The following is a 57,671-nucleotide window of genomic DNA, read 5'->3' as shown; positions in this document are numbered from 1 at the left end:
TCTTTAACCGTAATAATAAAAGCTCTCTTATACTTAATGTATTATTCTGCTTAAAATCAATAATTTCTGATTCAAAGCCTAAATTTTCTATTGCTTTTTGTAATGCTAATGCTTGCAACATTGTTCCATAATTATAATGATGGTGATATGTAATAATTCCTATCTTTGACATATATTTTTTTATCTCCTTTTCAAAAAAGTATTCATTAAATCCTTTATTTCTTTTGTTCGTAAAATTAATAACATAATAAAATATATTATAGCTCCACCTAAAACGCTTATCATCGTAATAATTACTGTTTGTAAAAAACTTTCCAAACTATAAAATCCTACCTTCTTCATGTATATAAGACCTAACTTAATTACTCCCATCATAACAAAACATGAAATAACTGTTTTAAATATCATCATGAACATATCTTTATAATGTATATGTTCATTTTGCTTTTTAAGATCATTAAATAACATTAAACTAATAATAAAAGTAGAAACAGTTGTTGCTAACGCTAAACCTAATGCACCAAAACTCTTAGCAAAAATTATATCTAAAATGATATTAGTAGATATTCCTATAATAGAATTTTTCATTGGAGTTTTAGTATCACCATAAGCATAAAAAATTCTTGATGTAACTTGTCTAAAAGCTGTAAATATTAAACATACTAAATAACATGAAAATAATGGTGCTGTCCTATAAACATCTTCTAAAGTAAATGCTCCTCTACAAAATACAATAGTAATAATTTCATTTGATAATATAAAGCCCCCAAAAATAACTGGTGCTAATATCAATATAAGCATTTTCATTGAAAAGTGAAAACTATCAGCCATCCTCTTGTCATCTTCTTTTGCAGCACTTTCCGCAAATTCTGGATATACCACAGTTGTAATTCCATATATTAATAGTGTGGAAATTGCTGTTGTTAATTTTAATGCATAATTAAGCGTTGATATACTCCCTTCTCTTAAAAAAGAAGAAACCGCACCATCAACTAATTTATTAATTTGATCAGCTCCAATTCCTAGAAAAACAGGTATTGCTTTTTTTGTTGAAGAAATCATATTTGGATCTTTTATATCACATACAAATTTATACTTCATATATTTTCTTCTAAGAAGTACTGAATATATAAATTCAATACACGTTCCTATTACAGTTCCCCATACTGCTGCATATATACCTATTGATTTAATTAACAATGGAATACACGAAACAAACGTTACATTCAATATTATAGACATTAAAGATGGAAGTAAAAAACTTTTATGTACATTCAATATTGCTGTATTAATGTTCATCATTTCAGTTAATAAAATAGTAGGTAAGATAATTCTAAATAATGTGACTGCTACTATTTGAATTTCTTTATCTAAACCAGGTGCAAAAATAAACACAACATATTTTGCACCTAATTCACACACTATTACCATAATAATAGTTAAAATAGAAATTACAGTCATTAAATTAGATGCATATTTCCCAGCTCCTTGTTTACTTTTCCCAATAAGTTCTTTTGAATAAAATGGCAAGGCTACATTACTAATTGCTGTAGAAATCAATGAGAAAAGTATTGTAGGAATCTGAATTGCAACATTAAACGCATCTGTTAATGAAGATGCACCATAATAATATGCAAATATTGATTCTTTAAAAAAAGAAAATGTTAAAGTGATTATAGAAATTAATGATAATGCCATTGCTGATTTTGCTATGTTAATATGATTACTTTCCATCTTAATTCCTCCACTTTACTATTTTGCATTTTTCTTTCATTGCACATCCAAATAATACTGAAAATTGTGTAATGAATAGACTATTCCAAAATACCGATTGTGCAAATATAGATACAAAACACAGAAATAAATAGCAACGATATCTTTTTTCAATATTTTTAAATAATTTATAAAATAAATTCAAATAAAAATATAATCCAAATATCCCATAGTTAATGGCACAATTTCCTATAGCATTAACAAATCCTAAATATGAAATATCATTATTTAATCCGAATAAACTCAAATTTACTTTTCCACTCCGTAAATAATTTTCTATGCTACTATAGGGTATTCCAAAAACTTTATAAAAAATTGGTAACATACTAAAAAGTTGTATACCAAAAGCGATTCTAACATAATTTGAAGTATTATTTAAAGAAATATTTTCCAGCTTATTTATTGTTTCAGAAAAAATATCTAGATTAAAAAATAATCCTACGCCTATAATTAAAATAGCAAATATAGAAAATTTATATAATCCTTTTTTATTTTCGTTCTTTCTACTAAATGCAAAGTATAACCAAATTATTCCTGTCATAAAACAACCAATCGATGAAGTTGATAATAATATTGAAAGTGAAATCAATACACTAAATAATATTTTTTTTCTCTCCATACTCATATATAATAAAGGCAATATCCATGTTACATATGCAGCAGGTTCCAAAAAAAATGAATGTGGCCTCATATACTCTGCTAAATAATTACTACTATTAGAATTTAAAAAAGGAAATATTTTAATCATAGACACCGGTTCATGAAGTATATATACTTGAAATGATTGTATATAAATACCTATAATTGCTATAATCCCTACAAAACGCCACACTTTATGTAAATTATCTTCATTGACTTGTTCTATAATAGATAGTAAAAATATAAAATATACTATACGTTCAACCCATAAGCCTACATTAAATGGTACAATAAATACCTTTATAACATCATGTAAAAACATGAATCCAAACAAATATACCAGTGGCATATACAACTTAATTTTCCCACATTGAAAATAATGACATACTAATGTTCCAATTAAAACGATCAACCCCAATGGTAAGTTTCCAATATTATATTGATTTAAAATAAAAAAAATAGGTATTACTATTTCTATTATTGAAATTGTTTTTTTTCTTTTCACCACTTTTCTTCTCCCAACTGTTCGCTATATAAATTTAAATATTGCTTCACTATTTTTTGTAAAGAAAATCTCCTTCCAACTTCTTTTATTTTTTCACTATCCCATTTTGATTCTAACCCTAAACGAATAGCATCAACTACTGCGCTAATTTCTCTATTTCTAATTAAAATCGTTGAATTAATATCATAAATATCTTTTGCTGCATCCAAATCATAAAAAGTAACGCTAGGAACACCATACATATACCCTTCTATTATAGACAACCCAAAGCCTTCATTTATACTTAATAACACATTCAAATCAGCTAATTCCCAAAATCTACCTAATTCATTGCAAAATCCAGCAAAAACTACACTATTTTCAACTTTACTTTCAATTATTTTTTTCCGAACTTTTTGATTATCTCTTTCATTCCCAAATAATACTATTATAACTTCTTTATCAGTATTTAATTTTTTTGTTGCTTCTACAAGCTCTATTTGATTTTTATTATCTGTTAAGTTTCCAACTGATATAATTATTTTTTTCCCTTTATTTTTACAAATCGCAAGAAATTTATATGTTTCATCTATTTCAGGACAATCACCACTAATTAAATCTTTATGATATCTTTTTAAATAATTTGTTTCATTAAAGTCTGATAAATCAATTTTTTTCTTATTTATTTTTCTCTGAATAATATTTGTTCCATTTGTAATAACTCTTATATTTTTAGAATTATTATTCAAATAATTCTTCTCAATTCTTCTTTTTATTCCAGTACTAATAACACTCACGAAAATATTTTTTTCAAAACAGCTTTTTAAAATATCAAATTCCATCTTCTTATCGCTTTTTGATGCATTAATAGAATCATTCAACCCTATTAATCCATGTAAAGTTATAATATAAGATATACCTAATTTTTCACAAGCATTAATACAATTTTTAGTAATTGAACCTATACCATGTATATGTACAATATCTGGTTTCTCATTTATTAACTGGTTTCTTATATATCCTTCATCAATACAATAAAATGCTTGTCTTACTTTTTCCTTAAAAGAACCTTTTGTATAAATAAGTTTACTAATCGCATGTTTCCAATCATAAATTCGTGCTTGTGTAATAATTTGCTTCCAAGTGTGGCTCAAAATTTTATACTTTCCATCTTGTTTTATACATCCTTCTGTAATAACTCTTGTTACCAACACAACTTCAGTCATTTCACTAACACCAACTAAAATGTTCTTTACCATTATTCCAAATCCAGTTTTATTTCTTGTAAATTCTTTAATATCTGAATCATATATATATGGAGCAAACATCATAATTTTCATTTAAATAACTCCTTAAAAATATTTTTTTTCCTGTTTCAATTTATAGTAATGTTCTACATTCCTTTTCTTAAACTCTTTTGCAGGATGTCCTCCTGCAATTGCGCACTTCGAAATATTTGAAACAACTACACTTCCGGCTTGTATAATCGCTCCTTCACCTATTGTAACTCCTTGTAAAATAGTAACATTTTGTCCAATCCATACATTATTTTCTATTTTTACATCTCCATCAATAGTTGTACTATCATATGGAATTGCTTCTCCAAAATCATAATTGTGATTTGAAGTAAGAATTAGAATTCCGCCACCTGAATGAAAATTATTTCCTATTACTACATTTCCTTTTCCGGTTATTTTCATTCCATTAAAATGACAATTATCCCCTATTGTGGTTTTAGGAGAAAATTTACACCAGTGATTCACCCTAATATTTTCCCCATAACTTTTTGCTTTTTTTAAACAAACATTAGTAAATACAAATGTTCTAATCTTTTTTATTAAAGACCCTATCATAATATAATCTATTTCTCCTTTTATATTAATTCAGACAAAAGCTTATGCTCTTTTTTTAAACATACATATTCCAAACTTTCTAATTTTTTATAATTGATAGTATTACTAATATCATCAATAACAACAGAAATTGAATTGCATATAGCTTGATTTAATACTGTTGAATATAATGATACTGCATTATTAGTTCTTAATAATGATTTTTCTACTGAAACTTTTGATGTATCTTCAATATCTGCAAAATAAAATAATTTTTTAACTAACTCTATATTTGAATATCTTGGATGAGGTCTAAGTGAAACTTTATTTCCCTTATCTTTTAATGATTTTAGAGTATTTGCTATTTTCTGCAATATTTCCTCATTCTCTGATCCAAGATAATATGTATAATCATATTTAATCTCATAATATTCGCTATTTTTAAATTTTAATGATTCTGGTACTTCTATAATAAATTGATTTTTATCTGCTTGTAATTGATTTAATAATTTAATGTAATGTTTATCCCAAACATAGCATCTATCAAATCTAAAAAATGAATCACGCATATAATATAACTTTTCCCCATGCATTACATTTATGTGCTCAATACTATTTTGATTACAATATAATGTTAAAATAGATGCTGTAAATGAATATTCTGCACAAACTATAATAGCAGATGGAGTATACCTTCTTATAACATATCTATATTTAGCAATTTTAATTATACATTTCAAAATAAAATGCCATGAAAAAGGATAACGACAAATAATTTTGTTAATAAACTTCTTATCTTGTTTCATTAATAAAAAATCTTCAATCGGATTTGTTTCAATATAACTAAATTCTTCTTTTAAAGAATTTGGTAATATATTTTCTGGTTTTCCATCACGAAAAAATACAGCATCTTTTTTTTCAATATCTTCCTCAATTAAACTTTTCCCATTTTTAAACATATAGAACAATATCATTGGCACTGATGCAATATTTAGTAAAAATGTAATTATATTTCCATTAAATTTCATTTGACACTTATACTGAAAATATGATCTTTCAATATCATCTCTCGGCCTACCTAATTTCTTAATATATTTTTTTTGTTTTTCTACATCATAACTAAATAATGCATCTTGTCTTCTTTCCAATATTACTGCAATTTTTCTTAATAAATCATTTATGTTCATATATCACCACTCTACTATTTAATTACATAATAAAACTTTTTCCAAATTCCAAATATTAAATTTCTTATAGTAAAAATTAAGGAACAAATCCTACTTCTTTTATCTGCTTCCCTAAATAATATATAGTGCCACTTAATTAGTTTCATATATCCTTGATTAGAAATTGAACCTGTACGTTTCCTATACATGGCTAATGGAATATCACATAAATAACAATTTGTTTTCTTTATAATTTGAAGCCACATAGCATAATCATTATTTTTCTTTATATCTTCAATTTGAATTATTCCAATTTTTTCAGAATCATACATTACTGTTAAACATCCTGGCCAACAATAATTATACATTGCTCTTTTCGTAATTTTTTTAGGACCATATATTTCTACATTTAAATCATTTCCACTTTCGTCTATTTCTCTATAGCGTGAATATGAAAATGAATATCCATTATTTTTCATAAAATCAATTTGTTTTTCTAATTTCTTAGAGCTCCATAAATCATCGCTATCTAAGAATGCAATCCATTTCCCTTTAGCTTCTTTTAACGCTCTATTACGAGAAACTGCCGCTCCAGAATTTTTATTATTTTTTATATATTTAATTCTCGGATCATTAAATTTTGCCACTATATTATCTGTATTATCACTAGAACAATCATCTACAATAATCATTTCCCAATTCTTGTAAGTTTGATTTAATACACTTTTAATAGTTTTAGCTATAAATTTTTCTGTATTATATGATGGAGTAATAATTGAAACAAGTTCATTTTGTAACATCATCTTCATCACCTTTTAAGTAAAAGATTTTTCGCCATCTCTTGCTTATCTAAATATTCCTTTCTAATAATTTTTCTCTTTTTTAATAAATAATCACCATAATCTGCAGCTGTTGCCATATTATCTTCTGTAACACCTTCTCTTCTAAATACTTTTAAAATTGTCATAAAAATTAATTTTAAATCTCCTAAAAATGTAATATTGCTTACATATTCTATATCAAAATCCAATTTTTGTTCCCAATCAATATCATTTCTACCCTTCACCTGAGCTAGACCTGATAATCCTGGTCGTACTAAATGTCTTTTTCTATGCTCATCTGACATAAAAATCATATCTCTAACTAATAGAGGTCTTGGACCTATGCATGACATTTTACCAGTAAAAATTAACCATATCTCTGGAATCTCATCAAGCGAAGTACTTCGAAGCCATGCTCCAAATTTTGTCAGTCTTAATTCATCTGGTAATAAATTCCCCTCACTATCTCTTTTATCAATCATAGTACGAAACTTATACAGATCAAATATCTCTTCATTTTTTCCCGGTCTTGGCTGTTTAAATAAAATAGGAGAACCCAATTTAATACGTACTAAAATTGCAATAATAGCATATAGCCAAAAAAAACCAATTAAAAATATAAATGAATATATAATATCTAACAATCTTTTTATATATTTTTCGTATATACCTTGTTTATATTTCTTTTTCATTATTACTCCTATAAATTAAAATATTATTTAAAACAACTTATAACAATTTAAATTACTATATTCTGTTTTAAGTTGCCATTTCTTGTTATTTGTAATATATATTCCATTTTTGAAACTATCTATTACATGCATGAAAATTTCACAGATTTTACTATATTAATTAAATACATATCCTTAATTATTTTATTCTTAATATTTGAACTCATAGTTTTTAGCTTATCAAGCTCTTTCAAAAATTTCAGACTCTATTTTAATAAAATTTTTAGATTTATTTTATTAAATTTTATCAATAATACAACTCTATACAATCAATTTTAATAAATCAATTAACAATATTAATATTTACTTAAACCAATAACTTATTTGAAACAAATATATACTTATAATCTTAATAATTATTTAAATAAATCTCTAATTATATTTATTATTTTATCCATATCTTCATATGTATTTTTAGTATCAGAAGGTAAGCATACTCCTCTATTAAATATATCTTCTCCAACTGCAATCTCATCATTGTAATGTTTAAAGAATTTATATTCATTATATACAGGTTGCATATGCATTGGTTTCCATATTGGTCTAGATTCAATATTTTCTTTTTCTAAAGCTAAAATAATATCTATTGGTTTTACCTTAGAATCGTCTTTTATCGTAATACAACTAAGCCAATAATTTGGATTTCCATAGTCACATATAGGCATCATTTCGATGTCTTTTATATCTTTAAATACTTCTTTATAAGTTTCAAAAATTTCTTTCTTTTTTGCAATTCTTTCATTTAAAACTTTAAGTTGTCCTCTTCCAATACCAGCTACAACATTACTCATTCTATAATTATAACCATATTCAGTATGTTCATAATGTCTTGCTTGATCTCTTGCTTGAGTTGCCCAAAATCTTATTTTTTCAATTTTTTCTATATTGTTAGATACAACCATTCCACCACCTGAAGTAGTTATTATTTTATTTCCATTAAAAGAATATATTCCAAACTCTCCAATAATTCCAGTTTCTCTTCCTTTATAAGTTGCTCCAAGTGATTCTGCCGCATCTTCAATTACAGGACAATTATATTTATTGCATATTTCCATTATCTTATCCATATCAGCTGATTGTCCATAAAGATGAACTACTATTAAAGCTTTTGGAAGCTTTCCTTCATTTTCACAAAATTCAAAAGCTTTCTTTAAAGCAATAGGTGACATATTCCATGAACTTGGCTCTGAATCTATAAATACAGGTTCTCCACCTTCATACATTATAGGATTACAACTTGCTGCAAAAGTTAAAGAAGAACAGAATACTCTATCTCCTTTTTTTACTCCAACAGCTTTTAATGCTAAATGAATTGCTGATGTTCCTGATGCTAATGCTGCTGCATCCTTCACTCCAACATATTCAGCTAGTTCCTTTTCAAAATTATTAACATTTGGTCCAAGGGGAGCTATCCAGTTAGTATCAAATGCTTCTTTTACATAAATTTCTTCCATTCCTCCCATATGAGGTGAGGCAAGAAATATTCTCTTTTTTTCCATATTATTTTCCCCCTATATTAATTAAGTTTTTATTTTATACTACAGTTGATGCTATTTCTTTTTCTGCATTTACTTCTTCTGGATCTTTATATGTTGGAACCACTTCTTTCATCTTTTCCTTAAGTTCATTTGTATCTTTATTTAATGCAGTAAATAAAAGTTCATCAATTTTATTTTTCACATCATCAATATCAAAATCAGCAGGTGCTCCAATAAATATTTTCTTATGCCCAGTTTCTTTAAGACCTTCCTCATCCATTAAAAGTTCTTCATAAAGTTTCTCTCCAGGTCTAAGTCCTGTAACCTTTATTTCTATATCTTTTTCTGGTTCAAATCCAGATAATTTTATTAAATTTTTAGCTAAATCATATATTTTAACTGGACTTCCCATATCAAGAACAAATATTTCCCCACCTTTTGCATAAGCTCCAGCTTGAAGTACAAGTTGTGCAGCTTCTGGTATAAGCATAAAATACCTTCTTATTTCCATATGGGTTAAAGTAACAGGACCTCCATTTTTTATTTGTTGTTTAAACAATGGGATTACTGATCCACTACTTCCAAGTACATTACCAAATCTTACTGCAACAAAATCGGTTTTACTTACCTTATTCATAGCTTGCATTATCATTTCGCACATTCTTTTTGTTGCACCCATTATATTAGTTGGGTTTACCGCTTTATCTGTTGATATAAGAACAAATTTTTCTACATTAAATTCATCTGCACATTCAGCTGTATTTAATGTTCCAACTACATTGTTCTTAATTGCTTCCTCTGGATTTTCTTCCATTAAAGGTACATGTTTATGAGCCGCTGCATGAAATATTACATTTGGTTTATACTTATTAAAAACTTTTCTAAGTCTTCTTTTATCTCTAACAGATGCTATTATTACCTGCTGATCTAGTTCTGGAAAGGCATATTTAAGTTCATTTTGCAATTCATAAGCATGATTTTCATATATATCAAGAATTAATAATTTTTTAGGATTAAAGTGAGCTATTTGCCTACAAAGTTCTGAACCAATTGTTCCTCCACCACCAGTAACTAAAACAACTTTATTATTTATGTAACTTTTAACCCCCTCTTTATCTAAAGATATTTCATCTCTTCCAAGTAAATCCTTAATATCAACATCTCTCATTTTTGTAAGGGATACTTTACCACCTATAATTTCATTAACTCCCGGTATTACCTTTATCTTTGCATTTGTATCCTGACAAATTTCAATTATTTTTCTTTTTTCATCTGCTTTAATATTTGCTATACATAAAAATATAATATCAACATTATTATCTGTGACAACCCTTGGAATATCATATCTATCCCCTAAAATTTTAACTCCTGAAAGAAAGGTTCCTTTTTTCTTTTCGTCATCTATTATTCCAATAGGCTTAAATCTTGCTTTCTTATCTTTGAATATTTCATTTAAAACTAAATGTCCACAAGAACCTGCTCCTATTATAAGTATATTTTCTGAATTATTATTAGCTTTAAGTTTTCCGTATACAACTAATCGTCTGTATACTCTATAGGATATCCTAATTCCTAAAGTAAACATAAAAATTAAAATACAACTTATAACAACTATACTATTTGGAATTCTTTCACTAATTATATTATTATAAATTAAATTTAAAATTCCACCTATTAAAGATCCAATTATTCCTCTTATAAATTCATCTATACTTGCATTGCTCCATAAACTTCTATACATTTTGCAAGTTGAAAAAGAAATAATATATAAAAGACAAATTACTGGAAGCATCTTAACATATATAGTCATAAATTCCTTTGGTATATCAAAATCAAATCTAACAACAAAACTAAATAAATATGCTAAATTTATAGCAATTAAATCTAATATTATTAAAATTGGATATCTAAATTTTCTTATTTCACTCATTTAACTACTTCTCCTACTATAATTTTCTAAAATTAAAAAAATCCCCTCTTTTTAATTTTTTCCCCTTCAAAGAAAATCTCTTCATTATTTAAAAGCTTTCCTGTATTTTCTATAAATATTTCTTCTAATCTTCTGTTCCTCTTAAATACTTCTTTGCATTCTTCTAAAATGCCAGTTTTTCTTCTATTATTATCATGTGCATCACTTCCTATAAAACCATATATTCCATGTTTTATAAGAATTTCTGAAGTCTTTTTAATATCACGACCAAAATCTCCTCTTATGCTTCCTGCATTAAGTTGAAAAAGGCATCCTTCCTCAATAAGTTCATTTAATCTTTCTGGATTTTTAATTACATCAAGGTATCTTTCTGGATGGGCAATTATTGGTGTTATTCCCTTAAGGTTAATTTCATAAATATAATCTACCGCTTCCTTTGGAATCTTTCTCATTGGAAATTCCAAAAGCATATATTTACCATCATCTATAGTTCCAATAATACCCTTTTCCAAATCTTCAAGTATTCTTTCATAAAAATAAACTTCCTGCCCATAATGAACATTTATATTTAATCCTTCTTCCTTAACAAGAGATTTTAAATAATTAGCTATAATTTTAACTTCATTAAAAGATGTTTCAAAATAATCTCTCCTAAAATGAGGCGTTGCTACTATATCTTTTGTTCCTAGACTCTCTGCTCTTTTTATCATTTCTAAGGCAATATTTAAATACTTTGGGCCATCATCTATTCCAGCTATTATATGTGAATGAATATCTATTATATTTTTCTTCATTTATTTTCCATAATAATAGTAGTATTTTCCTTTACTACTTTCTCCTCCATTAAGAACTGTTCCAAGGATATTAGCCCCAACCTTATCTAAAGACTTCTTAGCATCAATTACTGCTTCCTTCTTTGTTTTTTCTGCCCTAACTACAAGGACTACTCCATCAACCTTAGTTGAAAGTATTTGAGCATCTGTTACTGCATGAACTGGTGGAGTATCTAAAACTACTACATCATAAATTTCTCCTAGTTCATTTAGTAATCTTTCCATAGCCCTTGACCCAAGCATCTCCGATGGATTTGGTGGAACCTTCCCTGATGGTAATATATGAAGATAATCTGTATATTTAACTATTGCCTTTGATATTTTACTTTTATCTAAAACTACATCAGAAAGTCCTATATTATTTGAAATTCTAAATTTTTTGTGTAAACTTGGTTTTCTTAAATCACAATCTATAATAAGAACCCTTTTCTCATCTTGAGAATATGCAAGAGCAAGATTCCCTGCTGTAGTTGACTTACCTTCTCCAGGTTCTGAACTTGTAACTAATATTTTTTCTATATCTTTATCAAAAGATGAATACTGAATATTTGTTCTTAATACTCTATAAGCCTCTGCTGGTACTGATTTTGGTTGTTTTTCAACTATAAACATATTCTCACCTTACTTTCTATACTTTCTTCTTCTATCTACACCATCTTCACTATCAAGTTCTGGTATTGTTCCTAACACAGGAAGTTCCAACACCTTTTCAAGTTCTTCCTTTGACTTAAATGTATTATCCATAAATTCTAAAAGTAATGATAAACCAACACTAACTACTAATCCAAGTACAAAAGCTATTAAAATATTAAGCTTTTTATTTGGACTTACTGGCTTATGTGGATAAGATGCCTTCTCTACCACTTGAATATTTCCGCTTGGAATAAGCTTTTTAGCTTCCTTTACAAATTCTGTTGTAAGATTTTGAACAATTGCAACATCCTCGCTAGCATCCTTTCCTGTATAGGAAATCTCTAAAATTTGAGTATCCTGTCTCGGTGTTATTTTTAGATTTTCCTTAACATCTCTAACTTTTTCATTTATATTAGCCTTATTTAAAGCTCTTTCAATTAAATCATCAGTTTTTGCAACTTCTGCATATGTAGTTAATAGCTTTTGATACATCATTACATCACTACTATTATATTCCTGTGATTTTTTATTTTCTTTACCTATAAAAAGTTTAGTTGTAACTTCATATTTAGGTGATATAACAAAAAAACTAATAATTCCAGCAATTATTGTAAATGCTAAGGTAATCCCCACAATTATCTTCCAACGCTTTTTAAGAGCATCTAGTATTTCGCTAATGTTTATGTTCTCTTCATTCATGTGTTATCCCCCATCTTAATATTTTCTTTTAAATTTCTCTAAATTTTGGCATAATCCCTAAAATTTAATATTATTTCTATAAATACTAAACAATTATAGCATAAATTATAAGTTTTTTCCTTCTCATACCATACCAGCTCTTATCTGTTTTTATTTTTTTAACATTTTATACATATTATATTAATATTTTTGGTAATTATAAGTTCTATTATATATATTACTACATTTTATACTATTATTTAAGAATTTTAATTCTACATTTTTTTTATATATTTTCTTAAATTTCAATATATTTTACTATAAATATTAATTAATTTTATATTTATAAAAAAACTTCTTATATTAAACTTTATAATTTACATATTTTCTTTAATATATTTTACTATATTTCATACATTTTTTTGAAGACCTTAGAACTAAATTTTTACATATTTTTATGACCAAAAATATAAAACCTAAGAATAAATATAACCAAAACAACATTTAGTTAAAATTACTCTTAGGCTCTATAATAAATATATTTTTTTAATTTTATTTATTAAAATATTTATCTATTTCATTTAAAATTCTTTTGCATGCATTTCCATCTCCATATGGATTTTCAGCATGTGCCATTTCTTTATATGCTTTTTCATCTGTTAAAAGTTTTTTTGCTTCATTATATATGTTTTCTGTTTCAATTCCTGCAAGCTTTATTGTTCCAGCTTCTACTGCTTCTGGTCTTTCTGTTTCTGTTCTAAGTACCATAACTGGTTTTCCAAGAGTTGGTGCTTCTTCTTGAATTCCACCTGAATCTGTCATTATAAGCTTAACTCTTGACATAAGATTTGCAAACTCTACATATTCTAAAGGTTCTATAAGGTGAACTCTTCCTTTATATTTATCAAAATAATTATGTGCAAGTTCTCTTATTGCTGGATTTTTGTGCATTGGAAATATTACTTCTATGCTGTCATCTTCTTCGACTAATCTTATCATAGCTTTAAAGATGTTTTCCATTGGTTCTCCCCAATTTTCTCTTCTATGAGTTGTAAGTAATATTACATTTTTGTTTTTATAATTTATATCATTTAAAATTTCTTGTTCAAAGGTTAAATTTTCATCTATTACACTTAAAAGAGCATCTATTACAGTATTTCCTGTTATAACTATTTTTTCTTGTGATACTCCTTCTCTTAGAAGATTTTCTTCATTAGTTTTTGTTGGAGCAAAGTTTAATGTTGCTATACATCCTGTTAACTTTCTATTTGCTTCTTCTGGAAATGGTGAATATATATCATAAGTTCTAAGTCCAGCTTCAACGTGTCCTACTGGTACTTTATTATAAAATGCAGCTAAAGCTCCATTTAATGTAGTTGAAGTATCTCCATGTACTAATACAATATCAGGCTTTGCTTCCTTTATTACTTCATCTACCCCTTTTAAAACTTTGTTTGATATATCTACTATTGTTTGACCATGTGCCATTATATTTAAATCGTAATCTTGCTTTACATTAAATATTTCAAGTACTGTATCTAACATTTCTCTATGTTGTGCCGTTACACATACGATTGATTCAAATCTATCATCTTTTTCAAGAGCTTTTACTAAAGGACACATTTTTATTCCTTCAGGTCTAGTTCCAAAAACTGATAGTACTTTTATCTTTTTCATGACAATCTACCGCCCTTTTAATAATAATTAATCCTCTGATTTACCTACATCTGATAATACAAGTCCCTTATTATGTTCTAATGCCCAGCTTATACCCCAAGTATTTTGGAATATTAAAAGATTTCTATCCTTTAAATCTTTAACTTTCTTAGTATCTGATGTAAGGTTTAATTTATCTACATCAATGTTTCCATCATCTTCAATCCATCTAACAAATCTATATGGAAGTCTTTCCATTTTTATATCAACGTTATATTCATTTTTTAATCTATATTCTAAAACTTCAAATTGAAGTACACCAACAACTCCAACTATTATTTCTTCCATACCTATATGAAGTTCCTTAAATACTTGAATTGCTCCTTCTTGAGCTATTTGAGTAACACCTTTTATAAATTGTTTTCTCTTCATAGTATCTACTGGTCTAACTCTTGCATAATGTTCTGGTGCAAAGGCTGGAATTCCTTCAAACTTAAACTTTTTGCTTGGTGTACAGATAGTATCTCCAATTGAAAATACTCCTGGATCAAATACTCCAATTATATCTCCTGCATACGCTTCTTCAACTATTTCTCTATCTTGAGCCATAAATTGTTGTGGTTCTGCAAGTTTTATTTTTTTATTTTGTTGCATATGATAATAATCTTTTCCCTTTTCAAACTTACCTGAACATATTCTCATAAAGGCAATTCTATCTCTATGTGCCTTGTTCATATTTGCTTGAATTTTAAATACAAAGGCTGAGAAATTATCTTCAAAGGGGTCTATTTTCCCTATACTTGAATTTCTTGCAGTAGGTGCTGTTGTCATTTTTAAGAAATGCTCTAAAAATGGTTCAACACCAAAGTTTGTAAGAGCTGATCCAAAAAATACTGGAGTTAATTGTCCTTCTCTTACTTTTTCTACGTCAAATTCATCTCCTGCAATATCTAAAAGTTCTATATCTTCCATAAGTTTTTGGTGAAGATCTTCTCCTAATATTTCTTTGAATTTAGGATCATCAACTTCTCCTTCAATTGCTTTAACTTCCCTTTGACCATGTTCTCCACCTGTGAAAGCTATAATTCTTTTGTTATCTCTTTCATATACTCCTTTAAAATCTTTACCTGAACCTATTGGCCAGTTCATTGGATAAGTTTTTATAGAAAGTTCATTTTCAATATCTTCTAATAATTCAAATGGATCTCTTGACTCTCTATCCATCTTATTTACAAAAGTAAATGTTGGTATTTCTCTTAAAGCACATACATTAAATAATTTTTTAGTTTGTGCCTCAACTCCCTTTGCAGCATCTACAACCATTACTGCAGAATCTGCTGCCATAAGGGTTCTATATGTATCCTCTGAGAAATCTTGGTGTCCTGGTGTATCTAATATATTTATACAATGTCCATCATAATTAAATTGCATAACTGATGATGTAACTGAAATACCTCTTTGCTTTTCAATTTCCATCCAGTCTGATACTGCATGTTTTGATGCCTTTCTAGCCTTTACTGAACCTGCAAGTCTTATGGCACCTCCATATAGTAAGAATTTTTCTGTTAATGTTGTCTTACCTGCATCTGGGTGAGATATTATTGCAAAGGTTCTTCTTTTTTCTATTTCCTTCCTTAAATCAGCCAAGAATGTTTCCTCCTTAATTTATGTTAATTCAAATTGTATTCTTTATTATAATCCACTCTCGATTATAACATAAAAGTTCCTATTTTCTATAGTTATACTAACTATATTTTAAAAATTTTATTCTTATCCTCCTTTTTTATCTGATATTTTCCTTTTTAATAATTATACCATGGTTTAAACTAGTGTTTATTTTAGATAGAACTTAAAGAAAACCTTAAATAAGTCTAAAGGGCTATCTAAAATAAATACTCCATTAGAAGTATTTTTATAATATTTCATGATATCATTTTCATATGCTGTTGAATTTATTATTAGTGTGCTTTAAAATAATACATAAAGATAGTAATTTTTAACTATTTCAACACACTAGTTTGCATTTTGTGCACACTTGTATTTTAAGGAGGGACAGTTTTGAAAAGAATTGACTTAGTTTACTCTACAGTTGAAAAATTAGATACAGGAAAAGGGGTTACTACAAAGGAAGTCTCTGAAAATTTACATATAGAAAGATCTAATATTAGTAAAAACCTAAATAGTTTAGTTAAGAATAAAAAACTTTTTAAAAATTCAACACGTCCAGTAAAATATTTTCTTAAAAATCCTAATGATATAAATTTTGATACTAAATCTTCATTAGATAAAATATCTTATCTTTTTCCTTCTCTTACGGAATCTTGCAAACTAGCAAAAACTGCAATTTTATATCCTCCAAATGGAATGGATTCTTTAATTATTGGAGAAACAGGTTCTGGTAAATCAATGTTTGCAAAGCTTATGCATGATTATGCTGTATCTTTCTTTAATAAAAAAGATATTCCTTTTATACACTTTAATTGTTCTGATTATTCAAATAATCCACAACTTTTAAGTTCTCAACTATTTGGAGTAAAGAAAGGAACCTTTACAGGAGCTACTGAAGATAGACAAGGTTTAATTGAAAAGGCTAATGGAGGGATATTATTTTTAGATGAGATTCATAACCTTCCAAGTGAAGGTCAAGAAATGTTATTTTTATTTATGGATACTGGATATTTTAGAAGATTTGGTGAGGTTTCTAGAAAAATTAAATCTTCTGTAAGAATTATTTGTGCTACAAATGAGGATATAAACGAAACTCTTCTTAGTACATTTTTAAGAAGAATATCCATTAAAATAAAAATTCCAAACCTTCGTGAAAGAGGTTTAGAGGAAAGGCTTACTTTAATTGAAACTTTTTTAAAGGATGAAAGTATAAATTTAAATAAATCTATTTATATTTCCTATAACACAATGCTTTGTTTTCTATCCTATGACTGTATATATAATGTTGGTCAATTAAAAAATGATATAAAGCTATGTGTTGCTAATGCTTATACTGAATATTTTATAAATAATAAAAAGAACATAAAAATAAATAGCCCTGATCTTCCAAGGGACATTAGAAAATCTTTATCTCTTCCATTAACTAAAGAAAAAAGCCTTTTAGAAAAGATAAAGCCAAATGGTAATTATTTTATATATAATAAAGATACTAAAATTGAAAGTCATTCCTTTCAAAATAAAAGATTATTAATGCTTAAGTCTTATAGAAATTTACTTATTGAGACTAATAGATTAGTTTTAAATAAAACTTCTAATGCTGATGAATTTAATGAGTTATTAGTAAATTATTTAGAATACATAAAAAATTATGCTAAGGAGTATAAATATAAACTTCCTTATGCAGCCTTTACTGAAATTAATGAAAAACTTTATGCCTTTGATAATAATATAAAGAAGTTTTTTAATATAGCTTTATATGAAAATATATTTAATATTCATTTAGATTTAATTTATGATAGGATAAATTTTATAAATATAGATATAAGTAAACTTGAAGGTAAGCTAAAATTATTATTCCCAGCGGAAGTTGCATTAGCTTCTGATTATAAAAAAATTATTGAAGATAATTTAAATATATATCTTCCCTTTTCTGAATTTATATTTATTATTTTAATTGCAATATTTGTTAAAAATTAATACTATATAAAACATTTTTCTATATTTTATATAGTATTAATTTTAGATAGAACTGAAAGACTATTTTAATAAGCAATTAGAGTTTCATTATCTATGGAAAAATAATAGGGTTAAGAGACTTTTTTGTTTGAGCGTAGCAAGTTTAAAAGTCTTAGCTATTATTTTGGAATAGATAATAGAAACTCTTTGCTTAATTAAACAAGTCTGAAAGGCTATCTAAAATTAACTAATTTTAATTATTTATATTTGCCATTTTGCCAAGGTCAAGTATCTTGCCCATTTCATCTTCTGTAATATCTAATTCTTCTTTTATAACTTCTTTTACATTCTTATCATTCTTAAGAGCTAGCTTTGCAATATGTGCAGCCTTATCATATCCTATTATTGGTGCAAAAGCTGTAACTATTCCTATACTTCTTTCAACTAATCTCTTACATAGGTTACCATTTGCTTCTATTCCATCTATACAGTTTACAGTTGCTGTATGTAATCCATTGCCTAGAATTTTAATTGATTGGAATATATTTGCAAACATTATTGGATAAAAAGCATTTAATTCTAATTGTCCAGATTGAGCTGCTAAAGTTATTGTAGTATCATTACCCATTATTTGGAATGAAATTTCCTTTAATAACTCTGCCATTACAGGATTAACTTTTCCTGGCATTATTGAAGAACCATTTTGTCTTGCAGGTAAAGTTATTTCTCCAAATCCTGTTCTTGGTCCTGATGACATTAAAATTAAGTCTCCTGCTATTTTGCTTACATTAATAGCACAAACCTTTAAATCTCCAGAAAGTGCAGCTATTATATCTGCATTTTGAGTTGAATCTACTAAGTCATCTGATTGTTTTATATTTAAACCTGTTAATTCTCTTAAAGTTTTAGCAATTTTCTTTTCATATTTAGGATTAGCATTTATTCCAGTTCCTATAGCAGTTCCTCCTATATTAACTACTAATAAATCATCTAATCTTTCTTTTAATCTATTTATATCTCTTCTAATTGCTCTTCCATAGGAAGTAAACTCTGCTCCTAAACTAATTGGCACAGCATCTTGCATTTCAGTTCTTCCCATTTTTATAACATGTTCAAATTCCTTACCTTTGTTTAATAATGCTGTTTCAAATCCCTTTAATTGTTCTAAACATTCTTTTAATAATATATGACAATTTATTAGTCCTGCTGTTGGGATTACATCATTTGTTGATTGTCCCATATTTACATGATCATTTGGATGAACTGGATGTCTAAGACCTTTTTCATATCCTAACATTTCATTTGCAACGTTTGCAACAACTTCGTTCATATTCATATTCATTGAAGTTCCTGCTCCCCCTTGTACTGGGTCCAAGATAAATTGATCTGTATATTTACCTTCAATAATTTCATCACAAGCTTTAACTATTGCATCTTTAATCTCCTCATCTAATTCTCCAACTTCATAGTTTGTTATTGCACAAGCTTTTTTAACTATTGCTAAGGTTTTTATAAATTCCTTATCTAAAGTTAAACCACTTATTCTAAAATTTTCATAACCTCTTAGTGTTTGAATACCATAATAAGCATCCTTTGGCACATTCTTCTTTCCTACTGAATCCATCTCTACTCTAAATTCCATATCAAAAACCTCCAAAATAAATATACTAGTTTTATTTTGCCCCAATCACTTATATTAACTAGCAATTATTGTGCCATACTTTGTGATTTTCTAAAGCCTTTAATAGGGTATGTTTAATGTACTCTAAATATTTTTTAATACAGTATTATTTGTTTTTAAGATTTTAAACACACTTATATTCTTAAATTGTCACACAATATAAGAAAACATTTACATAAAGGCACAAAATTTCTCTTTATTAGCCTATATGTACACAAAGAAAAAAAGGAGGTTATCTTCCCCCTTTTACTTTTCTGGCATTGCTGCCTTTATTTCAATATCATTTATTCCAATAAAGTTAAGTATTTTTTCTGATCTTTCCTTAGTTGAACCTGTTACTGTTTTAAATCTAACATTTTCAGATTCTAAAAATCCTAAAATAGCTTTATCAATAGATTGTGCCATTTCTTCATCTTGCCATCTTACACCATCTTTTGCATAACCAAATTCTCTTGGTACAAAGAAAATGTAATCATATTTTGGTAAATCTCTTAAAGCTAAAATATATAAATCTTTAAGAATTTCAATTTCTTTTACAGTTCTTTCTTTATCACCTAACATAAATCTTCCATATATATAAGGTACAAAAGTTGCATAATCTGTTATTGCATAATCAAAGTCATTTAATCCTTCTTCTAATTGTGCTTGTCCTAAATATATACCATATTGTTCTGCAATTGTTTCTATCATACCTTTATCTCTTAAGTAATCTGTGCTATATTCAGTTGCAACTCCAACATTTAAATCTCTTATTTTTAAATCAACATATAATTGTTGTATTAATGTAGTTTTTCCACATCTTGGACCACCTAAGACTGCTATTCTTATTGGCATATAATCTCTCCTCTTTAAGCTAACTTTTAAAATTATTTAGAAATTAGACTTTCTATGTTTTTTATTCTTAATTTAAGAAAACACAATAATTATATCAGCTTAAATAATAATTTTCAATTAATTTAGGCTGTGCGTTAAAAATCTCCCTATAAATTTCTAATATAATTTAGTATCTCCTTCACCTTTCTTCTTAACAACTATTATTGCAATAACTAAAGCTATAAAAGAAAGTAGTGCAGAAACTCCAAAGGCTACATTCATACCATGAATTGATGCAAGTTCTGAATTTTTTATTCCTGAACTTATTGTTGCTTTACTCATTACAGTAACTAAAAGTGCTGTTCCTATTGAACCTGCTATTTGTCTTAATGTATTGTTAGCTGCTGTTCCATGAGCTAAGTGTTCATTTGTTAATGTATTTAAACCTGCTGTTGTTAAAGGCATCATAATCATTGACATACCTAAAAGACGAATTGAATATACAATTGTTATATGTATAATTTCAGTATTTGCTGATAAAAACATTAATCCTAAATTTCCAAAGGTTAATAATATTAAACCTACTATTGATAAAGTTCTTGCACCTATCTTATCAAAAAGTCTACCTGCTATAGGATTCATAACACCCATTATTATTGCACCTGGCATAAGCATTAAACCTGAATCAATAGCTGAATATCCTCTAGCCATTTGAATATACATTGGCAATATTAATTCTGCTGAGACAAAAGCTGCATATACTATCATTATTATTATTGTTGAAAAAGTAAATGTCTTGCTTTTAAATACTCTTAAATTTAACATTGGCTCTTTACTTGAAAGTTGTTTTTTAACAAACATTAATAAAGAAATTATTCCAACTATTAATGGAATTAAAACTTGTAAACTTCCCCAACCCTTATTTCCTGCATTACTAAAACCAAGTAATAAACCACCAAAACCTAATGTAGATGTTATAACTGACATAATATCAATTTTTACATCCTTTGTTTCAGTTACATTTTGTAATGCAAAATATGCAAACACTAAATCAATAATACAAATAGGATCTATTATATGAAATAAATATCTCCATGGATAATTATCTACTATAAAACCTGCAAGAGTTGGTCCCATTGCTGGAGCAAAGGCAACAATTATTCCTACAAGTCCCATAACAAAGCCTCTCCTTTCCTTTGGAACTATTATTAAAAATACAGTTTGCATAAGAGGAAGTATAATTCCAGCTCCTGCAGCCTGTACAATTCTTGCTATTAAAAGTGTTTTAAAATCAATTGAAAAAGACCCTATAAATGTTCCAATTGTAAAAAGTCCCATAGATATGAAAAATAATTTTCTTGTAGTAAACTTTTCTATTAAAAACGCTGTACAAGGTATCATTATTCCATTTACAAGCATAAAAGCAGTTGTAAGCCACTGACCTGTTACTGGATCTATCTTTAAATCCCTCATTATTGTTGGAAGAGCTGTTGTCATTAATGTACCATTTAAATATGATACAAATCCTCCAATTAAAAAGACCGATATTATTATAACTGGATTAATCTTTTTATCTTTTGCTTTATTTTCTACTGTCATCCTCATCTATCCTTTCATTATAATTTTATATTCATTTTCAACCATCATTCTATCTCTTAATTGCTTTTATTTTTTATAAGTGTTTATTTTAGTTAGATCTGAAAGACCATTTTAATAAGCAATTAGAGTTTCATTATCTATGGAAAAAGAATAGCGTTAAGAGACTTTTTCTGTTTAAACGCAGTGAGTTTAAAAGTCTTAGCTATTATTTTGAGGTATAAATAAAAATCTTTCTCCATAATTTCCTTTTTAATAATTATTGATTTTTAGCTAGGACTTAAAGAAAGTTCTTAACAAGCAGTTAGCATTGCATTATATACGTAAAAATACTAGCGTAAAGAAACTTAATTCATTTTCAGCTATTATTTATCTCTTAATTAGTTTTAATTTCTACAAGTGTTTATTTTAGTTAGATCTGAAGGACCATTTTAATAAGCAATTAGAGTTTCATTATCTATGGAAAAAGAATAGCGTTAAGAGACTTTTTCTGTTTAAGCGCAGTGAGTTTAAAAGTCTTAACTATTATTTTGAGGTATAAATAAAAATCTTTCTCCATAATTTCCTTTTTAATAATTATTGATTTTTAGCTAGGACTTAAAGAAAGTTCTTAACAAGCAGTTAGCATTGCATTATATACGTAAAAATACTAGCGTAAAGAAGCTTAATCTGTTTGAAGCTTTGCTGAGTTATTAAGCTTTAGCTAGTATTTTGGAGTAGATAATAGCAATACTTTGCGATGTTAAGTATTTCTAAAGGACTAGCTAAAAATCAATACTATTTTAAATTATATTTATTTTTACTATTTTTTTCTAATTTTAATTATGTTACTCCACTTTTCCTATGTCAATGTAATATCCTATGTATTAAAAGTTCATTCATAGTAAATTAAATTCAGTAATATCTTATAAAAATATCTTCTCCATGTATTAAATAATTAAATTTACAAAAACTATATTTAAGGAGGAGATATTAATGAAAAAACATAAAAATAAAACCTCACAAAATAAAAAACTTGCAGATGAAATACAATCTAAATGTTATCTTCCTGAAAAAAGAACTGATTATCATCCAAAGGATAGTGACTTAATTAGCACTGCTCCAAATGGAGATATAACTCCATTACCAAATCCTGCAACAGATCCTATTGTTTGCAATAATATTTCTTATATGGAATTTGATTATACTCAGAGTATGGCAAATGAAATGAATGACCTAGAATCAATAGAAGAAATAATAGAAAATAATAAGAAAAACAAACACACATAACCTTTATAAACTAAAGTAACCAAAATAAGGACCTCTTATATAAAGTTATTACACCTATGCGTCTAAGTTTAATAACCTAAAGAGGTCCTTAATTTATTGAATATTTCCATTTAAAATAATAGCAAAAATTTCCTAATTTAGCTCTTTCTAAAGAGCTATCCAAAAACAAACTATCACTTTTAAATTATATTTTCTAGAAAAATGAGTTTATTGCACTTTGATAAGCCAATCTTATAATATGTATTATATGTTCCATATAAATATAATTAATTATAATAAAACTTACTCCATATAAAGCAGCAAATATATAAACAAATTTATTGTCACTATTTAAAACATAACTTAATCCAAGTCCTACTATTAATAAAATTAATACAAATAAAACTACATTTACAAACAAGCTACTTCCTAATCCTATAAATAAAGCTAATGAACCAATTATAGTTCCTATTAAGTTTATAATTGATGCTACAGTTATAACCCTTGTAAAATCATTTAATGAAAACTTAGATTTAATTAAATACTTATAAATTATATAAATCAATATTAATATAATTCCATAAAGTGCAACGTAATTTAATAAATATATTCCATATTGATTTACATAATTAATATTTTTATCCATTGAACTAAATATTTGATTTCTTAAACCACCTATTTGATTCATTGTAATATTACTTCCAAATATATCTTTAAATAAATTAAATATGCCCTTAAATATAGCCATATTTAACAATGGTATTGATATAACCTTTATTAAAGGTATTATTAATGCTATTACAGCTATATATAATAAATTTACCTTTGTTGAAATATTACTTCCACCATTTTTTATTGTAGTTATTGGATGTTTTATTGATTGCAATGTATAATTTAAAATTTCATTAAATCCCTTTTTTAAATTTGAATCTGAATCTATTTTTTCCTCATCAGTGCACCTTTCACCACAGTTTGGACAAAATATTGAATCATCAGGGATTTCATTCCCACATTTTTTACAATACATAGTCATTCCTCCTTAGTTATTTTAGTGAAATTATATATTAATAATTTTAAATTTGTCAAATTAACTTAAAAATGGTAAATTAATTATTAGTAAATTTATTTTAACCTTAATTATTCAAAAGATTAAAACAAAGGGGATGTACATATGAAATTCTGTGATAAATGCGGAGCTAAAACAATTGATAATGCTAACTTTTGCAACAAGTGTGGAGCTCCATTAAAAAAAGAAAATAATTCTAATACTCCAGATTCAAAGTCAATTTCTGATGACGATATTAAAAAGCCATTAAATACTAATAATACTATTGAAGAACCTAACTCTAATGATTCTGATAGTAGTAACCCTAAAAAAAGAAATAAACTAATAATTTCAATAGTTGTATTATTAGTTATAATAGGTGGCGCTTTATTTTTTTCAAAGGACTTTATTTTATATCACCACTATTACAACTCAGCAGCAGATGAAAGTAATATACAAAACAAGCTTACATCTTACAATAAAGCTTTAGCTTTAAACTATAACCCTGAAATATTAAATAATATTTATGATATTCTAAGAAAAGATTCAAACTTTCAAAAGGATCTTAATTTAGTAACTAACTTAAAAAAATCTGATAAACAAAATATTATATATAAAATTTGCACATTAAATTCAACTGAATGTTATAACAATGGAAATTATGAAAAGGCTCTTAAATATTATAATATTGCAAAGTCAAATGGTTGTAACCTTAAAAACTTTCCTAATGGAGAGGCTTTAAGTGAAAATTCTAATGACACTACCAATTATAACAATAATTCACCTACTTCAGATAAAAATTTAAATGCAAGAATTCAATCTAAAGATGAATATATAGAACCAAATAGTAATTCTACTTATTTAAAAGAAAATAATTTAAAGAAATATGATAAAAAAACTCTTGCTTTAGTTAGAAATGAAATCTATGCAAGATATGGCTATGTTTTTCATACAGAACCTTTTAAATCATACTTTAGTTCTAAGTCATGGTACATACAAAATCCTTCTTTTCAAGGAAAAATTAATGATTTAAATGAATATGAACAAAAAAATGTACAATTACTACAAAAATTAGAAAATGAATAAATTTATATAAAAATAATGGGAGGTAAATTTACCTCCCATTATTTTAAACTATCTATCTAGTTTCTAAGAATGCTACTAAGTTATTAACTGTAGCCATATCTGTTCTTTCTAAATCAGTTGGTTGAAGCTTTATTCCTAATTTTTCTTCTATTTGTAATAATACTTCGATTATTGCAAGTGAATCTAAAAGTCCTGCCTCAAATAAATCTAAATCTAAATCTTCTCTTAATTCATCGCATCCTGTTACTTCTTCAAAAATTTCAATTACTTTATCTTGCATTTTCTCTTCTCCCTTATCTTTCTTTAATTTAATATCTTAAGTATATACTATATATATTAAACTAAATTTGTATTTTTTATATAAATTTCATATAAATTTATTCTTAAAAAATCTTTATTTCTATTTTACTTTTTTAATAAAGCAAAGTAACCTGAGAATAATAGCATACCAAAGGCCACTATTTGCCATGTTATGAATATTTGTAAATATTCAAACCATTTCTCTTTTTTGTGTTTCTTATAGAATTTTGATTTTCTTTGATATATGTCTGTTAATACTAATGCTGCACCTTCATAAACACCATAAACTATGTAATACCATGTTAATCCATGCCAAAATCCCATAGTAATCATTGTAATCATTTGTGCCACATGTGCTGCTGTTGCTCTCTTTTTAAATCTCTTCTTTCTCATAGAAGAAATTACAAATCTTGAAAATATATAATCTCCAAACCATCTTGATAAAGATATATGCCATCTAGTCCAGAATTCTTTCATATCCTTACTTATAAATGGTTTATTGAAATTATCTGGTGCTTTTATTCCAAATATATAACTTGTACCTACTGCAAATAAGCTATATCCACCAAAATCAAAGAATAGATATAAAGTATAAGCATACATATAGCTTAATGCTCTCATTACTGTAAAGTGATCAGTATGTATCTTTGTAAGCCATAAAGTATTTATAAGAAATGCTATAACAAACTTATAAACAATTCCTAGAAATATCTTTTTAATTCCTGGCATTAAATACTCATCTAAATATTCTTCTCTTGATAATTCCCTATCTAAGTCCTTTTCAAATCTTCTTGATCTATCAATTGGTCCTGAACTTAATGTTGGAAAGAATAATACAAAGTAAAGAAAAGTTGATAGCTTTACTTCTTTTATTGCTTCATCATATATTTCAACAACCATTTGAATTACCCTAAAGTTAAGATAAGATATTCCAATAAATCCTATTATACCAATCTTTGCATGAGGTATTAATTTATTAAAATATGGTGAAACCTTATTTAGGATAACAGGTAGCATTGATCCAAAAAGGAACAACCTGTAAATGAACTTACTATCTGTCTTTTTTCTTACATACAAATATCCATATACTATTATCAATTCCCATATAATAAATGCACATAAAAATTTAAATTGTAAATGTGTTCCAACTATAAGGAATATCATGAATAATGTTGCAATCATTCCATAAAATTTTATCTTTTTGCCTAATAATCCTAAAACTATAGCTGGTATAGCTGTTAAGAGTAATATATACAAATAAAGATAATTTCCATATTGTGAAAAAGTCATTACATTTCCTCCATAAGTTTCTTTCTATCTATTTTACCATTTGTATTTATAGGGAACTCTTCAACTATTTTTATACTTCTTGGTACCATATAAGTTTGTATTAATTTCTCTAATTCTTTTTTGATTATTATTCCATTTTTTAAGTTGCTTAAGTTGTTTTTCTCTTTAAGTTCAACAACCCCTTGAAGATATACTATCTTTTCATCCTTATATACTGGAATTACTACTGCATTTCTTACATTTGGAACTTTACAAAGATTATTTTCTATATCTTCTATTTCTATTCTAAAACCATTAAGTTTTATTTGGAAATCTTTTCTTCCGCAGTAATATATTTTTCCATCTATTTTATATGCAATATCACCAGCTCTATAAGCTCTTTCTTTTACTCCATTATTATCTTCAAAGTAGAAAACTTCATTTGTCTTCTCTTCATTTTTAAAGTAACCCTTTGAAACAGATTTACCAACTATTATAAGCTCACCCTTTTCACCATCAGCTACTTCTTTTCCTTCTTTATCAACTATTTTAATTTCTATTCCATCCATAGCATAACCTATTGGAATACTCTTCTCATCATTTAAAATTTCATCTGTTACATCTATTGCTGTTACTGCAACAGTAGCTTCTGTTGGTCCATATCCATTCATCATTCTAAGATTTGGGAATCTTTCAAGAATTTCTTTAGTAAGATTCTTTGATAAAACCTCTCCAAGAACTATCATAGAATCAAGTTTTGGTAACATATTGCTGTTAAATCCAACTTCATTTAAACAAATTCCAACAAATGATGGCGTTGATATCCAAAGTTCTATATTTGATTCTTCTAATTGCTTAAATAATTCTTTATAATTTCCCATTGTTTGTTTTGATAATGAGAATAATGTTGCACCATTTATAAGTCCACCATATAGAGCTATAACAGATACATCAAAAGAGTATGAAACTTGATTTAATATAGTCATTCCACTATCATTAATTTTTAAATAATCAATAATCCATTTATTAAAATTATCTAGGTTATTACTACTTATTTGAACTCCCTTTGGTTTTCCTGTACTTCCTGAAGTAAATAACATATATGCATTTTCATCTTCTTTTACCCATGAGCTTTTGTCTATTACTTCATTTTTATAATCTTCTATAATCTTCTTTATATCTTCTTTGTCTATTACTTTTACCTTTGTACCAAATTCCTCTTTTGCAGAGTCTGTGAAGTTAAATATAATCTTTGGCTCTACTTCTTCTGATACAGTTAATACTCTCTCTACAGGGAAAGTTACATCTAGAGGAATATAAGCTCTTCCTGATTTTAAAGCTCCAATCATACATGGAACAATTAAATTATCCTTATTTCCATATATTAATATAGGAGTATTATCATTATGTATTTCTTTTAGATAAGAACCTATACTTTCTGAAAATCTATCTAAATCTTTATATGATAATTCTTCTCCATCACATTTTAAAGCTATTCTATCTGTGTTTGCATATTTTTTAATTCCTTCAATTATTTTCATCTTAAAATCCTCCCAAAATTAGAACTCATTATAAACAAATGGTATCTGTTTAAATGGTGTAAAAGTAACTATTAATATAGCAGCAATTATAACTATAGTAATTGTTATACTAGTTATTAAATACTTGTTTTTCATTATATTGTTCATAAAGTTTTTTACTGACATCTAACCATCCCCTTGTTCCTAAGTGCATAACATCTCTTAAATAATAGTCTTCATTTTCTTTATCTCTTAAATCCATAACTTTAAAGCCATCTTTTTTAGCTAAGTTTCCAATTACATCATAAAACTCAAATCTTTCCTTTTGAGATACTCCTGCATAATCATAATACCAAGGGTTACATGGCATTAATACTACTGTTAAATCTACATTCATCTCTTTGCATATCTTTAAGAAATATTTATAATCACCCATTTCTTTAGATTTTAATAAATTAACATTTGCATATTTATTTTTTAACTTCTTTAAATGTGGTTTTAAAGTCTTATAGTAATAATTACTATCAAGTTTATGTGGTGAATTTTTTACTCTCTTCTTAGCATCTTTTATAGCTAACTCATCTTCCTTTTTCCAATCAAAAGGCTTTCCTAATTCACTATCTTTAGGTGTTTTATCTTTAAGAGTTCTTAACTTTCTATATAAAAGTCCTTTTTCTTTTAATAAAACTTCTTTTTCTCTTAATTTAAAATAAGGATATAATAATACCTTTTCTACTTTTCCTGTAAAAGATTCATCATTATATAGCATTGAATAAAGTCTTTCACTCTTATATTCATCACTACCTTTTAATAAAACTTTTGTTCTTTTTACTAATTCATCCTTACTTTTCTTAGAAATTTTAGGATTGTTTAAAAATGTATAAAACTGAACTGGTGAAAATCTTCCTTGAAAGTCTCTTTTTTCAACTCCATTTTTATGTACAAACCATTGTAGAGATTCTAATAGTACAACCTTTTTACCTTTCATTATATTAGGATTTGTACTTCCTACTACAATTGCATCTTGTAATTCTTGAGTAAATGGTCTACCAATTGTAAATACCGTGTTTTTGCTTCTATTTGTATTAAAATAACGTGTAGGATGCTGTCTAGTCGCATGTCTTAAGTCAGAAGCTCCAACCATCATTATTGAATCCTGTGATAAAAATTCATTATTTATAATTACCCCTTTACCTTTTATATCTGTTGCATATTCTCCCATAAGAGGCACTAAATTTTTACTTTTACATAAATCATTAATCTTATAATCTAAAAATTTATTTAAGCCAAAGGCAAAAACTACCCCTATAATTAGTGGTATTATAAAATATAATACTTTTTTCATACCTTGCTCCTCTCTAAATATCTAAATAAAATTCATTTAACATAATATTACTATTATAAAAGATAATCAATCATAGGAAATTAACCTTTTTTAACAAATAATGAATAACAACTTAAGAAAAAATAAATTTTTATTTTTTGCCTATGAATTCCCTTAAATACAATATATTTAAAGCCCTCAGTTATCATTTCTTTAATTTAATGACTGTAAAAGTTTAACCAAATGTTAACTAAATCATTTTTCATATTTCTCCAAATTATTCATTTTTATTACTTTTTATGTTAAATTCATACCATTCTTATACATTTATACATTAACCATATATATTATAAGTTAAAAATACTTCATATACAATTACAAATTTAGAACAAAAAGATTAAATTTATTATTAAATTAAAAAGTTTCCAAAAAATAAAAGCAATTTAGAACTAAATTATCAGCCTAAATTGCTCTTAATTACATAAATTAATTAATATTTAACTAGTATTACATACACTCTTCTATATTTCTACTAGCTATAACATCTATTCCTGTTCCTAATACATTTTCTATTATTACATCTCCCATTTTAACTGGAGCTTCTATTTCTGTCTCATTTATTATATCAATGCATTCAAAATTTAAGTGTTTTGGAATAGCACCATTTGTTTTTACTGGTACTACTGGAAGTTCTCCACCCTTTACCTTTATTGTTGATGTAACTACTCTAACTGGATTTGTAACTTCATTTATTCCATATACTTCTCCTCTTTTACAAGTGTTACCTTCAACTGTCTTATTTTCTACATCTACTTTAAGATGACATCCCATTGGACAATTTATACAAATTAATTCTTTAATCATTATCCTATTCACCGTCCTACAATATATAATTATTTTTTAATTATCAATTAGTCTTATATCTATTAAATTACTCTAAAGAAATTGTTATATCACCTTTAACACCTTCTAAAAGCTTCTTAGGTAAAATTATTTTTTCCATTTCAGCTGGTGCTAAATGACTTCTCTTAAAGGAAGCAATTTGTCTGTCTCCTTCTCTAACTACTAAAACTTTATCATGATAAATATTATTTACTCTCATAAATACTGTCATGCTTCCATCAATAGCATCTACATTAACTCTTTGAGGAACAGTGTAATTTATATTTTGACCATTTATTATTTTTATTTGTTCTCCCTTTTTAAGTTCTCCTTTAATATACTTAGCTGCTGATTTTCCTGCATGTTTTGATTCTTGAGTAACAAAGTCAACTAAATCATGAACGTGTACAACATTACCACAGGCAAATATTCCATCTATTGATGTTTCCATGCTTTCTGATACAATAAGTCCATTTGTTCTCATATCCTTTTCAATTCCAGCCTTTGCTGATAATTCATTTTCAGGAATTAATCCAACTGAAAGAAGTAATGTATCAACATCAAATTCTTTTTCTGTACCCTTTATAGGTCTTCTATTTTCATCTACTTGAGCTATAATAACCTTTTCAAGTCTTTCTTTTCCTACAATATCTACTACAGTGTGAGATAAATATAAAGGTATATTGTAATCTTCAAGACATTGAACAATATTTCTATTTAATCCATTTGAATATGGCATAAGTTCAACAACACCTTCAACCTTTGCACCTTCAAGTGTCATTCTTCTTGCCATTATAAGTCCTATATCACCTGATCCTAATATAAGAACCTTCTTACCTGGCATATATCCTTCCATATTAATATATCTTTGAGCTGCTCCTGCTGTAAATACTCCAGCTGGTCTATCTCCTGGAATATTTATAGCTCCTCTAGTTCTTTCTCTACATCCCATTGATAGTATTATAGCTTTTCCTTGTAATACAATATATCCTTCTTCAGGATTGATAGCATGTACATTTTTATTTTCATCTATTTCAAGTACCATTGTGCTAAGTTTAACTTCAACATTTGTATCTTTAAGCATATTTATAAATCTTTGAGCATATTCAGGACCTGTTAATTCTTCCTTAAAAGTGTGTAATCCAAAACCATTATGAATACATTGATTTAATATACCACCTAATTCATTATCTCTTTCTATAATTAAAATCTTCTTTACTCCGTTACTATAAGCTTCATAAGCTGCTGCAAGTCCTGCTGGACCTCCTCCAACTACTATTAAATCGTACATTACTATCCCTCCTATTTTGTTTTTCCTACTAATATATATGATCCATCTTTTTCAAGATTAATATCTTCCATATTTAAGTCTAATTCTCTTGCTATAATTTCTTGTACCTTTGGTCCACAGAATCCGCCTTGGCATCTTCCCATTCCTGGTCTACATCTTCTCTTAACGCCATCTAATGTCATGTTTCCAAAACATCTCTTTATAGATGCAACTATTTCTCCTTCTGTTATACTTTCACATCTACAAATGATTCTTCCATATCGTGGATCCTTTTTAATAATTTCAGCTTTTTCTTCTGGTGATAGTTCCATAAATCTTATTTCTTCTCTAATTGGATTAAAGTTTTTGTTTTCTTCTAAATTTAATCCACAATTTTCTAATATAAGAACAACATCCTCAGCTATAGCAGGTGCTGATGAAAGTCCTGGAGATTTAATTCCTGCAACATCAATAAAGTTTTTAACATCCTCTGCTTCTTCTACTATAAAGTCTCCTCTATCTGATGTAGCTCTAAGTCCTGCAAAGTTTCTAATTGATTCTCTAAAGTTAACTTTATTAGTAGTTCTTAATGATTTTTCTCTTATAAATGCTAGTCTTTCTCCTTCTGTCTTAACATCTTCTTTATCATCTAAATCTTCTGCATCTGGTCCAACTAATAAGTTGCCATGAACAGTTGGAGTTACTAGAATTCCTTTACCAAGTTTTGATGGACATTGGAATATTGTATGACTTACTACATTTCCTTGAGTCTTATCCATTACAAAGTATTCACCTTTTCTTGGTGTAATCTTAAAGCTTTCCTTACAGATTAGATTGTGAACATCATCTGCATGTACTCCTGCTGCATTAATTACATATTTAGCTTCAATTACTTTTCCATTTTTAGTAGTAATTTTAAATATATCATTTTCTTTCTTTATATCTGAAACTTCAGAATTTAATGAAATTTCTCCTCCATTTGCTACTCCATTTTCCATTAAGGCAATTGTGTATTCAAATGGTCCAACTATTCCTCCTGTTGGTGCATATAAAGCTCCAAAAACTTCCTCATTAAGATTTGGTTCTTTTTCTAAAACTTCTTCTTTACTTAAAATTTTAAGTCCCTTAACTCCTATTTTATTACCATTTTCATAAAGTTTTTTGATTGTTTCCATGTCTTCATCTGAAAAACCAATTATTAATGACCCATTTCTTTTAAATGGTACATCAAGTTCTTTGCAAAGCTCTTCAAACATTTCATTTCCTTTTACATTGTACTTAGCCATTAAAGTTCCAACCTTTGGATCGTAACCTGCGTGAATAATAGCTGAATTTGCCTTTGATGTTCCCATTGAAACATCATTTTCTTTTTCTAATACTACTACCTTTAAATTGTATTTTGTAAGTTCTCTAAATATTGAAGCTCCTATGACTCCTGCTCCTATAATTGCAACATCATACATACTATAAAACCTCCTAGATTTATTTAAAATTGTTAATTAATATATTTTCATTTCATTAACTTAGCGATAGCGACTTCTCTAAGAAAATTTAACTAAAAAAATATTTTTTTAGTTTATGTAAATTGTAGTGAATCATATAAATTCTATATTTATAATATTTCATTTATATAATTATATTCACAACAAAAAAGCCAAGCAAAAACTAAGGATTATTCATCCCTAATTTGTGTGCTTGACTCTAACTCTCTTAACACCAATATTTATTTTATACTAATATATTATCATTTTTTATCTTTTTTGTCAATAACTTTTAAAAATTACTTTTATTGTTTAAATTTATTAACTATTAAGTAAAACTTTTTACTATTCTGCCCAATTTCCTACTCTTTCAATTGCCTTTTCCCAACCTCTACATAATCTTTCTCTTTCTGATTCTTCAAATGTTGGATTAAAGGTTTCACTTGCATACCAAGATTTTGATATTTCATCTTTATCTTTCCAGTATCCAATAGCAAGTCCTGCTAAATAAGCAGCTCCAAGGGCTGTTGTTTCCGTTATTATCGGTCTTGTAACATTTGCATTCATTATATCTGCTTGGAATTGCATTAAGAATCCATTCTTACTTGCTCCTCCATCAACTTTTAAATTTTCTATTTTATATCCTGCATCTTCTTCCATTGCATGTAAAACATCCTTTGTTTGATATGCAATAGATTCTAAAGCTGCTCTTATTATATGATTTCTATTTGATCCTCTAGTTAATCCAAATATTGCTCCTCTAGCATACATGTCCCAATGTGGTGCTCCAAGTCCAACAAAAGCTGGAACAACATAAACTCCTCCATTGTCATTAACTTTCTTTGCAAAGTATTCTGTATCCTGTGCATCATTTACAAGCATAAGCTCATCTCTAATCCATTGAATTACAGCACCTCCTACAAATACTGAACCTTCTAAAGCATATTGAACCTTACCATCAATACCTATTGCTATTGTAGTTAAAAGTCCATTTTTACTTTCAACTTTCTTTTCTCCTGTATTCATAAGTAAGAAACATCCTGTACCATAAGTATTTTTTGCTGATCCTTCATTAAAACAAGCTTGTCCAAATAGTGCAGCTTGTTGGTCTCCAGCAATACCTGCTATTGGAACTCTAAATCCACCTCTTCCACCAAGGTTTGTATATCCATAAATTTCTGAAGAATTTTTAACTTCTGGTAATATTGATTTTGGAATATCTAAAGCTTTTAAAATCTTTTCGTCCCATTCTAATGTGTTTATATTAAAAAGCATTGTTCTTGAAGCATTTGTATAATCTGTTATGTGAACTTTTCCATCAGTAAGCTTCCAAATAAGCCATGTGTCCACTGTACCAAAAAGCAAATCTCCATTTTCTGCCTTTTCTCTTGCACCTTCTACGTTGTCTAGTATCCATTTAATTTTAGTTCCTGAAAAATAAGCATCTAATATTAGTCCTGTTGATTCTTTTATGTAATCTTTTAATCCTTCTTTTTCTAACTCATCACATATATTAGCTGTTCTTCTACATTGCCAAACAATTGCATTGTATATTGGTTCTCCAGTATTTTTGTCCCAAACAATTGTAGTTTCCCTTTGATTTGTGATACCAATTGCTGCAATTTCCTCTTGAGTTATATTGCTCTTTGCCATAACTTCTTGCAAAACTCCATATTGAGTTGCCCAAATTTCCATTGGATTATGTTCAACCCAACCTTCCTTTGGATAAAATTGAGTTATCTCTTTTTGGCTAACTCCTATTATATTTTGCTCATTATCAAAAATAATTGCTCTTGAACTAGTAGTTCCTTGATCTAAGGCTATAATATACTTTCTCATTTTACACACACCTTTTCCTAATAATTACAAATTCCTACTTGTGTTAATTGTTTTATGAATATATTTTTTATTACTCTTAATTAAGTATGAAGTCGCTATCGATTAATTAATGAATAAATTACATATTCCATATTTCTTTTTTTGTTGTAGAAACAGATGATGCGCCTGAGTTTAAAGCCTCCATAACCTCTTCCTTTGTTTTTATTAATCCACCACAAATAATTGGTTTATTTGAAGTCATTGATAATTCTTTAATTACCTTTGGTATTATTCCTGGCAAAATTTCAATTGCGTCTATTTCTGATAATAGATGTCCCTTTGCTTTATTAAGTGACAATGTATCAAATACAAAACTTCTTAAAATAGCAATAAGACCTTCTTCTCTAGCTATTTTTATTGTTTGAAACTTTGTACTTATTATTCCCTTAAATTTTGTTTCTTGTTTTAAATATCTAACAGCTGCCTCTTTTTGATTTAGACCTTCAATTAAGTCAATATGGACAATTCCTATTTTGTTATTGTCATTTATTATATTACTGATTTTCTTAACACTAAGTATATCTCCAAAAAGGACAAATATAACTTGTGTGTCGGAGTTAATTGCCCTATTTAACTCTTCAAAGTCTGTTACTGCTGCTATAATTGGATTATCTGCTAATATTTCGTCAAAGTTCATTTTTACTCCTTCACATTACATTTTGCTGTAAATGTTTACTTTTATTTTATTATTACATCTATAAATTTTTCTGTCAATTTAGATAATTATTTAACATTTATCAAATGTTTTTTTATATTTAAAGCATTTTTTTATTTAAAATCCAGCTATTTTCCAGTAATTTTATAATCATATCAACTTGTACTTTGATATTTTTTTAACTATGTTTTTTATATTTTTTAACTTTCTTATAAAATGAAGTTATTTTTATTAAAGAAACCTTCCTTTAATTATTATCGTTCACACTTTTTTAATAATTATAATGCTTTTTTATTATAATTTATTCCTTAAATTTTAAAATTTGTATTTATATTAACTATTTGTTTATTGAATATTTATTGTTCCTTTACATTTATATAATAAAATTAACTAAATTGATATATTATTTTTAAGAGGTGATTTTTTTGAACTATATTCTATCTATTATTTTCTTTATTCTTTATTTATATGTTGCTTATTTATTTATAATTACATATAAAACTTTTAAAGGAACAAATTTTAAAATAGTAAATTCTTTTTATAAGATTCGTAGTAAAAATTATTTTAGAATACTTTTTATATCTGAATTTTTGTTATTAATTATATATTTCATCTTTGGAATATTCATTATATTTTCAAATGAAAAGTTTCCTATACTTATATATATTATTCCCATTCTCTTTGCTAACAGCAATGGAATAGTATTAATAAATGAAAATTACATATCTACTATATTTAAAACTGTATCTACAAAAAATATTAATTGTATAAGAATTGAAAATGATGCCTTTGTATCTTCTCATACTAGGGCACAATTAATCTTTTTTATGAACAATAAGAAGAAAAAAATTAAAGTCAATATTCCAAATAGAAATATTGACTCAGTTAAAAATTCCTTAAGAGAATTAGGATATGAAGTTCACATAACTACTAAAACTTCATAGGTTTAAATATAATGTACTATTATATTTGCCTTTCCTAAGTTTCTAGGTATTATATTTCCTTCAATTTCTTTTTCATTTATAATAATTTTCTTCTCTTCTCCTCTTTTTACTTTTATATTGTATTCTTCTCTTTCATTATTTATATTTATTTCAAATTCATTAAAGTCCTTAGGCACACAAGGTTCTATTATATATCCTTCTCCTTTGTAATGTTTAAATCCTAATATATTTTCTAATCCAACTTTGTACATCCATCCTGCAGTTCCAGTATACCAGCTCCATCCACCTCTGCCTCCATGAGGCTCTCTTATATAAACATCTGCTGCCATTACATAAGGTTCTAATTTATATCTTCTACATTCTAGTTCTGTATTTGTATGATTTATTGGATTTATCATATCAAAATATTTTAATGCTTTATCACCCATGTTAAGTTTAGTTAAAGCTAATATTACCCAAGTTGCTGCATGGGTATACTGACCTCCATTTTCTCTAACTCCAGAAACATAACCTTTAATATATCCTGGTTCTTCCTTTGATTTTTCAAAGGGAGGTGATAATAATTTTATTAAAGCTAAATCTTCATCTACTAAATTTTTTTCTACTGCTTCCATAGCTTCCTTTGCCCTATCTAATTTTCCACCTTCTGATATTAATGACCAGCTTTGAGCTAAAGAATCTATTTGACATTCTCCATTTTCCCTTGAGCCAAGTGGAGTACCATCATCAAAGTAGGCTCTTCTATACCAGCCACCATCCCAAGCATTTTTTTCAATATTTTCTCTTATAAATTCTTTCATTTCTAAATATTTATTTTTCTTTTCTTCATCTTTCATATAATCACATATATGATTAAAATCTGTAAGTATTTTATAAAGGAACCATCCAAGCCATACACTTTCTCCCTTTCCCTTATTACCTACTGTACTCATTCCATCATTCCAATCTCCACTTCCCATTAATGGAATGTTATGTTCTCCAAATTTCAAACTTCTCTCTATTGCTTTTATACAGTGTTCGTATATAGTTCCTTCTATGTTAGATTTATTTACTATTGTATATCTTTCATCTTCACCAGTTTTTAAAGGTTCATCTTCCAAATAAGTAGCTTTTTCATTTAAAATACTATAATCTCCAGTAAATTTTATGTACTCTGATGTAACATAAGGAAGCCATAATAAATCATCTGAAAATCTTGTTCTTATTCCACTATTTATTATAGGATGCCACCAGTGCTGAACATCACCTTCTAAATATTGTCTTGAAGCACTTCTAAGTATTTGTTCCTTTGTTATTTTAGGATTAATTAATCCAAGGGACATTGAATCTTGAAGTTGATCTCTAAATCCATATGCTCCTCCAGATTGATAAAAGGCAGTTCTTGCTAAATATCTACAACTATAATTTTGATATAAAAGCCATCCATTTAATAAATAATCCATTGACTTATTTTTTGTTTTTACCTTTATATTTCCGAGGAAATCTCTCCAATAATTCTTCACATTTTCTAATTCTTCATTAGCTTTTGATATATTGCTATATTTTTCTATAATTTTTTCTATACTTTCTTCTGATTTTTCCTCTCCTAAAAGTATTATTAATTCTTTCTTTTCTCCTCTTTTTAGAGTTATATTGCATTTTGATACTAAGCAAGGATCAAATATACTTCCAAATCTTTCATCTAATTTATTATTTTTTAATCCATTAGGGTTTTGTATACTTCCTCCTATACCAATAAACTCTCCCCTATCACAGGTAAAACTTATTTCTTCTCCTCCAAGTATAGTTGAATAAGCTTTTAAATCTCCAAAATATTCAGAGTAAGGGTTTTCTCCGTAAATATAGTTACCTTTATTATATGTAGTTATATATTTAGAAGTTTGATAATTTAAAACTCCAAGAACTAATTGAGCATAATAATATACTGATATTTTTCTATCCCTATCTTCTAAATTTTCTAATATAATTCTTTGGATTTTAATCTTCTCTCCCCTTGGTATAAATGTTGTCATCTTACTTTTAATATTATTTGTAGTATGTTCAAAGGAAGAATATCCAAATCCATGACGTATTATATACGCCCCTTCATCTCTAACTGGTTCTGGAGTTATTGAAAAATAATTTTTACTCTCATTATCTTTAATGTATATTACTTCACCTAATGGATCCTCAATCCAATCATTACTCCATGGTGTTATTTTATTTTCTCTACTATTTTCACACCAAGTATGAGCTGATCCAACTTCTGATATATGAAAACCAAAGTTATCATTTGAAATTATATTTATCCACGGTGCTGGAGTATTTTTGTAATTATCAAGAATAATTACATAACTTCCATCCTCTTTATCAAAACCTCCATATCCGTTAAATAAATCTAAGGATTTTTTTAAGTTTTCTATATTTTCAAAGGATTTATATTCACTTTCTTTTACTTCTTCATTAATTTCTATTTTCTTAATATTATTATGAGCAATATTAACTTTATTATATTCTTCTGCCTCTTTATGTTTTATTATAAAATCATTTTCTGAATTTATTTCATTTAGTATATCTCTATTACTGCTATCTACATAAAGCGAAGAAATTCCAATTAAAAAGTCTTTTATATCCTCTCCCATTGTAGCTTTATTGTGAAGAAATATTCCTCCATTTTTATTAAGAATATCCTCTCCACTTAAATGATTAATATATTGAAGTATATTTTTTTGAAGTGGCTGTTCATAAGTTACTTCTTCATCATTGTATATTATAAGGTCAAATTTTAATCCTTTATTTCTTAAATAGCTATGTAGCCTTATCATAGACTTAACAATATCAATATCTTTATCATTTTTTATTAGAACCATTCCAATTTTTAAATCTCCTGAAATTCCATAAGGCCATAAATCCTTTTGATGTCTATTTATATTTTTTATGTACTTTTCCCTATTTTTTCTTTCCTTATTTAAAAATAATATATAAGAAGCTAAACTTTGATATATATTTCCTTGAATAGATTTAATTCCAAAATTTCTAAGTTCTACTTGCATTGATTTATTATACATATTAAAGGAAGATTCTAATTTTTCTACATTGCTATATTCCTTTGAAATATTTATTGCCTCTTCCCTATTATCAGTTGTTCCTGTTATAAAATATATTGTCTTTTCTTCCCCTGTCTCTAATCTTACTCTTCCTCGAATACTCATAATTGGATCTAAAACTATTCCCACAGTATTTTTTAATGAGTTATCATTATCCATTGCCACTGGAGATTTTAAATTTCTGTTTCTTCCTATAAAATTAATTCTTGAAGTTTCGTAACTTATTTTTCCTTCTAAAGATTCTTTAGTTACTACTTTATGAAATATATAAGGAACTTCCCCATCTTTAACCCTTGCTCTCCTCTTTCCAATTAAAGTTTCACTTTCATCATCAAATTCAGTTTCTATAAAAAGATTTGAAAAACTTGGATGAGCTGCATCTCCCTCAAAGGTATTTAATATTATTTCCATATAGCTTGTTATTTCTATACTTCTTCCCTTTTCTCCATTATTTTTTAATGTTAATTTTCTAATATCTAAATCATCTTCTGGAGATACAACAATCTCCATTTCACTACTTATAGAACCTTCTCCATTGTAAAACTTACCCTTATCAACAGAAAATTCTACCTTATAATCTTCACCTTCTATTTTGCAGGGCTCATAAGTTGCACTCCAATAATCATTAGAATTTAAATTTTTAATATAAAAAAATAATCCACTACTATCTGATGTACTATCGCCCTTCCATCTATATAGAAAATTATCTTCCCTTTTTGAATATCCACTACCTGTTAAAGTAATCATTGTAGAAAATGTTCCATTTGATAATAGTAATAACTCTGGATTTTCCCTTAAAGCTCCTTTATATACCCTTTTTGAAAATTTCTCTCTTTCAAGTTTATTTCCCTGATTTTTAAACTCTTCTTCCCTTTCAAAGGTTATGTAATTTGGAATTTTTTCTTTAAGAAGTATTTCTGTAGCCTTAACTTCTGGTATTTTATGAAATCTTTTTTGTATAATATGTCCATTTAAAATATTATCTAATGCTAAAAATCCCATACCTAGGTGATGTACCATATAGCATTGTACCTTTTTACCTTTTCTACTAACTTTTAAATCTAAGTTTTCATCATTTATATCATTTTTATAATTATCCTTTAAGTCATTACTATTATTTTCTAAATAACTATCAAAAATTACTTCTTCACTTAATATTTTATTTACCCTATTTGGAGTAAAATCAATTGCCTCTATAAAACCATACCTACCAAGAGCACCTTTTTCCTCTAATAATTTTAAATTTTTAATACATTTGTCTTTGTTCCAAGGAAGAACCATTAAAGTTGAATAAGGAGAAACAACTAACTCATCTTCAAGACCTCTCTTTAGCCCAATCTTTGGTATTCCAAAGGCTTTATATTGATAGTTTTTGTCAATATCAAATTTATAAAAGGCTGATTCAGATATTCCCCATGGAACTTTTTTCTTCTTTCCAAAAGTCATTTGAGCTTTTATTACTGATTTATAAGTTAAATCTAATAATGTATTATCATAACTTTTCATAATTAAATTAGGCATAAAATATTCAAACATAGTTCCACTCCAAGAAACTAAAGTTTTTCCTCTAAAGGCATTAGTCATAGCTCTCCCTAATTTAAACCAATGACTTGTTTCCACTTCATTTCTTGCTATTGATAAAAAGGAGGCTGTTCTTGCCTCTGATGCTAAAAGATCATAATAGGAATTTCCTAGGGAATCTTCTTCTAAATTGTAGCCAATAGAAAATAATCCTCTTTCCTTTTTATATAAGATTTTAAAGTTCATATCCTCCATAATGTTTTCTATATTATCTATTATTTTGTTTATTCTATTTTCTGCATATAAATTGCAATCTATATCACTTATCTTATTTTCAATTTCATTTTCTAATTTTTTTATCCAATAATTAAATTCACTATTCTCTTCTTTATTATTCTTTAATTCTATTAATTCCTTTAACTTGTTTCTAAGAATAGTTACATACTTTTCCTTTGTAAGACCTTCTAAATCCTCTTCTGAAATATTAAATTCTAAATTTAGTATTCCATAAATATCTTCTAAAGCCTTAATTTCCTCTTTTCTTATTAATTCATTTTTTTTATAATCATTAAGAGTTTCTTTAACTATCCACAAATATCCTAATAGATTTCCACTATCAACTGTTGATACATATCTTGGCCATAGAGCCTTTAAAGTTTTTGTATCATACCAATTTAAATAATGTCCTTCATACTTTTCCAGTTTATTCATTCCTTCTAATATTAGCTCAATTCTCTCTACTACTTTTTTTAAAGAAATATATCCTAAATCATAGGCTACTATATTGGATATTAATCCCATTCCTATATTTGTTGGAGATGTTCTATTTGCAACTCCCTTATAAGGCTTTTCCTGATAATTATCTGGTGCTAAATAGTTATTTTCTTCATTTACAAAATCTTCGTAGTATGCCCATGTTCTTCTGCTTATTTCTCTTAAATATTTTCTTTCTAAATTATTTAATATAATAGTCTTCTCTTTATTAGATTTACTAATTTTATAAGCTATAAAAGGTGAAAGTACCCAAAGTACAGAAAGTATAGTAATCAAAAATCCAAATGTTAATGAAGAATTGAAGCTTAAAATTATAAATAATCCACCAATAAAAACTGATGACCACATTTTTATATAATAATATCCTAATGTATCTTTAACTAATCTTTCAGCTTCTTCAGCAGTTTGCCATTCTAATAAATTATTTTTTGTAATAAATAATCTAAACAAAGCTTTAAATATAGAAACCATCATATTATAAGCTTGATATGGAATGAAACTTATAATAAAGAAAATTTGCCTTATACTTTTAATAGTTCCTATTAATTTATTTTTTGGAGTAACAACAAAATCTGTAACAGTAAATACTAAAGGAACTATTAACGCTAAAAATATTATTACCGTTACTTCAATTCCCCTATTTAAGTAAATTAAAGATACTCCAAGTCCTATTAAAATAGAAGGTGCTAATAAACTTCTTCTTAAATTATCAAAAATCTTCCACTTAGATAATGTAGATAACTTTGAAGAAAAAAGCCAAGGTATAAGCTGCCAATCTCCTCTAACCCACCTACTTAATCTTTTTGAGCTTCCCATATATGTAGATGGATAGTTATCAATAAATTCGCAGTCAGTAACTAATGCACTTCTAACATAGCAGCCTTCTAACAAATCATGACTTAAAACTCTATTTTCTGGAATTTCATCCTTTAAAACTTTATAAAATATATCTATATCAATTATCCCCTTACCAGTAAAGGAACCCTCTCCAAATAAATCTTCATAAGTATCTGAATAAGCTATTGAATATCCATCTACTCCTCCTTCTCCTCCAAATAGTTTTGAAAATTTACTTTTGTTTTTACTTTCTAAGGATATTGAAATTTTAGGTTGCATAACTCCATAACCTCTTTTTACTCTGTTATCCTTATATACTGCTTTATTTAAAGGATGGCACATTGCACCTATAAGTTTTTTAATTACTCCCCTTGTAACTAAAGTATCTGTATCTAAAGTTATTATATATTTTGCATCTTTAATGTTTTTTATTGAACTACTTATTACATTAAATGTATGGCTACTATTATCTCCTTTTAATAGAGCAATAAATTCCATTATTTTTCCCCTTTTTCGTTCTCTCCCCATAAATACACCTTCATTTGGATTATAAATTCTCTCTCTATTAAAAAAGAAAAACTTCTCATTTTCCCCTTTGCTATACTTATTATTTAATTTTTTAATTTCTTTTATTATTGAATTATTTATTTCATTATCTTTATCATTAACTTTTTCATTACTATCCTTAAAATCCCCAAGTACTGCAAAATAAAGGTTATCATCCTTATTTGATAAATAAATTATCTCTAATTTCTCTGCAAGAGCTTTACCATTTTCTACTGAATTTATTATTGTTGGAACTATAACTATACTCTTTTGATTTTCCTCTATTCCATTTTTTAAATCTATCTTAGGTATATGCCTTATTGTAACCTTCTTTCCTACTATCCAGTTTATACATGTAACAACTATTTCACTTGCTGGAATAATTAACATTATACCTGCCAAAATATATTGATATCTATTATATTCAGCTCCTAATAAATGACCTAAAATTAATACAATATCAATAATTAAAAATGTACCTAATATATTTATAAGCCAAAAATTTATAGAACTAAATTTATTTTTTATTTTAATCCCATTACCTAGCAGCTTATTTAATTTACTAATTCCATCATCAATTAAATAATATCCTATATGAGTTTTATAACCAGTTTTACAATTTTCCTTTTCTATCTTTGCTAAAAATAATAACTTTTCTGCTATTACTATTTCATCAATTTGATTTTTTCTTGCAATTAACTCTATTTTATGACGATAATAATCTTTAGATTTAAAATCCATTTTTTCGTAGGTTTTTGAAGGGTCCTTTAAAAGTATTTTTTCCACCATAGATGTTTCATTAAAAAACCTTATCCAATCTATATTGTCTATATTTCTAAGGGAAGTTATAAGAATATCTATCCTTTCTTCTAATAATACTTCCTTAGAATTATTTTTTATTTTATCCTTTTCTTCTCTTTTGATTTTATAAAATTCCTTTATTTTCTCTGATATATTTGCAATATTTGTTATAATATTTATTCTAATCATTAATGGAAATGCCCAAAGTTCCCCCATATTTAATCTTTCATCTTCTCTTAATATAAAATGAATAGAATTTTCTTCACTAACTCTTCCCTTAGTTTCCTCTAACATTTTCTTTGCTAATAAAAATATTCTAGGAGATTTTTTATTTTGTATTTCCTCTATAAAAAGATTATTAAAATATTCCCTTGGCATATTTTTCTTTACTGACTTATACTCTTTTTCAATAATATACATATTATCTAAAAGCCACTGACCAGCTGAAATTACCTCTTCACCTTTATCTGATAAATCTTTAATATATTTATATGTATCTTTTATTTCCATAAAACTAAGCTTTAGCTCATTAAAGATATCTCTTCTACAACCTAATGAATTATTCTTTTTCAATGTAACCTTCTCCTTTGCAAAGTTTTACTTGTAAGAATAGTTTTTACCAAAAGATTAAAAATAATTACCTATATTTAAAATTATCTCTAAATGATTGCAAAAAAATAAAACCTAGCAAAGACTTTAAATTTAGTCTTTGCTAAGTTTTAATATAAGTGGTAATTTTAGATATCCCTTTAGACCTAATTAATTTCGCAGAGAGTTTCTATTATATATTTATTTTTTAAGCATTATGTTTAATATTGTACTATCAGTGTTGTTTAGTCCGTCCTTTACTAATACTTCAATATTTTTAATTGTCTCTTCTGCATCATCAAATACTATTCCGTCCTTTGATGATGGTGATATATCATTCATTGCAAGGGTTGCACATTGTATTGCTGCATTTGTTGCAGTTGCTATCTTTAATGCACAAGTACTCTTTGCTCCATCACATATAATTCCTGCAATATCAGAAATCATATTATTTATTGCTCTCTTTATATTTTCAAGATTTCCACCAAGTAAATATGTTATACCACAACAAGCACCTGTTGCTCCTGCTATACTTGCACCGCAAAGTGGAGAAAGTCTTCCCATGTATTCCTTTAAATGTATCGTTATCAGATTACTTATAACTAATGCTCTTGCAAGTTCTTCCTCTGGTTTTTCTAATATTTTAGCTGTTTCAATAACTGGCATTGAGCAAGCTATCCCTTGATTTCCTGAACCTGCTGTTGTCATTATTGGCATTGAACAACCATCCATTCTTGCATCAGAAGCTGCTGCTGTTGCTGCAATAACTCTATTTGCCACATTATTAGTAAATAAATTAAAACCTTTATCTTCTATTATTTTACTTCCAACTTCTAATCCATATCCGCCCTTAAGTCCTTCATCAGATACTTTTCTATTCATATCAGCTCCTTGAAGAATAAACTTTATATCTTCAAATGGAATTTCTTTTGCAAAATTATATATTTCTTCAATAGATAATCCACTACTTTCTTCTGTTTCTGTATTTTCATTATTTAATAGAGAGCTTTCATTATCTAATATTTTTTCTCCATTTTTATCTATTAAAATAACATTAGTGTGATCCTTTGCAATTATAACTTTAGAGTATTCAGTCTTTCCCTTTGCTATAACTTCTATATATAATTTTTCATTAGTATCCTTTTGAAATACCTTTATAATTTTATTTTGAACTAGTTTATTTGCTTCTTCTAATTCACTTTCTGAAAAGTTTGATAATACTTCTAATTTTTTATAAGATTTTTTTATAACAGCTCCAAGGGCTGCTGCAATATCTATCCCAACTTTTCCTGTACCTGGTATTCCAACTCCAAGAGCATTTTTTATTATGTTCATACTTAATAATATATCAATATTTTCTAGTGGTTCATTTAAATTTTCTACTGCCATTGAAACTGCATAAGCCACTGCTATTGGTTCTGTACAACCTTCTGCTGGAACTATTTCTTTTTTTAATATTTCTATAAATTCTCTTCTCATGTTCTTTTCCTCTCTTCTCTTAAAAATTACGCCCCAAAATTTTATACCATTTATCCTTGTAAACTAATATTTGTACCTCTTTTAGCCTCTATTACTTCCTGAACAGTCTCATTACCTGATTTATCTCTTGCTAAAATAATTGTTGATGTAAGAATTAAAGCTCCACCTAAAAATAAAGCAAAAGTTATAGCTTCTCCAAATATAAATGCACCCATTATAATACTTACTATTGGTTCAAAAGTTCCAAGTATTGATGCAGATGATGGACCTATTAATTCTATTCCTTTTAATAAAAGTATCATAGCAATTATTGTAGAAACTACTGCTATAAATATATATGCCATTACTAATTCTAAATTTATTTTTGTTATTAATGAACCTGTAACTTCTCCATATATAAACATACCAATTGAAGCTCCAAAGGTTACATACATTGTTATTACCCTATTATCTAATTTTTCAAGTTCTTTAAGGGCTAAAAGTACTATATTGACTCCATAAGAAAGTCCTGAAAATACTGCTAAAAATAATCCCATTGTACTTAATGTATTATTTTCAAAAGCTATTAAAGAATAAACACCTACACCTGCAAAAATTAATGATAACACTTTATTTTTGCTCATATTCTTTTTAAAGAATATATATTCTAATATACATACAAAAGCTGGATATACAAAATGTAATGTAGTTGCTAAACCTACATTTAAGTAATCATAAGACATAAAAAGTGTCTGAGTTGTTAATGTATATCCAATTAATCCAATAAAACTAAGTATTATAAACTGCTTTTTATTGACTTTTAGTGATACCTTTTTAACTATTAAATATACTAGTAATATTACAGCTGCAATTGTAAACCTGAAAAATAATACTGTGTTTGAATTTGATCCATGTAAATACGTAAACTTAGCAAATATAGGCATTAACCCAAAAGCCACTGATGCTAAAATTGCATATACTATTCCCTTATAAGATTTCATAATCCATACCCCCACGTTGCTCTATTTCATAAGTTGATTTTTTTAGAAATTCCTTTCCCAATTATTTATTCTAAAACCCTTATTTTCCATTGTCAATGAATTATGAAATTATTTTTTTTTGAGAAATTTTTTATTTTATATAATCATTTTACTGGATAAATACCACTAAAACAACCTATACATAAGTCATTTTGCTTATTATTAAAAATATTTAAAAAATTATCTAAATTTAAATATTCAAGTGTATCTGCACCAATATATTTTCTTATTTCTTCAATAGATTTTTTATTACCAATTAGTTTATTTTCATCTGGGGTATTAATTCCTAAGTTACAAGAATATTTTATAATTGGAGAGGCGGATTTAAAGTGAACTTCTTTAGCTCCAGCATCTCTAAGAAGTTTTATTAATCTTTTACTTGTAGTTCCTCTTACAATAGAATCATCAATTACTATAACTCTTTTGTTATATAAATTTTCTTTTATTGAAGTTAGCTTTATTGAAACTTTATTTTCACGCATTTCTTGTGAAGGCGCTATGAATGTTCTTCCAACATATTGATTTTTAATTAAACCTGTACCATAAGTAATTTTTGCTGAAGATGCATAACCTTCTGCTGCAATCAGCCCAGAATTTGGAACACCTATAACTATATCTGCTTCTGTTTTTGATTGTTCAAAAAGTTTTTGACCTGCTAAAAATCTTGCATTATAAACACTTATACCATTTATTACACTATCTGCTCTTGAAAAATAAACATATTCAAAGGCACATATTTTTCTTTTTAAATTATTAAAAGCATTTTTTAAATGTATTCCATCATTATCTATTGTAACTATTTCTCCTGGACTAACCTCTCTTATAAGTGTTCCTCCAATGGAATTTAATGCACAACTTTCAGATGCTAGCACATAATTATTAGAAACTTTCCCTATACATAATGGCTTTATTCCATTAATATCACAAACTCCTATTAATTTATTTTTTAATATTAAAACTAATGAATATGATCCTTTTATTAATTTCATTATATTTATTAAAGCCTCTTCAATAGTTTTTGTATACTGAAATTCAATTAATTTTGCAATAATTTGCGTATCTGAAGAAATATTTAATTTATTTATATTTTTTAAATATTTTTCCTGTATTATATTTTTTAATTTATCTGTATTTATTAAATTTCCATTATGTGCTACTGCAAATTCTTCACCATTAAATTTGCCAAGTATTGGTTGAACACAATTTATATCATTTTTTCCACTTGTAGAATATCTAACATGTCCAATTGATATATTACCCTTTAATGAATTTATTATATTTTTATCAAATACATCACAAACTAGTCCAATATCTTTATAACACTTTATATTTTTATTATTAAAAGTTGCAATTCCTGCACTTTCTTCTCCCCTATGCTGCAGTGCATATAATCCATAGTATACAATATTTGAAACATTTAAATTTTCTTTAGAGTAAATTCCAAATACTCCACATTCTTCTTTTAATTTATCATCTATGTTAGTTTCACACATAAGCTTCCTCCATTAAATGTCTTTTTTATTTATCTTTAAAAATATCTGAAGCTCCACCTTTTAAAATCTTATTCATATTTCTTACTGAACACATTTTTCCACACATAGTACAACTATCTGAATGTTTTGGCATTGATTCTTTTCTATATTTCCTTGCTTTTTCACCATCAATGGCTAATTCAAACATCTTTTCCCAATCAAGTTCTGCTCTTGCTTTTGCCATAGAATTATCCCACTCTCTAGCTCCACTTACTCCTTTTACAATATCTCCTGAATGTGCTGCTATTTTAGTAGCTATTATTCCTTCTTTCATATCTTCTAAATTAGGAAGTCTTAAATGTTCTGCTGGAGTTACATAACATAAAAAATCTACTCCATAAGCTGCTGCAATTGCTCCACCTATAGCTGATGTTATATGATCATAACCTGGTGCTATATCTGTAACTATTGGTCCTAAAACATAAAATGGTGCTCCATGACAAAGTTTTTTCTCAATTTCAACATTTGCTTTAATTTCATCTAAAGACATATGTCCAGGACCCTCTATTATTACTTGAACATTTCTCTCCCATGCTCTTTTTGTAAGCTCACCTAAAACTATAAGCTCTTTAATTTGAATTGCATCTGTTGAATCAGCAATACATCCTGGTCTGCAAGCATCTCCAAGACTTAATGTAACATCATACTTTTCACAAATATCAAGTAATCTATCAAAATGTTCATAAAAAGGATTCTCACAATTATTTATTTCCATCCATGCATATAAAAGGGAACCTCCTCTTGAAACTATATTTGTAATTCTTTTATTTCTTTTAAAACTTTCTACAACTTCTCTATTTAATCCAACATGAATAGTTAAAAAATCCACACCATCTTCTGCATGTTTTTCAACAACCTTAAAAAATTCATCTACTGTAATTTCATTTATTTCTTTTTCATAAAAGCCAATTGCATCATAAAGTGGAACTGTTCCTATCATTGCTGTTGAATATTCTACTAGTTTTTTTCTAAACTCTTCTGTTTTACCATAATTTGAAAGATCCATTATAGCTTCAGCTTTCATATCTATTGCTTTTTTTACCTTTTCCATTTCTCTTTCTATTGAATAACAATCCTTTGATATTCCAAGATTTACATTTATTTTTGTTTTTAAACCCTTTCCCACACCTTCTGGATCTAAATTTTTATGATTTTTATTAGCAGGTATGGCAACTTGTCCCTTTGCTACTAATTCCCTTAATTCATTTCCATCAATACCTTCCTTTTCTGCAACTCTTTTCATTTCTTTTGTTACAATTCCTTTTTTAGCGGCATCCATTTGAGTAGTATAATTCATATTAATATTCCTCCTTAAAATTTATAAATAAAAAAAGATGCTTATCATAGGATAAGCATCTTTTTTTTATACCTTAACTTACTTAAATTTAGCTAATTTATAATATATTACTTCCCTACGTTGGTACTAACCAAATCAGGTTCATAGAGTTAGATTTTTTAATCCTCTCAGCCTATAATTAGGCACCTCTAGTAATTTTTTATTTATTAAATTTTGTATTAAATCCATTCTTTACTTGATAAGTTTAACTCTATAGTTTAATATTGTCAATTAATAATGAAATCATTTCCATATTCTTAAAATTGAAAATATTCTTAGTATTTATCTAAAATAGCATTAAAGTTGTATATAATATATTCTATTTAATTTTAGGAATAACAACTCTAAAACTTGTTCCAACTGAAACTTTACTTTTTACCCCTATATCTCCTCCATATATTATAGCTAATCTTTTTGCTATAGATAATCCAAGTCCATTTCCTCCAGTTTTGCTATTTCTTGATTTATCAACTCTGTAAAATCTATCAAATAATAAAGGAATATCTTCTTCTGGTATTCCAATACCTTTGTCAGTTACAGTTACTATTTTATATTCATAGCTTTCAGTAAAACTAATATTTACTTCTTTATCTTCTCCTGAATATTTAATTGCATTATCTAAAAGAATTATTAAAATCTGCTTTAAATGTATATCCTTCATTGGAAATTCTTCTATGCCATTATAATCACAAGTAATATTATAATCTTTATTTAAAATGGAAAAATCCTCTAAAACTCCTGAAACAACTTCTCTATTATAACAATTACCAATAATTTTTTCATTAACTTTATCTAAATTAGATATATCTAATAAAGTTTTAACTAAATTTATAAGCCTATCTACTTCTTCACTACTTGCTTTTATTGATTTATCTAAAACTTCTCTGTCGTCTTTTCCCCATCTGTTTAAAAGAGATAAATGTCCTTTTATTATTGTAAGTGGAGTTTTAAGTTCATGGGAAGCATCTTGAACAAACCTTCTCTCCCTATTAAATGAACTTTCTAAATCATCCATCAATGAATTAAATAAAACACAAAGTTTTGAAATTTCATCATTACTTTTATTAACTTTAACTCTTCTATCAAGTTTTCCTTCTCTTTTAATTTCTTCCATTGTATTTGTAAGTTCACTTATATTTTTTAATAGTATTCTTGATATAACTAAAGCACCCAGTATACTTATAATTAAAATAAGAATTGAAACAACTATAATTAAATATCCATAGGATTCAAATATATCTTCAAATATATTAAGATTTATTCCATATTTATTTTTATGATCTAAAAACCAATCAAAAAATAAATAAGCTTGTGCCACAGTAATAAACATTAAAAATATAATAAATACTATTACAGATCCAATTGTTATTTTCCAAAATATTGGGAGATTATTATATCTTTCTTTAATTTTCATCTCTCATTACATATCCAAATCCTCTTACAGTTTGAATATATTTCTCCTTCTCACTTTTATCTAATTTATTTCTAATATATCTAACATAAACATCTACTATATTAGTTTCTGCCTCTGAATTATATCCCCATACATTATCTAGCAATATTTCCCTAGTTAAAACTCTATTTTTATTTCTCATAAATGTAAGGAGCAATTGAAACTCTGTATTAGTTAATTCAATAATATCCCCATCTTTTTTAACTATTCTTCCTTCAATATCTAGCTCTATATCTTTAAATTTTAATTTTTCTTTTTTACTAGCTTTGTCACTTCTTCTAAAAATAACTTCCATCCTTGCAAGTAATTCTTCAATAGCAAAGGGCTTTGATACATAATCATCAGCACCTGTTTGAAGACCTGTTACCTTATCCATAACACTATCCCTTGCAGTTAACATAATTATTGGGGTATCCTTTTCCTTTCTAATTCTTCTGCAAACTTCTAATCCATTTATTCCAGGCAGCATTAAATCTAAAAGTATTAAATCAAAATTTTTCTCTAAAGCTAAAGTAACTGCACTTCTTCCATCATTTGCAACTTCAACTTCATAGCCCTCATATTTTAATTCCATTTGTATAAAAGAAACCATATTTTCTTCATCTTCAACTATAAGAATCTTCTTCACAATTACGTCCCCTCCAATTATTGTTTAATCAATATATACTCATAATATAATTTTTTATATTAACTATGCTTTAAAGTAATATCTCTAATTATAATTTTAATACTATATATGATTTTAAACATCCTTATTAATAAAAAATTCAATAATCTAAATTGCAAAATAAGAGAGGGAACTTTTCCACTCTCTTATTTACTAATCATTATGATGGTCATCATCTTTTTTGTGATCATTTAAAGGATTATCTATATCTACTATAGCACCTGTTTTTCCATCAACAGTAATCTCTTGTAATAAATTTTCTTTGTCCTTTATTTTAAATTCATATTCTACAATTCCATCTTCTACATCTTCTTTACTTTTCACTACAGTTCCATTAACCTTTTTTAATGCAATTTCCTTTGCCTGATCTAATGAATAATTTGGTTTTTCTGCAAATTTCATTTCAACTTTTTCCTTTGCTTGCTCTATAGGGTTATTGCCTCTATCTTCCATGTGATCATAAACTGCAGCTCCTGCTGCAATTGCTCCACCAATTACCACAGCTAAAATAGAAAGTCCTATTATTTTTCTCTTACTAAATTTATTCTTTTTATTTTTTACTTCTTTATTTTCATTATTTGTCTCTGCTTTCATGTCCTTTACTTCTATAATTTCTGTATCCTTGTTGTTCTCATTTATATTATTGTTTTTATCCATTATAAAATTCCTCCTAAAAAAATCATTTATTTAATTTATGATTTAATAATAACAATGGAAAATTAAAATACTCTTTAATAAAAATGAGAATTTTCTAATCTAAGAATTTTTTAATCTTTTAACTATACTTTGTTATTGTCTTTTGAAAGATCTTAAAGTATAAATTTCCTTAGAACATTTTTAATTTCTTTCTCTTTAGATATCTATAATTAATAAAAAGGTTACTACAAAATAATTGCAGTAACCCCTTTTTATATGGCTATGTTTAAAAAATCAACAGGTAAAAAAACATAACCTTTAAATATTAATTTAAGCTAAAGAATTTAGTAAATGCTTCTATTGTATAGAAATTATCCTTAACTGTTGCAAGTTCTCTTACTGAGTGCATTCCTATAATTGGAGCTCCCATATCTACAACTGGAATACAAAGGTCTGCTGCTGACATTGGTCCTATTGTAGTTCCACCTCTTACATCTGATCTATTAACAAATTTTTGCATAGGTACATTTGCTTCTTTACATACTGTTTCAAATACTCCAGCTGCTACACCTTCTGTTGAATAACTTCCTGATGCTGCAATTTTAAGAACTGGTCCATTTCCAAGTACTGGTCTATTACTTGGATCATGTTTATCTGGTAAATTTGGATGTACAGCATGAGCTAAATCTGCTGAAATCATTAATGAATTTGAAAGTGCTCTAAAGAATTCTTCTGTATTCTTTGAAAGTGCTATTGAAATTCTTTCTAATGTTCTTCTTATAAAGTTTGATTGTGCACCTTGAGCAGTTAAGCTTCCAATTTCCTCATTATCAATACAAATCATAACCTTAGTTGAATCTATGTCTGTACTATTCATTAATGCCTTAACTCCTGCAAAAACCATCCATTGGTCATCTAATTTTCCAGCTGAAATAAATTCTTCATTTATTCCCATTACGCATCCTTTTTCATATTCATATAAGAATAAATCAAAATCTAATATATCTTCTTTATTAACTCCTAATTCCTTAGTTAAAAGACTTATTAAATATCCTTCTTCTTCTAACTTTTCATTAACAAAACCTACTAATGGTAGTGTATCCTTTTGTTTATTAAAAGCATATCCTTCATTAACTGTTCTGTTCATATGTATAGCTAAACTTGGTATTATTAAAATTGGTTTATTTACATTAACTAGTCTAACTTCTGGTTTTAATGGTGATTTTCCCTTTAATATAACTCTACCAGCTATTCCAAGTGGTCTATCAAACCATGTATAAAGTATTGGTCCACCATAAACTTCTGTATTTAATCTTACATAATGATCTTCTGTTTTCATTTCTGCATTTGGCTTTATTTTAAATCCAGGTGCATCTGTATGAGATCCTATAAGTCTAAATCCATCCTTTTCAAGTTCTCCATTACCAACTTTAAAAGCTATTACAGCTGAATCATTTTTTACTAAATAATATTTTTTACCCTTTTCTAATTTCCATGAATCCTTTTCAAAAAGTTCTGTAAATCCATCCTTATCTAACATATCCTTTACTGATGAAGCAGCATGATATGCTGTTGGACTATTATATAAAAAGTCTATTAATTCTGTTGCTAATTTCTTTTCCATCTTTCTTCCTCCTTAGCAATTGTTTAATTTTCTATTAACTCCATTCTACCATATTTAAAATTACATATGATATATTAATGAACTCATTTAATATTTTATTCAAACTCTAGTTATATAATATAATAAAAGTAGCTTTATAAAATTTTTTATTTTTAATTTATGTTTTAATTAAATAGATTTGCTTAATACTTATCAGTAAGATAGAATAATATATATTATTCAAATCGGAGGGGAAATTTCAATGTTTTCAAATTTTTTAGTAAAAACCTTCATAAAAAATAGTGAGGATACAAAAGATAGAAATGTACGTAACAATTATGGATTTTTAGGTGGGGTAATTGGAATAATTGTTAATGTTATTTTATTTATTATAAAATTTTCTGTTGGAATGCTAGTTTCTAGTATTGCAGTTACTGCCGATGCCTTTAATAACCTTTCTGATGCTGGTTCATCAGTAATTACAATTGCAGGATTTAAAATGGCTAATATGCCAGCAGATGAAAAACATCCATTTGGTCATGGTAGAATGGAATATCTATCGGCTCTTGTTGTTGCCTTTATGGTAATGCTTGTAGGGCTTCAATTTGTAAAATCATCCTTTGAAAAAATATTGCATCCTGAAGTAATACATTTTGAATGGATTCCTTTCATTTTACTTATTGTTTCAATATTTCTTAAATTATGGCTTGCAATATTTAATAGATTTATTGGTAAAAAAATAGATTCAGGTGCATTAAAAGCTTCTTCTGTTGACGCATTAGGAGATGTGTTTAGCTCAAGCTGTGTTGCAATATCTATTTTAGCCGCTAAATTTATTAGTGTTCCTATAGATGGATATATTGGTATAATTGTTGCTTTCATAATAGTTTATTCTGGTTTTACACTTGTTAAAGAAACTATTAATCCATTACTTGGTGAAGCACCAGACCCTGAACTTGTTAAAAGTATAGAAGATATGATGTTATCCTATGATCATATTATAGGTGTTCATGACCTTATAGTTCATAATTATGGACCTGGAAGGTGTATGGCTTCAGCCCATGCTGAAATTCCTTCTGATATTGATATTATGGAAATTCATAATATTATAGATAAGGCTGAAAGAGATATTTCAAAAAAACTAAATATTTATTTAGTTATTCATATGGACCCTATTTGTTTATCGGATGATGAAATTAATACAGCATATAAAGAAGTATCAAGAATTATTAAATATAATCCACTAATAAAATCAATACATGATTTTAGAATAGTTGGAGAAGGTAATGAAAAAAATCTTATATTCGATGTTGTTGTTAATTCAAAATATTTAAGTAAAATTTCTAGTGAGGAAAAACTTAAAGGTGAGATAATTGAGGCTATAAAAGAACTTCATCCTCAGTACAACTGTATAATCACCATAGACCATGATTATAGCGAGGTTTAATTTATATTATAAAAAAAGCAAAATAATAAAGAAATTTATTATTTTGCTTTTTTATTTATATATTTTTATTATATTCTAATTATTTTCCTGCAGTTGCAACCATTACGGCTTTAATAGTATGCATTCTATTTTCAGCTTCATCGAAAACTACTGAATTTTTACTTCTAAATACTTCATCTTCAACTTCTGTTATATCAAGACCAAGTCTGTCCTTAAGGTCTTTTGCAACATTAGTAGTCATATCATGGAATGATGGAAGACAATGCATGAATAATGTATCTTTCTTTCCTGTCTTATTCATCATTTCTCTTGTTACTTTATATGGGCTTAATAATTTAACTCTTTCTGGATATAGACTTTCATCTTCTCCCATTGATACCCAAATATCAGTGTAGATAACATCTGCATCTTTAACTGCTTCATCAACGTTATCTGTTATTTCAATTGTAGCTCCTGTTTGTTTTGAGTATTCTTGCATTTCTTTTACTATCTTTTCATCTGGATCTAAGCTCTTAGGTCCAAGTGCTACGAAATGCATTCCCATTTTAGCTGCACCATACATTAATGCATAGCTCATATTATTTCTTATATCACCAGTAAATACTAATTTTACTTCATTAAGTTTTTTGTGAGTATGTTCTTCTATTGTAAGAAGGTCTGCTAATATTTGAGTTGGATGGTCTGCATCTGTTAATCCATTCCAAACTGGTACTCCTGCATATTTTGCAAGTTCTTCAACTGTTGATTGAGCAAATCCTCTAAATTCGATACCATCGTACATTCTTCCAAGTACCTTTGCAGTATCTTCTATTGATTCCTTTTTACCCATTTGTGAGTTAGTTAAAAATGTTACGTGAGCTCCTTCTTCAGCTGCTCCACATTCAAATGCACATCTTGTTCTAGTTGATGTTTTTTCAAATAATAATACAACATTTTTTCCTTTTAAAGTATCACCTAAGATTCCAGCTCTCTTTTTTGCCTTTAAGTCATGAGAAAGGTCTAAAAGATATCTAATTTCTTCTGGTGTAAAATCCTTTAATGTTAAAAAACTTCTTCCTTTTAAATTAACTGCCATT

43 protein-coding genes and 1 riboswitch (1 of these 44 cut by a window edge) are annotated in these 57,671 nt (G+C 27.0%); of the genes, 5 read left to right on the top strand and 38 right to left on the bottom strand.

Features of this window, described 5'->3' with window-relative positions:
- The 15 genes from J2S18_RS07225 to J2S18_RS07155 all read right to left on the bottom strand — a co-directional run.
- On the bottom strand, positions 1-172 hold the start of the coding sequence (locus J2S18_RS07225) for a polysaccharide pyruvyl transferase family protein (RefSeq protein ID WP_307485115.1). The gene continues 956 nt to the left of window position 1, outside the view; the window shows 172 of its 1,128 coding nt (coding positions 1-172); the start codon lies at positions 170-172; its stop codon lies beyond the left edge, outside the window.
- Between the two features lie 8 nt (positions 173-180).
- Positions 181-1,734: a murein biosynthesis integral membrane protein MurJ gene (murJ, locus tag J2S18_RS07220; protein WP_307485113.1), complete on the bottom strand. Its 1,554-nt coding sequence runs from the start codon at positions 1,732-1,734 to the stop codon at positions 181-183.
- A 1-nt stretch (position 1,735) separates the two neighbouring features.
- Positions 1,736-2,917, bottom strand: coding sequence for a hypothetical protein (locus J2S18_RS07215; RefSeq protein WP_307485111.1), 1,182 nt, complete (start codon positions 2,915-2,917; stop codon positions 1,736-1,738).
- A complete protein-coding gene (locus J2S18_RS07210; RefSeq protein ID WP_307485109.1) occupies positions 2,914-4,236 on the bottom strand; it encodes a glycosyltransferase family 4 protein in 1,323 nt (440 codons plus the stop codon). The genes J2S18_RS07215 and J2S18_RS07210 overlap by 4 nt, the downstream gene beginning before the upstream one ends.
- Positions 4,237-4,248: 12 nt before the next feature.
- On the bottom strand, positions 4,249-4,749 hold the full coding sequence (locus tag J2S18_RS07205; RefSeq protein ID WP_307485107.1) for an acyltransferase: 501 nt from the start codon (positions 4,747-4,749) through the stop codon (positions 4,249-4,251).
- Between the two features lie 20 nt (positions 4,750-4,769).
- Positions 4,770-5,915: a hypothetical protein gene (locus J2S18_RS07200; RefSeq protein ID WP_307485105.1), complete on the bottom strand. Its 1,146-nt coding sequence runs from the start codon at positions 5,913-5,915 to the stop codon at positions 4,770-4,772.
- A gap of 14 nt (positions 5,916-5,929) precedes the next feature.
- Positions 5,930-6,697, bottom strand: coding sequence for a glycosyltransferase family 2 protein (locus tag J2S18_RS07195; protein ID WP_307485102.1), 768 nt, complete (start codon positions 6,695-6,697; stop codon positions 5,930-5,932).
- A 5-nt stretch (positions 6,698-6,702) separates the two neighbouring features.
- The gene (locus J2S18_RS07190; RefSeq protein WP_307485100.1) at positions 6,703-7,407 is read right to left on the bottom strand and encodes a sugar transferase; all 705 of its coding nucleotides are present in this window, start codon (positions 7,405-7,407) and stop codon (positions 6,703-6,705) included.
- Between the two features lie 395 nt (positions 7,408-7,802).
- A complete protein-coding gene (locus tag J2S18_RS07185; RefSeq protein WP_307485098.1) occupies positions 7,803-8,945 on the bottom strand; it encodes an aminotransferase class I/II-fold pyridoxal phosphate-dependent enzyme in 1,143 nt (380 codons plus the stop codon).
- 34 nt (positions 8,946-8,979) lie between these two features.
- Complete coding sequence (locus J2S18_RS07180) at positions 8,980-10,854, bottom strand: polysaccharide biosynthesis protein (protein ID WP_307485096.1); 1,875 nt, start codon at positions 10,852-10,854, stop codon at positions 8,980-8,982.
- A 32-nt stretch (positions 10,855-10,886) separates the two neighbouring features.
- A complete protein-coding gene (locus tag J2S18_RS07175) occupies positions 10,887-11,648 on the bottom strand; it encodes a tyrosine-protein phosphatase (RefSeq protein ID WP_307485094.1) in 762 nt (253 codons plus the stop codon).
- On the bottom strand, positions 11,649-12,299 hold the full coding sequence (locus tag J2S18_RS07170) for a CpsD/CapB family tyrosine-protein kinase (RefSeq protein WP_307485092.1): 651 nt from the start codon (positions 12,297-12,299) through the stop codon (positions 11,649-11,651).
- A 9-nt stretch (positions 12,300-12,308) separates the two neighbouring features.
- Complete coding sequence (locus J2S18_RS07165; protein WP_307485089.1) at positions 12,309-13,019, bottom strand: YveK family protein; 711 nt, start codon at positions 13,017-13,019, stop codon at positions 12,309-12,311.
- A gap of 531 nt (positions 13,020-13,550) precedes the next feature.
- Positions 13,551-14,675 carry a non-hydrolyzing UDP-N-acetylglucosamine 2-epimerase gene (gene wecB, locus J2S18_RS07160; RefSeq protein ID WP_307485086.1) on the bottom strand — a complete coding sequence of 375 codons (1,125 nt, stop codon included), beginning with the start codon at positions 14,673-14,675 and terminating at the stop codon, positions 13,551-13,553.
- A 27-nt stretch (positions 14,676-14,702) separates the two neighbouring features.
- Entirely contained in the window at positions 14,703-16,301 is a 1,599-nt protein-coding gene (locus tag J2S18_RS07155; RefSeq protein WP_307485084.1) for a peptide chain release factor 3, read from the bottom strand.
- 411 nt (positions 16,302-16,712) lie between these two features.
- Here J2S18_RS07155 and J2S18_RS07150 point away from each other — a divergent pair, with 411 nt between their 5' ends.
- Complete coding sequence (locus tag J2S18_RS07150; protein ID WP_307485081.1) at positions 16,713-18,299, top strand: sigma 54-interacting transcriptional regulator; 1,587 nt, start codon at positions 16,713-16,715, stop codon at positions 18,297-18,299.
- A gap of 232 nt (positions 18,300-18,531) precedes the next feature.
- Here J2S18_RS07150 and J2S18_RS07145 read toward each other — a convergent pair whose 3' ends face one another.
- The 3 genes from J2S18_RS07145 to J2S18_RS07135 form a co-directional block, all read right to left on the bottom strand.
- Entirely contained in the window at positions 18,532-19,920 is a 1,389-nt protein-coding gene (locus J2S18_RS07145) for an aspartate ammonia-lyase (protein ID WP_307485078.1), read from the bottom strand.
- A gap of 285 nt (positions 19,921-20,205) precedes the next feature.
- Positions 20,206-20,793, bottom strand: a complete 588-nt coding sequence (locus J2S18_RS07140; protein WP_307485076.1) for an AAA family ATPase — start codon at positions 20,791-20,793, stop codon at positions 20,206-20,208.
- 156 nt (positions 20,794-20,949) lie between these two features.
- Positions 20,950-22,371: an MDR family MFS transporter gene (locus J2S18_RS07135; RefSeq protein WP_307485073.1), complete on the bottom strand. Its 1,422-nt coding sequence runs from the start codon at positions 22,369-22,371 to the stop codon at positions 20,950-20,952.
- A gap of 972 nt (positions 22,372-23,343) precedes the next feature.
- Here J2S18_RS07135 and J2S18_RS07130 point away from each other — a divergent pair.
- Entirely contained in the window at positions 23,344-23,637 is a 294-nt protein-coding gene (locus J2S18_RS07130; RefSeq protein ID WP_307485072.1) for a hypothetical protein, read from the top strand.
- 193 nt (positions 23,638-23,830) lie between these two features.
- On the opposite strand, the gene J2S18_RS07125 is transcribed toward J2S18_RS07130, so the two are convergent.
- Positions 23,831-24,643, bottom strand: coding sequence for a zinc ribbon domain-containing protein (locus J2S18_RS07125; RefSeq protein WP_307485069.1), 813 nt, complete (start codon positions 24,641-24,643; stop codon positions 23,831-23,833).
- A gap of 144 nt (positions 24,644-24,787) precedes the next feature.
- Here J2S18_RS07125 and J2S18_RS07120 point away from each other — a divergent pair, with 144 nt between their 5' ends.
- On the top strand, positions 24,788-25,747 hold the full coding sequence (locus J2S18_RS07120; protein ID WP_307485067.1) for a YARHG domain-containing protein: 960 nt from the start codon (positions 24,788-24,790) through the stop codon (positions 25,745-25,747).
- Positions 25,748-25,799: 52 nt separating this feature from the next.
- Here J2S18_RS07120 and dltC read toward each other — a convergent pair whose 3' ends face one another.
- The 9 genes from dltC to J2S18_RS07075 all read right to left on the bottom strand — a co-directional run bounded on the left by dltC (position 25,800) and on the right by J2S18_RS07075 (position 36,308).
- Complete coding sequence (gene dltC, locus J2S18_RS07115) at positions 25,800-26,027, bottom strand: D-alanine--poly(phosphoribitol) ligase subunit DltC (RefSeq protein ID WP_307485065.1); 228 nt, start codon at positions 26,025-26,027, stop codon at positions 25,800-25,802.
- A 125-nt stretch (positions 26,028-26,152) separates the two neighbouring features.
- Positions 26,153-27,337: a D-alanyl-lipoteichoic acid biosynthesis protein DltB gene (gene dltB, locus J2S18_RS07110; RefSeq protein ID WP_307485063.1), complete on the bottom strand. Its 1,185-nt coding sequence runs from the start codon at positions 27,335-27,337 to the stop codon at positions 26,153-26,155.
- Complete coding sequence (gene dltA, locus J2S18_RS07105; protein ID WP_307485060.1) at positions 27,337-28,857, bottom strand: D-alanine--poly(phosphoribitol) ligase subunit DltA; 1,521 nt, start codon at positions 28,855-28,857, stop codon at positions 27,337-27,339. The genes dltB and dltA overlap by 1 nt, the downstream gene beginning before the upstream one ends.
- Positions 28,858-28,966: 109 nt before the next feature.
- Complete coding sequence (dltD, locus tag J2S18_RS07100; RefSeq protein WP_307485058.1) at positions 28,967-30,181, bottom strand: D-alanyl-lipoteichoic acid biosynthesis protein DltD; 1,215 nt, start codon at positions 30,179-30,181, stop codon at positions 28,967-28,969.
- A gap of 486 nt (positions 30,182-30,667) precedes the next feature.
- The gene (locus J2S18_RS07095) at positions 30,668-31,024 is read right to left on the bottom strand and encodes a DUF1667 domain-containing protein (RefSeq protein WP_307485056.1); all 357 of its coding nucleotides are present in this window, start codon (positions 31,022-31,024) and stop codon (positions 30,668-30,670) included.
- Between the two features lie 67 nt (positions 31,025-31,091).
- Positions 31,092-32,333: an NAD(P)/FAD-dependent oxidoreductase gene (locus J2S18_RS07090; protein WP_307485055.1), complete on the bottom strand. Its 1,242-nt coding sequence runs from the start codon at positions 32,331-32,333 to the stop codon at positions 31,092-31,094.
- An 11-nt stretch (positions 32,334-32,344) separates the two neighbouring features.
- Positions 32,345-33,775: an NAD(P)/FAD-dependent oxidoreductase gene (locus J2S18_RS07085; RefSeq protein ID WP_307485053.1), complete on the bottom strand. Its 1,431-nt coding sequence runs from the start codon at positions 33,773-33,775 to the stop codon at positions 32,345-32,347.
- A gap of 363 nt (positions 33,776-34,138) precedes the next feature.
- Positions 34,139-35,632, bottom strand: a complete 1,494-nt coding sequence (gene glpK, locus J2S18_RS07080; protein ID WP_307485051.1) for a glycerol kinase GlpK — start codon at positions 35,630-35,632, stop codon at positions 34,139-34,141.
- Positions 35,633-35,750: 118 nt separating this feature from the next.
- A complete protein-coding gene (locus tag J2S18_RS07075) occupies positions 35,751-36,308 on the bottom strand; it encodes a glycerol-3-phosphate responsive antiterminator (protein WP_307485048.1) in 558 nt (185 codons plus the stop codon).
- A 443-nt stretch (positions 36,309-36,751) separates the two neighbouring features.
- Here J2S18_RS07075 and J2S18_RS07070 point away from each other — a divergent pair, with 443 nt between their 5' ends.
- On the top strand, positions 36,752-37,270 hold the full coding sequence (locus J2S18_RS07070; RefSeq protein ID WP_307485046.1) for a hypothetical protein: 519 nt from the start codon (positions 36,752-36,754) through the stop codon (positions 37,268-37,270).
- A 2-nt stretch (positions 37,271-37,272) separates the two neighbouring features.
- Here the strand turns inward: J2S18_RS07070 and J2S18_RS07065 are convergent, their stop codons facing one another.
- The 9 genes from J2S18_RS07065 to J2S18_RS07025 form a co-directional block, all read right to left on the bottom strand.
- Positions 37,273-45,408 carry a glycoside hydrolase family 94 protein gene (locus J2S18_RS07065; protein WP_307485043.1) on the bottom strand — a complete coding sequence of 2,712 codons (8,136 nt, stop codon included), beginning with the start codon at positions 45,406-45,408 and terminating at the stop codon, positions 37,273-37,275.
- Positions 45,409-45,624: 216 nt separating this feature from the next.
- On the bottom strand, positions 45,625-46,902 hold the full coding sequence (locus tag J2S18_RS07060) for an L-cysteine desulfidase family protein (RefSeq protein WP_307485041.1): 1,278 nt from the start codon (positions 46,900-46,902) through the stop codon (positions 45,625-45,627).
- Positions 46,903-46,952: 50 nt separating this feature from the next.
- Positions 46,953-47,882 carry a DMT family transporter gene (locus J2S18_RS07055; protein ID WP_307485038.1) on the bottom strand — a complete coding sequence of 310 codons (930 nt, stop codon included), beginning with the start codon at positions 47,880-47,882 and terminating at the stop codon, positions 46,953-46,955.
- A gap of 143 nt (positions 47,883-48,025) precedes the next feature.
- On the bottom strand, positions 48,026-49,414 hold the full coding sequence (gene purF / locus J2S18_RS07050; protein ID WP_307485036.1) for an amidophosphoribosyltransferase: 1,389 nt from the start codon (positions 49,412-49,414) through the stop codon (positions 48,026-48,028).
- A gap of 25 nt (positions 49,415-49,439) precedes the next feature.
- Positions 49,440-50,750, bottom strand: coding sequence for a phosphomethylpyrimidine synthase ThiC (thiC, locus tag J2S18_RS07045; RefSeq protein WP_307485035.1), 1,311 nt, complete (start codon positions 50,748-50,750; stop codon positions 49,440-49,442).
- A gap of 95 nt (positions 50,751-50,845) precedes the next feature.
- Positions 50,846-50,950, bottom strand: a riboswitch (TPP riboswitch).
- Between the two features lie 158 nt (positions 50,951-51,108).
- Positions 51,109-52,203: a sensor histidine kinase gene (locus tag J2S18_RS07040; RefSeq protein WP_307485033.1), complete on the bottom strand. Its 1,095-nt coding sequence runs from the start codon at positions 52,201-52,203 to the stop codon at positions 51,109-51,111.
- Positions 52,193-52,870, bottom strand: a complete 678-nt coding sequence (locus J2S18_RS07035) for a response regulator transcription factor (protein ID WP_307485031.1) — start codon at positions 52,868-52,870, stop codon at positions 52,193-52,195. Before J2S18_RS07035 ends, J2S18_RS07040 begins: the two co-directional genes overlap by 11 nt.
- A 192-nt stretch (positions 52,871-53,062) precedes the next feature.
- Positions 53,063-53,566, bottom strand: a complete 504-nt coding sequence (locus tag J2S18_RS07030; RefSeq protein ID WP_307485029.1) for a PepSY domain-containing protein — start codon at positions 53,564-53,566, stop codon at positions 53,063-53,065.
- Between the two features lie 304 nt (positions 53,567-53,870).
- The gene (locus J2S18_RS07025) at positions 53,871-55,169 is read right to left on the bottom strand and encodes a M18 family aminopeptidase (protein ID WP_307485025.1); all 1,299 of its coding nucleotides are present in this window, start codon (positions 55,167-55,169) and stop codon (positions 53,871-53,873) included.
- A 241-nt stretch (positions 55,170-55,410) separates the two neighbouring features.
- On the opposite strand from J2S18_RS07025, the gene J2S18_RS07020 reads away from it, so the two are divergent.
- Entirely contained in the window at positions 55,411-56,595 is a 1,185-nt protein-coding gene (locus J2S18_RS07020; RefSeq protein ID WP_307485023.1) for a cation diffusion facilitator family transporter, read from the top strand.
- A gap of 79 nt (positions 56,596-56,674) precedes the next feature.
- Here the strand turns inward: J2S18_RS07020 and argF are convergent, their stop codons facing one another.
- Positions 56,675-57,670, bottom strand: coding sequence for an ornithine carbamoyltransferase (gene argF, locus J2S18_RS07015; RefSeq protein ID WP_307485020.1), 996 nt, complete (start codon positions 57,668-57,670; stop codon positions 56,675-56,677).
- Position 57,671 lies beyond the last annotated feature (1 nt).

The sequence above is a fragment of the Eubacterium multiforme genome, from assembly GCF_030813415.1.
In the GTDB taxonomy this organism is placed as follows: domain Bacteria; phylum Bacillota; class Clostridia; order Clostridiales; family Clostridiaceae; genus Clostridium; species Clostridium multiforme.
Note: the sequence above shows the minus strand (reverse complement) of the source record. Positions and strands in the feature narration are given on the sequence as shown.

Coding starts and splice junctions, on each gene's coding strand:
- argF (WP_307485020.1), bottom strand. CDS start 57,670: ATGGCAGTTAATTTAAAAGGAAGAAGTTTTTTAACATTAAAGGATTTT.
- J2S18_RS07120 (WP_307485067.1), top strand. CDS start 24,788: ATGAAATTCTGTGATAAATGCGGAGCTAAAACAATTGATAATGCTAAC.
- wecB (WP_307485086.1), bottom strand. CDS start 14,675: ATGAAAAAGATAAAAGTACTATCAGTTTTTGGAACTAGACCTGAAGGA.
- J2S18_RS07180 (WP_307485096.1), bottom strand. CDS start 10,854: ATGAGTGAAATAAGAAAATTTAGATATCCAATTTTAATAATATTAGAT.
- J2S18_RS07060 (WP_307485041.1), bottom strand. CDS start 46,902: ATGAGAAGAGAATTTATAGAAATATTAAAAAAAGAAATAGTTCCAGCA.
- J2S18_RS07125 (WP_307485069.1), bottom strand. CDS start 24,643: ATGTATTGTAAAAAATGTGGGAATGAAATCCCTGATGATTCAATATTT.
- J2S18_RS07090 (WP_307485055.1), bottom strand. CDS start 32,333: ATGTACGATTTAATAGTAGTTGGAGGAGGTCCAGCAGGACTTGCAGCA.
- J2S18_RS07185 (WP_307485098.1), bottom strand. CDS start 8,945: ATGGAAAAAAAGAGAATATTTCTTGCCTCACCTCATATGGGAGGAATG.
- J2S18_RS07020 (WP_307485023.1), top strand. CDS start 55,411: ATGTTTTCAAATTTTTTAGTAAAAACCTTCATAAAAAATAGTGAGGAT.
- J2S18_RS07135 (WP_307485073.1), bottom strand. CDS start 22,371: ATGACAGTAGAAAATAAAGCAAAAGATAAAAAGATTAATCCAGTTATA.
- dltB (WP_307485063.1), bottom strand. CDS start 27,337: ATGACTTTTTCACAATATGGAAATTATCTTTATTTGTATATATTACTC.
- J2S18_RS07095 (WP_307485056.1), bottom strand. CDS start 31,024: ATGATTAAAGAATTAATTTGTATAAATTGTCCAATGGGATGTCATCTT.
- J2S18_RS07200 (WP_307485105.1), bottom strand. CDS start 5,915: ATGAACATAAATGATTTATTAAGAAAAATTGCAGTAATATTGGAAAGA.
- J2S18_RS07130 (WP_307485072.1), top strand. CDS start 23,344: ATGAAAAAACATAAAAATAAAACCTCACAAAATAAAAAACTTGCAGAT.
- dltA (WP_307485060.1), bottom strand. CDS start 28,857: ATGAAAATAATTGAAGGAATTAAAAAATATGCAAACACAGATAGAATA.
- J2S18_RS07030 (WP_307485029.1), bottom strand. CDS start 53,566: ATGGATAAAAACAATAATATAAATGAGAACAACAAGGATACAGAAATT.
- J2S18_RS07175 (WP_307485094.1), bottom strand. CDS start 11,648: ATGAAGAAAAATATAATAGATATTCATTCACATATAATAGCTGGAATA.
- thiC (WP_307485035.1), bottom strand. CDS start 50,750: ATGAATTATACTACTCAAATGGATGCCGCTAAAAAAGGAATTGTAACA.
- J2S18_RS07040 (WP_307485033.1), bottom strand. CDS start 52,203: ATGAAAATTAAAGAAAGATATAATAATCTCCCAATATTTTGGAAAATA.
- J2S18_RS07075 (WP_307485048.1), bottom strand. CDS start 36,308: ATGAACTTTGACGAAATATTAGCAGATAATCCAATTATAGCAGCAGTA.
- J2S18_RS07190 (WP_307485100.1), bottom strand. CDS start 7,407: ATGAAAAAGAAATATAAACAAGGTATATACGAAAAATATATAAAAAGA.
- J2S18_RS07085 (WP_307485053.1), bottom strand. CDS start 33,775: ATGTATGATGTTGCAATTATAGGAGCAGGAGTCATAGGAGCTTCAATA.
- dltC (WP_307485065.1), bottom strand. CDS start 26,027: ATGCAAGATAAAGTAATTGAAATTTTTGAAGAAGTAACAGGATGCGAT.
- murJ (WP_307485113.1), bottom strand. CDS start 1,734: ATGGAAAGTAATCATATTAACATAGCAAAATCAGCAATGGCATTATCA.
- J2S18_RS07025 (WP_307485025.1), bottom strand. CDS start 55,169: ATGGAAAAGAAATTAGCAACAGAATTAATAGACTTTTTATATAATAGT.
- J2S18_RS07210 (WP_307485109.1), bottom strand. CDS start 4,236: ATGAAAATTATGATGTTTGCTCCATATATATATGATTCAGATATTAAA.
- J2S18_RS07145 (WP_307485078.1), bottom strand. CDS start 19,920: ATGGAATTTAGAGTAGAGATGGATTCAGTAGGAAAGAAGAATGTGCCA.
- glpK (WP_307485051.1), bottom strand. CDS start 35,632: ATGAGAAAGTATATTATAGCCTTAGATCAAGGAACTACTAGTTCAAGA.
- J2S18_RS07195 (WP_307485102.1), bottom strand. CDS start 6,697: ATGATGTTACAAAATGAACTTGTTTCAATTATTACTCCATCATATAAT.
- J2S18_RS07205 (WP_307485107.1), bottom strand. CDS start 4,749: ATGATAGGGTCTTTAATAAAAAAGATTAGAACATTTGTATTTACTAAT.
- dltD (WP_307485058.1), bottom strand. CDS start 30,181: ATGAAAAAAGTATTATATTTTATAATACCACTAATTATAGGGGTAGTT.
- J2S18_RS07055 (WP_307485038.1), bottom strand. CDS start 47,882: ATGAAATCTTATAAGGGAATAGTATATGCAATTTTAGCATCAGTGGCT.
- purF (WP_307485036.1), bottom strand. CDS start 49,414: ATGTGTGAAACTAACATAGATGATAAATTAAAAGAAGAATGTGGAGTA.
- J2S18_RS07170 (WP_307485092.1), bottom strand. CDS start 12,299: ATGTTTATAGTTGAAAAACAACCAAAATCAGTACCAGCAGAGGCTTAT.
- J2S18_RS07140 (WP_307485076.1), bottom strand. CDS start 20,793: ATGCCAATAAGAATAGCAGTCTTAGGTGGTCCAAGATGTGGAAAAACT.
- J2S18_RS07165 (WP_307485089.1), bottom strand. CDS start 13,019: ATGAATGAAGAGAACATAAACATTAGCGAAATACTAGATGCTCTTAAA.